The sequence below is a fragment of the Tropicimonas sp. genome (genome assembly GCF_047971885.1).
GTDB lineage: Bacteria > Pseudomonadota > Alphaproteobacteria > Rhodobacterales > Rhodobacteraceae > Tropicimonas.
On the sequence record NZ_JBKEAE010000038.1, the window covers coordinates 1 to 50,400 of the forward strand.

Annotated in this window: 48 protein-coding genes, 1 tRNA gene and 3 pseudogenes; 32 read left to right on the forward strand and 20 right to left on the reverse strand. The window is 65.0% G+C overall.

Features of this window, described 5'->3' with window-relative positions:
• The 10 genes and pseudogenes from ACK5IR_RS04490 to mutM form a co-directional block, all read right to left on the reverse strand.
• Positions 1–319: pseudogene (locus ACK5IR_RS04490) on the reverse strand (IS66 family transposase); the annotation flags it as partial.
• 60 nt (positions 320–379) lie between these two features.
• Positions 380–730: an IS66 family insertion sequence element accessory protein TnpB gene (gene tnpB / locus ACK5IR_RS04495; RefSeq protein WP_416926340.1), complete on the reverse strand. Its 351-nt coding sequence runs from the start codon at positions 728–730 to the stop codon at positions 380–382.
• Entirely contained in the window at positions 727–1,131 is a 405-nt protein-coding gene (tnpA, locus tag ACK5IR_RS04500) for an IS66-like element accessory protein TnpA (RefSeq protein WP_416926342.1), read from the reverse strand. The genes tnpB and tnpA overlap by 4 nt, the downstream gene beginning before the upstream one ends.
• Positions 1,132–1,289: 158 nt before the next feature.
• The gene (gyrB, locus tag ACK5IR_RS04505) at positions 1,290–3,707 is read right to left on the reverse strand and encodes a DNA topoisomerase (ATP-hydrolyzing) subunit B (RefSeq protein ID WP_416926344.1); all 2,418 of its coding nucleotides are present in this window, start codon (positions 3,705–3,707) and stop codon (positions 1,290–1,292) included.
• A 252-nt stretch (positions 3,708–3,959) separates the two neighbouring features.
• Entirely contained in the window at positions 3,960–5,066 is a 1,107-nt protein-coding gene (recF, locus tag ACK5IR_RS04510; protein WP_416926346.1) for a DNA replication/repair protein RecF, read from the reverse strand.
• A 42-nt stretch (positions 5,067–5,108) separates the two neighbouring features.
• Positions 5,109–6,227, reverse strand: a complete 1,119-nt coding sequence (gene dnaN, locus ACK5IR_RS04515) for a DNA polymerase III subunit beta (protein ID WP_416926348.1) — start codon at positions 6,225–6,227, stop codon at positions 5,109–5,111.
• Between the two features lie 102 nt (positions 6,228–6,329).
• Positions 6,330–7,712 carry a chromosomal replication initiator protein DnaA gene (dnaA, locus tag ACK5IR_RS04520; RefSeq protein ID WP_416926350.1) on the reverse strand — a complete coding sequence of 461 codons (1,383 nt, stop codon included), beginning with the start codon at positions 7,710–7,712 and terminating at the stop codon, positions 6,330–6,332.
• A 563-nt stretch (positions 7,713–8,275) separates the two neighbouring features.
• On the reverse strand, positions 8,276–8,542 hold the full coding sequence (rpsT, locus tag ACK5IR_RS04525) for a 30S ribosomal protein S20 (RefSeq protein WP_416926352.1): 267 nt from the start codon (positions 8,540–8,542) through the stop codon (positions 8,276–8,278).
• Between the two features lie 88 nt (positions 8,543–8,630).
• Positions 8,631–9,407, reverse strand: coding sequence for an enoyl-CoA hydratase (locus tag ACK5IR_RS04530; RefSeq protein WP_416926354.1), 777 nt, complete (start codon positions 9,405–9,407; stop codon positions 8,631–8,633).
• A 64-nt stretch (positions 9,408–9,471) separates the two neighbouring features.
• Positions 9,472–10,323: a bifunctional DNA-formamidopyrimidine glycosylase/DNA-(apurinic or apyrimidinic site) lyase gene (mutM, locus tag ACK5IR_RS04535; RefSeq protein WP_416926356.1), complete on the reverse strand. Its 852-nt coding sequence runs from the start codon at positions 10,321–10,323 to the stop codon at positions 9,472–9,474.
• 93 nt (positions 10,324–10,416) lie between these two features.
• Between mutM and ubiE the strand changes: the two genes are divergently transcribed.
• Positions 10,417–11,169, forward strand: a complete 753-nt coding sequence (gene ubiE / locus ACK5IR_RS04540) for a bifunctional demethylmenaquinone methyltransferase/2-methoxy-6-polyprenyl-1,4-benzoquinol methylase UbiE (protein ID WP_416926358.1) — start codon at positions 10,417–10,419, stop codon at positions 11,167–11,169.
• A 4-nt stretch (positions 11,170–11,173) separates the two neighbouring features.
• Positions 11,174–12,706, forward strand: coding sequence for a 2-polyprenylphenol 6-hydroxylase (ubiB, locus tag ACK5IR_RS04545; RefSeq protein WP_416926360.1), 1,533 nt, complete (start codon positions 11,174–11,176; stop codon positions 12,704–12,706).
• A 21-nt stretch (positions 12,707–12,727) separates the two neighbouring features.
• On the opposite strand, the gene ACK5IR_RS04550 is transcribed toward ubiB, so the two are convergent.
• Together ACK5IR_RS04550 and ACK5IR_RS04555 are read right to left on the reverse strand one after the other, a co-directional pair.
• Positions 12,728–13,399, reverse strand: coding sequence for a flagellar hook capping FlgD N-terminal domain-containing protein (locus ACK5IR_RS04550; protein ID WP_416926362.1), 672 nt, complete (start codon positions 13,397–13,399; stop codon positions 12,728–12,730).
• Positions 13,400–13,406: 7 nt separating this feature from the next.
• The gene (locus ACK5IR_RS04555; protein ID WP_416926364.1) at positions 13,407–14,822 is read right to left on the reverse strand and encodes a flagellar hook-length control protein FliK; all 1,416 of its coding nucleotides are present in this window, start codon (positions 14,820–14,822) and stop codon (positions 13,407–13,409) included.
• A gap of 112 nt (positions 14,823–14,934) precedes the next feature.
• Between ACK5IR_RS04555 and ACK5IR_RS04560 the strand changes: the two genes are divergently transcribed.
• The 6 genes from ACK5IR_RS04560 to ACK5IR_RS04585 all read left to right on the forward strand — a co-directional run bounded on the left by ACK5IR_RS04560 (position 14,935) and on the right by ACK5IR_RS04585 (position 18,266).
• Entirely contained in the window at positions 14,935–15,237 is a 303-nt protein-coding gene (locus tag ACK5IR_RS04560; RefSeq protein WP_416926366.1) for a rod-binding protein, read from the forward strand.
• A complete protein-coding gene (locus ACK5IR_RS04565; protein WP_416926368.1) occupies positions 15,221–15,571 on the forward strand; it encodes a hypothetical protein in 351 nt (116 codons plus the stop codon). The genes ACK5IR_RS04560 and ACK5IR_RS04565 overlap by 17 nt, the downstream gene beginning before the upstream one ends.
• A 208-nt stretch (positions 15,572–15,779) precedes the next feature.
• Complete coding sequence (locus tag ACK5IR_RS04570) at positions 15,780–16,604, forward strand: flagellin (protein WP_416926370.1); 825 nt, start codon at positions 15,780–15,782, stop codon at positions 16,602–16,604.
• A gap of 86 nt (positions 16,605–16,690) precedes the next feature.
• Positions 16,691–17,068 carry a flagellar biosynthesis regulator FlaF gene (flaF, locus tag ACK5IR_RS04575; RefSeq protein WP_416926371.1) on the forward strand — a complete coding sequence of 126 codons (378 nt, stop codon included), beginning with the start codon at positions 16,691–16,693 and terminating at the stop codon, positions 17,066–17,068.
• Positions 17,065–17,469, forward strand: coding sequence for a flagellar biosynthesis repressor FlbT (flbT, locus tag ACK5IR_RS04580; protein ID WP_416926373.1), 405 nt, complete (start codon positions 17,065–17,067; stop codon positions 17,467–17,469). The genes flaF and flbT overlap by 4 nt, the downstream gene beginning before the upstream one ends.
• Positions 17,466–18,266 carry a DUF1217 domain-containing protein gene (locus ACK5IR_RS04585; RefSeq protein WP_416926375.1) on the forward strand — a complete coding sequence of 267 codons (801 nt, stop codon included), beginning with the start codon at positions 17,466–17,468 and terminating at the stop codon, positions 18,264–18,266. Before flbT ends, ACK5IR_RS04585 begins: the two co-directional genes overlap by 4 nt.
• 120 nt (positions 18,267–18,386) lie before the next feature.
• Here the strand turns inward: ACK5IR_RS04585 and ACK5IR_RS04590 are convergent, their stop codons facing one another.
• Both ACK5IR_RS04590 and ACK5IR_RS04595 read right to left on the reverse strand, forming a co-directional pair.
• Positions 18,387–19,325, reverse strand: a complete 939-nt coding sequence (locus ACK5IR_RS04590; RefSeq protein WP_416926377.1) for a sugar kinase — start codon at positions 19,323–19,325, stop codon at positions 18,387–18,389.
• Between the two features lie 338 nt (positions 19,326–19,663).
• A tRNA-Ser gene (locus ACK5IR_RS04595) sits at positions 19,664–19,753 on the reverse strand.
• 312 nt (positions 19,754–20,065) lie between these two features.
• Here ACK5IR_RS04595 and ACK5IR_RS04600 point away from each other — a divergent pair.
• From ACK5IR_RS04600 to ACK5IR_RS04630, 7 genes are read left to right on the forward strand one after another with little or no spacing between them, the layout of a single operon-like run.
• Positions 20,066–20,938: an SPOR domain-containing protein gene (locus ACK5IR_RS04600; RefSeq protein ID WP_416926379.1), complete on the forward strand. Its 873-nt coding sequence runs from the start codon at positions 20,066–20,068 to the stop codon at positions 20,936–20,938.
• An 18-nt stretch (positions 20,939–20,956) separates the two neighbouring features.
• The gene (locus ACK5IR_RS04605; RefSeq protein WP_416926381.1) at positions 20,957–22,114 is read left to right on the forward strand and encodes a D-alanyl-D-alanine carboxypeptidase family protein; all 1,158 of its coding nucleotides are present in this window, start codon (positions 20,957–20,959) and stop codon (positions 22,112–22,114) included.
• Positions 22,114–22,761: a dTMP kinase gene (tmk, locus tag ACK5IR_RS04610; RefSeq protein WP_416926383.1), complete on the forward strand. Its 648-nt coding sequence runs from the start codon at positions 22,114–22,116 to the stop codon at positions 22,759–22,761. The genes ACK5IR_RS04605 and tmk overlap by 1 nt, the downstream gene beginning before the upstream one ends.
• On the forward strand, positions 22,758–23,894 hold the full coding sequence (locus ACK5IR_RS04615) for a DNA polymerase III subunit delta' (RefSeq protein WP_416926385.1): 1,137 nt from the start codon (positions 22,758–22,760) through the stop codon (positions 23,892–23,894). Before tmk ends, ACK5IR_RS04615 begins: the two co-directional genes overlap by 4 nt.
• A 9-nt stretch (positions 23,895–23,903) precedes the next feature.
• Complete coding sequence (locus ACK5IR_RS04620; RefSeq protein ID WP_416926387.1) at positions 23,904–24,707, forward strand: TatD family hydrolase; 804 nt, start codon at positions 23,904–23,906, stop codon at positions 24,705–24,707.
• Entirely contained in the window at positions 24,707–25,504 is a 798-nt protein-coding gene (locus tag ACK5IR_RS04625; protein ID WP_416926389.1) for an MBL fold metallo-hydrolase, read from the forward strand. Before ACK5IR_RS04620 ends, ACK5IR_RS04625 begins: the two co-directional genes overlap by 1 nt.
• Positions 25,505–25,506: 2 nt before the next feature.
• Positions 25,507–26,442 carry an AEC family transporter gene (locus ACK5IR_RS04630; RefSeq protein ID WP_416926391.1) on the forward strand — a complete coding sequence of 312 codons (936 nt, stop codon included), beginning with the start codon at positions 25,507–25,509 and terminating at the stop codon, positions 26,440–26,442.
• 141 nt (positions 26,443–26,583) lie between these two features.
• Here the strand turns inward: ACK5IR_RS04630 and ACK5IR_RS04635 are convergent.
• Positions 26,584–27,486, reverse strand: a pseudogene (locus ACK5IR_RS04635) (zinc ABC transporter substrate-binding protein); the annotation flags it as partial.
• Positions 27,487–27,558: 72 nt separating this feature from the next.
• Here ACK5IR_RS04635 and ACK5IR_RS04640 point away from each other — a divergent pair.
• From ACK5IR_RS04640 to ACK5IR_RS04650, 3 genes are read left to right on the forward strand one after another with little or no spacing between them, the layout of a single operon-like run.
• On the forward strand, positions 27,559–28,062 hold the full coding sequence (locus tag ACK5IR_RS04640) for a Fur family transcriptional regulator (RefSeq protein WP_416926393.1): 504 nt from the start codon (positions 27,559–27,561) through the stop codon (positions 28,060–28,062).
• Positions 28,062–28,826, forward strand: coding sequence for a metal ABC transporter ATP-binding protein (locus ACK5IR_RS04645; protein WP_416926395.1), 765 nt, complete (start codon positions 28,062–28,064; stop codon positions 28,824–28,826). The genes ACK5IR_RS04640 and ACK5IR_RS04645 overlap by 1 nt, the downstream gene beginning before the upstream one ends.
• Positions 28,826–29,617, forward strand: a complete 792-nt coding sequence (locus tag ACK5IR_RS04650; protein WP_416926397.1) for a metal ABC transporter permease — start codon at positions 28,826–28,828, stop codon at positions 29,615–29,617. The genes ACK5IR_RS04645 and ACK5IR_RS04650 overlap by 1 nt, the downstream gene beginning before the upstream one ends.
• A 163-nt stretch (positions 29,618–29,780) precedes the next feature.
• Here ACK5IR_RS04650 and ACK5IR_RS04655 read toward each other — a convergent pair whose 3' ends face one another.
• The 3 genes from ACK5IR_RS04655 to ACK5IR_RS04665 form a co-directional block, all read right to left on the reverse strand.
• The gene (locus tag ACK5IR_RS04655) at positions 29,781–32,585 is read right to left on the reverse strand and encodes a valine--tRNA ligase (protein WP_416926399.1); all 2,805 of its coding nucleotides are present in this window, start codon (positions 32,583–32,585) and stop codon (positions 29,781–29,783) included.
• A gap of 116 nt (positions 32,586–32,701) precedes the next feature.
• Entirely contained in the window at positions 32,702–34,423 is a 1,722-nt protein-coding gene (gene metG, locus ACK5IR_RS04660; RefSeq protein ID WP_416926401.1) for a methionine--tRNA ligase, read from the reverse strand.
• A gap of 111 nt (positions 34,424–34,534) precedes the next feature.
• On the reverse strand, positions 34,535–35,770 hold the full coding sequence (locus ACK5IR_RS04665) for an MFS transporter (protein WP_416926403.1): 1,236 nt from the start codon (positions 35,768–35,770) through the stop codon (positions 34,535–34,537).
• 386 nt (positions 35,771–36,156) lie between these two features.
• Between ACK5IR_RS04665 and ACK5IR_RS04670 the strand changes: the two genes are divergently transcribed.
• Both ACK5IR_RS04670 and ACK5IR_RS04675 read left to right on the forward strand, forming a co-directional pair.
• Positions 36,157–36,498, forward strand: coding sequence for a hypothetical protein (locus tag ACK5IR_RS04670; RefSeq protein ID WP_416926405.1), 342 nt, complete (start codon positions 36,157–36,159; stop codon positions 36,496–36,498).
• Positions 36,499–36,521: 23 nt separating this feature from the next.
• Positions 36,522–37,427, forward strand: a complete 906-nt coding sequence (locus ACK5IR_RS04675; RefSeq protein WP_416926407.1) for an EamA family transporter — start codon at positions 36,522–36,524, stop codon at positions 37,425–37,427.
• Between the two features lie 13 nt (positions 37,428–37,440).
• Here ACK5IR_RS04675 and ACK5IR_RS04680 read toward each other — a convergent pair whose 3' ends face one another.
• Both ACK5IR_RS04680 and ACK5IR_RS04685 read right to left on the reverse strand, forming a co-directional pair.
• Complete coding sequence (locus tag ACK5IR_RS04680) at positions 37,441–38,118, reverse strand: NUDIX hydrolase (protein WP_416926409.1); 678 nt, start codon at positions 38,116–38,118, stop codon at positions 37,441–37,443.
• Between the two features lies 1 nt (position 38,119).
• Entirely contained in the window at positions 38,120–38,488 is a 369-nt protein-coding gene (locus ACK5IR_RS04685) for a DUF983 domain-containing protein (protein WP_416926411.1), read from the reverse strand.
• Between the two features lie 285 nt (positions 38,489–38,773).
• Here ACK5IR_RS04685 and ACK5IR_RS04690 point away from each other — a divergent pair, with 285 nt between their 5' ends.
• The 12 genes and pseudogenes from ACK5IR_RS04690 to ACK5IR_RS04745 form a co-directional block, all read left to right on the forward strand.
• On the forward strand, positions 38,774–39,304 hold the full coding sequence (locus ACK5IR_RS04690) for an EF-hand domain-containing protein (protein ID WP_416926413.1): 531 nt from the start codon (positions 38,774–38,776) through the stop codon (positions 39,302–39,304).
• Positions 39,305–39,400: 96 nt separating this feature from the next.
• Positions 39,401–40,000 (forward strand): RNA polymerase sigma factor, encoded by a 600-nt coding sequence (locus ACK5IR_RS04695; RefSeq protein ID WP_416926415.1) that lies wholly within the window; start codon positions 39,401–39,403, stop codon positions 39,998–40,000.
• Positions 39,990–40,376 carry a hypothetical protein gene (locus tag ACK5IR_RS04700; RefSeq protein ID WP_416926417.1) on the forward strand — a complete coding sequence of 129 codons (387 nt, stop codon included), beginning with the start codon at positions 39,990–39,992 and terminating at the stop codon, positions 40,374–40,376. The genes ACK5IR_RS04695 and ACK5IR_RS04700 overlap by 11 nt, the downstream gene beginning before the upstream one ends.
• A gap of 13 nt (positions 40,377–40,389) precedes the next feature.
• Complete coding sequence (locus ACK5IR_RS04705) at positions 40,390–40,998, forward strand: periplasmic heavy metal sensor (protein ID WP_416926418.1); 609 nt, start codon at positions 40,390–40,392, stop codon at positions 40,996–40,998.
• A 263-nt stretch (positions 40,999–41,261) separates the two neighbouring features.
• The gene (locus tag ACK5IR_RS04710) at positions 41,262–42,089 is read left to right on the forward strand and encodes a flagellar motor protein MotB (RefSeq protein ID WP_416926420.1); all 828 of its coding nucleotides are present in this window, start codon (positions 41,262–41,264) and stop codon (positions 42,087–42,089) included.
• A gap of 91 nt (positions 42,090–42,180) precedes the next feature.
• Positions 42,181–43,491 carry a flagellar hook protein FlgE gene (locus ACK5IR_RS04715; protein ID WP_416926422.1) on the forward strand — a complete coding sequence of 437 codons (1,311 nt, stop codon included), beginning with the start codon at positions 42,181–42,183 and terminating at the stop codon, positions 43,489–43,491.
• Positions 43,492–43,514: 23 nt separating this feature from the next.
• Entirely contained in the window at positions 43,515–44,972 is a 1,458-nt protein-coding gene (flgK, locus tag ACK5IR_RS04720) for a flagellar hook-associated protein FlgK (RefSeq protein ID WP_416926424.1), read from the forward strand.
• Between the two features lie 2 nt (positions 44,973–44,974).
• Positions 44,975–45,979 carry a flagellin gene (locus ACK5IR_RS04725; RefSeq protein WP_416926426.1) on the forward strand — a complete coding sequence of 335 codons (1,005 nt, stop codon included), beginning with the start codon at positions 44,975–44,977 and terminating at the stop codon, positions 45,977–45,979.
• Positions 45,979–47,088, forward strand: a complete 1,110-nt coding sequence (locus tag ACK5IR_RS04730; RefSeq protein WP_416926428.1) for a flagellar basal body P-ring protein FlgI — start codon at positions 45,979–45,981, stop codon at positions 47,086–47,088. Before ACK5IR_RS04725 ends, ACK5IR_RS04730 begins: the two co-directional genes overlap by 1 nt.
• Positions 47,089–47,601: 513 nt before the next feature.
• Positions 47,602–48,120 (forward strand): 50S ribosomal protein L10, encoded by a 519-nt coding sequence (gene rplJ, locus ACK5IR_RS04735; protein WP_416926430.1) that lies wholly within the window; start codon positions 47,602–47,604, stop codon positions 48,118–48,120.
• Positions 48,121–48,186: 66 nt separating this feature from the next.
• The gene (gene rplL / locus ACK5IR_RS04740; protein ID WP_416926432.1) at positions 48,187–48,570 is read left to right on the forward strand and encodes a 50S ribosomal protein L7/L12; all 384 of its coding nucleotides are present in this window, start codon (positions 48,187–48,189) and stop codon (positions 48,568–48,570) included.
• A 231-nt stretch (positions 48,571–48,801) separates the two neighbouring features.
• A pseudogene (locus tag ACK5IR_RS04745) lies at positions 48,802–50,400 on the forward strand (DNA-directed RNA polymerase subunit beta); the annotation flags it as partial.

Consider the following 50,400-nt stretch of genomic DNA (forward strand, 5'->3'; position numbering starts at 1 on the left):
TGCGGCGCTCGAAGGACGCCACCTTCGTCGTCTTCTCTGCCGCCTTCTCGACCCGGATGGCATCCTCGGCCGCGGCGGTTTCCAGCTCCTCGAGCTGCAGTTCGAGCTGGTCGATCAGCCGAGCGGTGCGCTCGGCCTTGTGGCCGTACTTGTCGCGCTTGAGCATCGCGATCTCGAGCTTCAGGCCCGCGATCATCGCCTCGGAGGTCGAGACCACCGCACGGGCCTGTGCGAGTTCGGCTTCGGCGGCCGCCGCACGCCCCTCGGCCGCAGCGAGTGCGGCAAGCAATTTCTCGATCTCTGAGGCCGTCTCGGACATGGCTGAGACCTACCATGCCGGTCCAGCAAAGCACATTGGAAAAAGGCTGATGAAGCCGATTTATCCCGCTTTTGCAGGGCGTTGCGTCCAGCGAGGATTGCGCCAATCGATCCCTTCCAGAAGATAGGCCAACTGGGCCGCGGATACCTGAACCGCCTCGCCGGATCCGCTCGCCGGCCAGATGAATTTACCGGCCTCCAGCCGCTTGGTGTAGAGCGACATGCCGACACCGTCGTGCCAGATCAGTTTCACCAGATCGCCCCGGCGCCCACGGAAGCAAAATATCTCGCCCGCATGCGGATCGCGCCCGAGCCCCTGCTGGACCTGCAGCGCCAGCGTGTTCATGCCCCGCCGCATGTCCGTCACGCCCCCCGCAATCCAGACCTTCACGCCGGCCGGAAACGCGATCATCGGCCGTCCACCACGGAAAGGAGCCGGGCCAGCGCCACCGGATCCACGTTGGCCGGGACAGCAAGCTGGCGCCCGTTCCTCAAGGCGATCTCGACCCGGGCTTCCGGATTCGGCGGCACCGGTACCGGTGATGCCATAGCCGGTGGCTCGGCAGAACCCGTCAGCGGAATGAACGCCGGCGAACCCGCGCCGGAGAGTTCCCCGTTGCGGTATTGTCGCCGCCAGACCGTTAGCAGGGACCGCGAAATGCCATGAAGTCTCGCCGTCGCGCTTACCTGGCGATGTCCGGAAAAACTCTCCTCGACGATCCGGATCTTGTCCGCATCGCTCCAATGCCGCCGACGCACGCCGTCCGCGGCGGACAAAACTTCAATCTGGGATTCGGATGTAAGGTCGCGCATAAGGTCGGACCTATCACCGAAACGCATAATCCGTCAGACGGCCCTCGCCGGAGGAATACGCTGAAGCGGCTGTTCCGGGCGAAAGAAGAACGGCAGCTTCGTTCCGCCCAGCCGACGCTTGCGAACGATCGATTCTCGTGGCCGAAATGCCGTATCGCTCAGGTATCCAGGTTCTCGACGCTCAGCGCGTTGGTCTGGATGAACTCGCGGCGAGGTTCCACGACATCGCCCATCAGCTTGGTGAAGATGTCGTCGGCCTCGGCCATGTCGTCGACGCGGACCTGCAGCAGGCGGCGTTCGTTGGGGTCGAGGGTGGTTTCCCACAACTGCTCCGGGTTCATTTCGCCCAGACCCTTGTAGCGCTGGAGCGTGAGCCCGCGCTGCCCTTCCTCGAGGATCGCGTCCAGCAATCCGACCGGTCCGTGAATGTCCGTCGTCCGGTCGCGGCGCAGAAGCGTCGCGGTTCGGGCATAGACCTCCTGAAGGGCGGCCGTATGGGTGCCAAGGCGCCGGGCCTCGGCGCAGCGCAGCACGGGCCCGTCGAGGCGCCGAACCTCCTCGACGCCGCGCACAATGCGGGCGAGGCGGATACCGCCGTCCTGGGTCTGGCGGCCCTGCCATCCGCGCTCGTATTCCAGTGAAACCGCATCGAGCCGCGCCGCCACGCGGTCGGCAACCCCCTGAAGATCGGATTCGACACGGCCCGGAAGAAAGGCGCCGGCGATCGCCGCCTGTTCGAGGATATGCTGCGGGTAAAGCGTCGGAAATGCCTGCAGCAGACGCTGCACCTGACGGGCATCGTCGACCACGCGTGTAAGGTCCTGCCCGACGATTTCCTCGCCCGAGCCGAGCCGGAGGCGCGCGCCCTCGACCCCCATCTCGACGAGGTAATCGTCGAGCGCCGGCTGGTCCTTCAGATAGACCTCGGACTTGCCGCGGCTGACCTTGTACAGCGGCGGCTGGGCGATGAAGAGATTTCCGTGGTCGATGATCTGCGGCATCTGGCGGAAGAAGAAGGTGAGCAGCAGCGTGCGGATATGCGCGCCGTCGACATCCGCGTCCGTCATGATGATGATCTTGTGGTAGCGCAGCTTGTCGATATCGAATTCGTCGCGGCCGATGCCGGTGCCGAGCGCGGTGATCAGGGTTCCGATCTCCTGACTGCCGAGCATCCGGTCAAATCGTGCCCGCTCCACGTTCAGGATCTTGCCGCGAAGCGGCAGCACCGCCTGATTGAGGCGATGGCGCCCCTGCTTGGCCGAGCCGCCGGCGGAATCGCCCTCCACCAGGAAAAGCTCGGATTTCGCCGGGTCCTTTTCCTGACAATCGGCCAGCTTGCCGGGAAGCGAGGCGACATCCATTGCCGTCTTGCGCCGGGTCAGTTCGCGCGCCTTGCGCGCCGCCTCGCGCGCCAGCGCCGCTTCGATGATCTTGCCGACGATGCTCCTTGCCTCGGTGGGATGCTCCTCGAACCACTCGCCGAGCTTTTCGTTGACCAGCCCTTCGACGGCGGGGCGCACTTCGGAGCTGACAAGCTTGTCCTTGGTCTGGGACGAGAACTTTGGATCCGGCACCTTGACCGACAGAACGCAGGTCAGCCCTTCGCGCGCGTCGTCGCCGGTAAAGTTGACCTTTTCTTTGCGGGCGATGCCGCTGACACCGGCATAATGGTTGATCGAGCGGGTCAGCGCACCGCGGAACCCCGCCAGATGGGTGCCGCCGTCGCGCTGGGGAATGTTGTTGGTGAAGGGCAGCACCGTCTCGTGATAACTGTCGTTCCACCACATTGCGACCTCGACGCCAATCCCGTCGCGGTCGCCGGCGATATAGATCGGCGCGTCCATCACCGGTGTCTTGTGGCGGTCGAGGTACCTGACGAATTCGCGCACGCCGCCGTCATACACCATGTCGGCTTCCAGCGGTTCGCCGGGCCTTTCGTCACGCAGCAGGATGCGAACCCCGGAATTCAGGAAGGCCAGTTCGCGCAGCCGGTTTTCAAGCGTCTTGAACGAATAGTCGAGGTTCGAGAAGGTCCGGGTCGAGGCCATGAAGGTGACTTCGGTCCCCCTGCGGCCGTTCGCCGGGCCGACCACCCGCAGATGTTCGGTGCAGTCGCCGTGCTCGAAGCGGGCCAGATGTTCCTTGCCGTCGCGCCAGATGCGCAGTTCGAGCCAGTCCGACAGCGCATTCACCACCGAAACGCCAACCCCGTGCAATCCGCCCGAAACCTTGTAGGAATTCTGGTCGAATTTGCCACCGGCATGAAGCTGGGTCATGATGACCTCGGCAGCGCTGACACCTTCTTCGGGGTGGATGTCGACGGGGATCCCGCGGCCGTTGTCGGTTACCGAAACGCTGCTGTCGGGGTTGATGGTGACGGTGACCGCATCGGCATGGCCGGCCAGCGCCTCGTCGATGCCGTTGTCGACGACCTCGTAGACCATGTGGTGCAGGCCCGAGCCGTCGTCGGTGTCGCCGATATACATGCCGGGCCGTTTGCGTACTGCCTCCAACCCTTTGAGAACCTTGATCGATTCTGCGCCATACTCTTCCGGCTTGGTCGCGTCGTCTGCCATTCGGTCAATCCTTGATAACGTTAGCATTTTATATCGGCCCGGTGATGGAATGTCACGCGGCAGACACAATATTTGGTGGCACGCCGGGCGCTTTATACGTTCACTGTGAAAAGCGGCGTTTCGTCCGGTTCGGTGGGAGATGCGGCGGCCTGCCGGCCCGCGCCGATATGGGCAAGAGGTTTCTTCCGCCGCTCAGGCAACGGTTCCTTGGCAGGTAGTGGCTTTATCTGCCGTTGCAACCTCCGAATCGGATCACAGCATGCGGATGTCCGATGTGCCGTCGGTATCGTGGACTTCGAGCCGCTGTGTCCGGTCGCCAAGTTCGGCGAACAGCTCCGCTCCGGTTCCGGTCATCCAGGCCTGCGCCCCAAGGGCGGCAATCTCGTCGTAAAGCGCGGCACGGCGGTCGAGGTCCAGATGCGCGGCAACCTCGTCGAGCAACAGCAGGGGCGGGGCGCCGGAATCCTCTGCCAGCGCCCGTGCATTGGCCAGGATCAGCGACAGCAGCAGCGCCTTCTGTTCGCCGGTGGAACTGAGGCGTGCCGCAACCCCCTTGGCGGAATAGAGCGCCGCCAGATCGCTTCGATGCGGCCCGCGCAGGGTTCGCCCCGCGACCAGATCGGCACGACGGCTTTCTGAAAACGCGCTCAGAAGATCCTCCCGGGTCAGGGGCAGGGTCTCTTCCTCGGGCCCCGAAAGCGCAAGCCGTGCCGAGGGAAAGGCGGTTCGCGAACCCTGCTGCGCCCGTTCTATCCGGGCGATGACGCTCAGGCGATTGTCCTGGATTGCCGCGCCCTCGGCCGCCATACGCGCTTCCAGCGCCCCGTACCAGCCGCCATCGCGCACCTGATCCTTCAGCAACCTGTTGCGTTCGCGCATCGCCTTTTCATAGTTCAGCACCGCTTCCGCATGATCGGGGATGAAACTCATCACCATGCGGTCGAGGAACCGGCGGCGCCCCTCGGCGCCTTCGATCCACAGCCGGTCCATGGCGGGAACCAGCCAGACCAGCCGGACGACACGCCCCAGCGCGATCTGCGGCACCGCCTTGCCGTCGAGTGCCACCTGCCGCCCGCTGCCGCCTTCCGACCAGGTAGCGATTTCGTGCGTTCGGCCCTGCGATCCGACCAGCGCACCAATCTTCCAGCCCAGCCCCTCGGGGCAGCGGCTCATTTCATCGGTGGTGGCGCGCCGGAAGCCGCGCCCTGGCGACAGCAGCGAAACGGCCTCGAGCAGGTTGGTCTTGCCCGATCCGTTCGGCCCGAACACGGCAACCGGCTCCGGCCCGACCGCAAGCCGGACCGACCGGTGCGACCGGAAATGCGACAGCGTCAGCGATGACAGGAAGAGACCGGCCATGATGCCGGTCTCAGGGTCCTGTGGGCGCGGGGCGGTGGCGGGTCATACGCGCATCGGCATGACGACATAGACCGCGCTGGTATCGGAACCTTCGCGCATCAGCGTCGGATCGCCCGAGGAATTGAACATGAAGACCGCATTCTCGCGGTCGACCTGGCTGGCGATCTCGAGCAGGTATTTCGCGTTGAAGCCGATTTCCAGCCGCTCGTCGCCATAGGCGACCGAAAGCTCTTCCTCGGCGGCGCCGCTGTCGGGCGCGTTGACCGAAAGCACCAGCCTGTCTTCGTCGAGTGCCAGTTTCACCGCGCGCGAGCGCTCCGACGAAACCGTGGCGACCCGGTCGACCGCGCGGGCGAATTCGGCCGCGTCCACCTCCAGCCGGCGCGGATTGCCAACCGGGATGACCCGGGCGTAATCGGGGAAGGTCCCGTCGATGACCTTGGAGGTCAGGGTGATTTCCGGTGTGGCGAAACGTATCTTGGTCTCCGAGACCGAGACGGCGATCTGCGCCTCGTCGTCGTCCAGAAGCTTGCGCAACTCGCCCACCGTCTTGCGCGGAACGATCACGCCAGGCATGGTTTCGGCGCCGGGCGGCAGATCCGCGTCGATCCGCGCGAGGCGATGGCCATCGGTCGCGACACAGCGCAGCACCTTGCCCGATTCACCGTCGGCCACATGCATGTAGACGCCGTTCAGGTAATACCGGGTCTCTTCGGTTGAAATGGCGAATTTCGACTTGTCGAACAGCCTCCGCAGGACAGGTGCCGGTGCGGCGAAATTCGATGTATATTCCGCATTCGCCATCACCGGGAAGTCTTCCCTGGGCAGCGTGGCAAGGGTGAAATGCGAGCGCCCGGCCTCGACGGTCAGGCGTCCGGATGTGCCGTCGTCGCTCAGCCGCACCAGCGCGCCGTCGGGCAGTTTGCGGACGATCTCGTGCAGGGTGACGGCCGAAACGGTGGTTGCGCCCGCCCGCTCGACCTGCGCCGGCGCCCTGTCCACCACCTCGATATCCAGATCGGTCGCCCTGAAGCTGGCCGTGCTGCCCTCGGCCTCGATCAGCACATTGGCCAGAATCGGGATCGTGTTGCGCCGCTCGACAACGGATTGCGCCTGAGACACTGCCCTGAGCAGGTCGCTGCGTTCGATGCTGATCTTCATGCACCCGCTCCCATTTCCACCGGGACCGCCACCCTATCGCTTTCGCCCCGCCTTACAAGTGCTTATTCGCCACGCTCTGGTCGGGCAAAGGCCGGATGCGGCTCAGGCCTCCAGCATCCGGCGCAGGAGTTCCACATCTTCCGCGATCTGGTTGTCCACGGCCTTGAGTTCCCCGATCCGGCGCACCGCGTGCATGACGGTGGTGTGGGCCCGCCCGCCGAAGCGGCGCCCGATCTCGGGCAGCGAACTCGAGGTGAGCTGCTTGGCCAGGGACATCGCCATCTGCCGCGGCCGCGCGATGGTTCGATGGCGCTTTGGCCCGATCATGTCGGACATGCGCATGTTGTAATGCTCTGACACCTTGCGCTGGATTTCCTCGACGGTGACCTTGCGATCGGAGGCGCGCAGCACATCCGCCAGACAATCCTGCGTCAGATCGAGCGTGATCTCGCGCCCGACAAGCGAGGCAAAGGCGAAAAGCTTGGTCAGGGCCCCCTCAAGCACCCGGACGTTGGTCGAAATCCTGTGCGCGAGGAACTCGAGAACGCCGTTGCGGATCGCCAGGCCGGGGTAGCTTTCGCGGTATTGCTCGACCTTCTGCTGAAGGATGCCGAGGCGCAGTTCGTAATCGGTCGGATGCAGGTCGACGACAAGGCCGGATTGCAGGCGGCTTGCGATCCGCTCCTCCAGCTTCTTGATCTCGACCGGCGCGCGGTCGGCCGAGATGACGATCTGCTTGTTCTGGTCCACAAGCGCGTTGAAGGTGTGAAAGAACTCCTCCTGCGTGCTGTCCTTGCCGGCGATGAACTGCACGTCGTCGACCATCAGAACGTCGACCGAGCGGAACAGTTCCTTGAACTGCATCGTCCCGTTTTCGCGCAGCGCCTGCACGAAGCGGTACATGAACTGTTCGGCCGAAAGATAGACCACCTTCAGATCCGGCCGGTCGTTCTGCAGCTGCCAGGCGATGGCGTGCATCAGATGGGTCTTGCCAAGACCGACCCCGCCGTAAAGGAACAGGGGGTTGAAACTGACCGGGCCGCCCTCGGCAACGCGCCGTGCTGCGGCATGGGCGAGCTGGTTGGGCTTTCCGACAACGAAGCTGGCAAAGGTGAAACGCCGGTCGAGCGGCGCTCCGGGAAGTTCGGGTGTCGTGGCCGGCTCGCCGGCGCGTGCCGGGGCCTGTCTCGCGCGCTGCATTTCCGCCGCGGGCCCTGCCTTTGCCGCCGCCTGGGCTGCCAGCGCGGAGCAGACGTTGAACTCGATGCGCTCGACCGGCGCGCCGCTGCGGCGAAGGTGGTGCAGGATCTGGTCGCCGAAATTGCGCGATACCCAGTTGCCGATGAAATTGGTTGGAACCTCGAAACGGGCCACCCCGTCTTCCAGAGTCTCGAACTTCAGCGGTTCAATCCAGGTCACAAAATTATTTTTACCCACTGCCTTGAGAAGATCGTCCCGCACATGTCCCCAGGTGTCGCTTGTCATCGTGCTGTTGTCCGTTTCATTCAAATGCCCTCGGTGGGACCCGAACCTGCCTGTTCCGGGACACCTTGGCGCTGCCGCTGCGCTCGACCGAACGGGGATGAAACGTATGCTTTCCGCATCCAATGCACGGAAAGGCAGGTGCAAACACCCTGCAAAAGCACCCCGACAGCCGCCATGGCGGCTGCGGGACGCCTCCGAATCTCTATGGACATGGGCGTTGAAACCAAAAAAACAAGCCGTTTCAAAGCCCGCCTTCGTCAGCGGATCGCAATTGCCGCTGGCGGAAGCCCGATCCGTCACGAAACCGCTCCGGCACCTTCCCAAATGCCCGCGCAGCCCGCATCCGATCCATGTCCCCCCGGACGATGTGAATCGCAGGGACAAGCTACCAACTGGGCGCGAGGGGGTGCAACCGAACTTAAAACTTGACTCACCCTTTGCCACAGCGAATCCGGAAAGTGCTGTTCGGGTAACCGGAAATTAAGGAGTTTTTGCCGCAGTGATTCCCAACGAAAAAGCGCACCCGAAAGGGTGCGCTTGCGGGTGTCGCGATGCTGCGACTGTCAGGCGCCGAGCGCTTTCACGCGCGAGGACAGGCGCGACATCTTGCGCGCCACGGTATTCTTGTGCAGCACACCTTTCGATACGCCGCGCATCAGTTCCGGCTGGGCGGAGCGCAACGCGGCGGCGGCGACGGCCTGGTCACCGGCGGCGATCGCTTCCTCCACGTTCCGCAGGAAGGTGCGGATGCGCGACCGGCGCGCCTTGTTGACGGCATAGCGCCGGGCGTTCTGGCGGGCGCGCTTCTTGGACTGGGGCGAGTTTGCCATGTGTATCGGGTTCCGGATTTCGGTGATTTGTTCCTGAAGCCGCGTCTCTAGGTGGCTTGCCCCTGCGAGTCAACAGGAAAAGGAAACCTCAACGATCGCGGAACTGCGCCTCGCGCTTCTCGACGAAAGCCCGCATGCCCTCGGTCTGATCCTCGGTTGCGAACAGGGCCTGGAACAGGCGCCGCTCAAACAGCAACCCCTCGCTCAGCGGGGTTTCGTAGGCGCGGTTCACCGCTTCCTTCACCGCCATCGCCGTCAGTGCCGACTTGCGCGCGATTTTGCCGGCCGCGCCCATCGCCTCTTCGAGAAGCTTCTTGGCCGGAACCACACGCGAAACCAGCCCGGACCGCTCGGCCTCCTCGGCATCCATGAAACGGCCGGTCAGATGCATGTCCATGGATTTGGACTTGCCGACGAATCGGGTCAGCCGCTGGGTGCCGCCCATACCTGCCACGACACCCAGATTGATCTCGGGCTGTCCGAACTTGGCGGTATCGGCGGCGATGATGAAATCGCACATCATGGCCAGTTCGCAGCCTCCCCCCAGCGCATAACCGGCAACGGCGGCGATGATCGGCTTGCGGATGCGCAGGATGTCGGCCTGATTGTCGCCGAACAGGTCGGCGGCAAAGACATCGACGAAATCCTTCTCCGACATCTCGGCGATATCGGCGCCGGCGGCGAAGGCCTTGTCCGAGCCGGTCAGTACAATGCAGCGGATCTTCTCGTTCGCCTCGGCCTCTTTCAGGGCCTGCCCGAGTTCCCCCAGCAGTTGCGCGTTCAGGGCGTTCATCGCCTCCGGGCGGTTGAGCCTGATAAGACAGACATGATCGGAATTTTCGACGATAAGTGTCTCGAAAGCCATGCGGCCGTGCCTTTCCGTGGTGTCACAGAAGGCAAGGGTTACCATCGTCAGGCGTGCATTCAAGCTATCTTTGGCATTTTCCACAATAGAATGTCGAGCGGCCGGACTGCACGATACGGCGAATCGCGCCATCGCAGCCCGGTGTCCGGCAGGGTTCCCCCTCGCGTCCATAGGCCTGAAACGCATGCTGAAAGTAGCCAAGCTCGCCGTTCGTCTGCCGGTGATCGCGCAGGCTCGAACCGCCGGCGTCGATGGCTTCCTGCAACACCGCGCGAATTATCGGCACAAGTCCGGCGATCCGCCCGGCGGCGATCCGGTCGGCTCGCCGGGTCGGGTCCAGTCCCGCCCGGTGAAGCACTTCGCAGGCATAGATATTGCCCAGCCCGGCGATCGTCCGCTGGTCGAGCAGGGCGGTCTTGATCGGGCTGCGGCGCTGGCTCAGCGCGTGGACGAGGTAGCTTTCGTCGAATGCGTTGCCGAAGGGTTCCGGCCCCAGCCCGGCAAGCAGCGGATGGGCTTCGGCGCGTTCGGTCGCCACCAGATCCATCAGGCCGAAGCGGCGGGCATCGTTGAAGGTGACCTGCGTGCCCGTCTCCATCCGGAGCACCACGTGGTCGTGTCTGCGATCCGGCGCCCGGTCATCGTGGAAATGCGCCTGGTTCGCCATGTCGACAAGCAGGCGTCCCGACATGCCGAGGTGGATCAGCAGCGTTTCCCTGCTCCCGAGGTCGACGAGGATGTATTTGGCGCGCCGGTGCAGCCGCAGTACCCGCTGCCCGCGCAGCCGTTCGGCCATGTGCTCGGGAAAGGGTCGCCGCAGGTCGACGCGCCGCACCTCGGCGTCGACGATCCGGCGCCCTTCCATCGCCGGTTGCAATCCGCGGCGGACGGTTTCGACTTCTGGCAGTTCCGGCAAGCTGTCCCCCTTCGACGCACCCGTCCGCGGGGCGCATTGTAACCCCCGGACAGCACCCTATAAGAAGGGGCGAATCCACGACAGGGCAAGCCCATGACCGACGATACCGGCAGAACCACCCATTTCGGAGAGCGGACCGTTGCCGAGTCCGAGAAGAAAGGTCTTGTTCTGGGGGTGTTTTCGTCGGTGGCGAGCCGCTACGATATCATGAACGACCTGATGAGCGGTGGTATTCACCGCCTGTGGAAGGACGCCATGATGGACTGGCTGGCGCCGCGCGACGGCCAGCGCCTGCTCGACGTGGCCGGCGGAACCGGGGATATAGCGTTCCGATTCCTCAAACGGGCGCCGGGCGCCCGCGCCGTTGTCTGCGACATGACGGCGGAGATGCTTGAGGAAGGGCGCCGGCGCGCCGAGGCGGAGCGGCTGGCGGGCCGTCTGGACTGGGTTGTCGGCGATGCGATGGATCTGCCCTTCGCGGACGAGAGCTTCGATGTGGTCACCAACAGCTTCGGCACCCGCAACGTGACGCGGATCGAGGATTCGCTTGCCGAGGCCTACCGCGTGCTGCGCCCGGGCGGCCGGCTGATGACGCTGGAATTCTCGCAGCTTCCGAACCCGGCCATGCAGTGGATGTATGACCGCTATTCGTTCAACGTGATCCCGGTCATGGGCCGGGTGGTCACCGGCGACCGCGACAGCTATCAGTACCTTGTCGAATCGATCCGCAAGTTTCCCGATCAGGAGCGTTATGCCGCGATGATCCGGGAGGCGGGTTTCGAACAGGTGAAATACCGGAATATGACGATGGGCGTCGTGGCGCTCCATTCGGGATGGAAGATCTGACCCCTTGCGCGGCCCTCACAACATCTGGCGTCTGATCCAGACCGGCGCGACGCTGCAGCGAACCGGTGCCATGGGCGTAGTGCTCGAGGCATTCGACGCGCCGGTGAGCATTCGCATCGTTTCCCGGACACTGGTCTGGCCCTTTGCATGGCTGGGCAAGAAAGGCGATCCGTCGTTGCCGCCGCTGTTGCGGGGGTTGTCGGCGCTCGGGTCGGTCTATGTGAAATTCGGCCAGATCCTCTCGACCCGGCCCGATGTCGTGGGCGCGGACCTGTCGCGGCAACTCAAGGTGTTGCAGGACAAGATGCCGCCGTTTCCGCGATCGGTGGCGATCGACGCGGTGGAACGGGAGCTTGGCATCAGGGTCGAAGAGGTTTTCGAGGAGTTTTCCGAACCCGTTGCTGCGGCGTCGATCGCGCAGGTACACAAGGCCCGGGTCGCGACGACCGGTCGGGAGGTCGCGGTGAAGATCCTGCGCCCCGGCGTCGAGCGCGAGTTCGCGCGGGATTTCGATGCCTTCTATCTGGCCGCGTGGATCATCGAATCTCTGTCGCCGGCGTCGCGGCGGCTCCATCCCAGTGGTGTCATCGAACATTTCGAGACCTCGGTACGCGGCGAGCTTGACCTGCGGCGCGAATCCGCCCTCGCGGCGGAATTCGAGGCCTCGACCGGAGGCGACGCGGGATTCCGGGTTCCGGCGGTGCACTGGAACCTGTCCGCGCGCCGCGTCATGACACTCGACTGGGCCGAGGGGATTTCGGCCAACGACATCGAACTGATCGAGGCGGCGGGGCACGACCGGAAGGCGATCGGCGAGCGGATACTGGGGCTTTTCATCAAGCAGGCGCTGAACGACGGGCTGTTCCATGCCGACATGCATCAGGGCAACCTGAAGATCGCGCCGAACGGCGATGTGATCGCGCTCGATTTCGGCATCATGGGGCGGCTCGACGAATATACGCGCCGGGTCTACGCCGAGATCATCTACGGCTTCATCAAGAAGGACTACCGGCGCGTCGCCGAGGTGCATTTCGAGGCCGGTTACGTGCCGCGGGATCGCGATATAGACGAGTTCGCAAGCGCGCTGCGTTCGGTGGGAGAGCCGATCTTCGGCATGTCCGCCGGCGACATCTCGATCGGGCGGGTGCTCAATTACCTGTTCGAGGTGACCGAGCGGTTCGGCATGGAAACCCGGATGGAACTCATCCATCTGCAACGGACCATGGTGGTGGTCGAGGGCGTGTCGCGCTCGATCTATCCCGACATCAACATGTGGGATGTCGCCCGTCCCGTTGTCGAGGATTATATCAGGACCAATATCGGGCCGCGCGCCCTGCTGCGCGACATCGCGAGAGCGGCGCGGGTCGTGGCGAGGTTCGGCCCGCGCCTGTCGCAGATGGCCGAAGACGCGCTGGCCAACCAGGCCGTCGAGCAGGAGCAGGTGGCCCGGAACACCAGCCTGTTGTTCGGGCTTCTGTGGTTCGGTGCCGGCGCGCTGGCCGCCGCGCTTGTCGGCTGGCTCGTCCTGTCGATCTGAGCGCACGCGCGCCGTGAACGATCAGGTGCCGGCGCGCACTGCGGTCACGTCGTCGACATCGACCGAGATGCCCCCGGTCAGGATCAGCTGTATCCCGGTGTCGCTGCTTCGCGCTTCGGTCACTGCGGCATAGATCTGCGGCTGTGACCGGTCGATCACCTGACCTGTACTGTCATAGGCGATTACCTCGAAACTGTAGGTTCCGCTTTGCAGCAGCGATCCGTTGCCGACCTGCCCATCCCACGCCACCGTCTGGTCCGAGACCGGGATTTCGACCCGGCTCTTCTCGTTGCCCAGAGAATCGTAGGCGACCAGTTCGGCACGGGCGGCGTGGCTCGGCGGCTGCGGTGCAACGGTCACCGGCGAACCGTCGAAATAGGCGGAGGCGGCGACCCGGACCTCGGAACCGATCCAGCCCGCCATCTGCGCCATGCTCGACGCGGCGTTCTGGGAAAGCAGCGCGGTGAGCAGATCGTTCGTCTGCACCTGCTGTTCAACGCTCGAAAAGGTTGCGAGCTGCGTGGCGTATTCGGTCGAATCGATGGGATTCAGCGGATCCTGATTCTGGATCTGCGCGGTCAGCAGGGTCAGGAAGGTATCGAAATCCGAAGCGATGGTATTCGAGCGCGCACTTTGCGCCGAGGTCGTGGCGGCTGTGCCGCTCGTGGCGGTTGTCGGGGTGATGTCGGTCATGCAGCTTTCAGAGCCTTATGTCGATGGTGCCGGAATGGTGTCGGGAGGTGCCTTGCCGGGGCAACGAATCATCGGTGGCCGCATCGGCCAGCGCCGCTTGCACGGAGGGGGTGCCCGGTTTCGATTGCCCGGACCGGCCGGACCCGTTCCAGCCGAAATCCAGTGTCACCTCGTCGTAGCCGCAGGAACGAAGCTCCTGCATCAGCAGGTCCGCGTGCCGCCGGACCAGATCCTGAGTGTCGGTCCGGTCCGCATGAATTACGACGTTCAGGCCCGAATCGGATTGCGAGAAGGCAAGATGCAGGCGCCCGAGTTCGACCGGGTTCAGCCGTACGTCAAGTCGCCCGTCGTTGCCGGCGCGGATTGCCTCGGTGATCTGGGGCAGGGCGCCGCGCAGGAACTCGGGGCGCTGCAAGGTTCCGGCCGGTGCCGGGCCGGTGCCAGACAATCTGCCGGCGGACTCGAAGGGTGCGGCGCCGGTCTCTGCCCCCGGTACCGCGGAATCGACCGCCCGTTCCGGATCGACTTCGGGTGCCATTGCGATGCCGTCTGTCGCCGCGAAACCATGCTGCCGGGGTTCGAAACCAACGCGCCACAGATACGGCGCCTGCGCGCCGCGCATTCGCTCCACCGGTAACGCAGATGTGGGTGACGGAACCTCTTCCGCCGGCGCCACTGACTGCGGTTTGCCGGTCGGGGCGCGCTGGCGCTGCCGGACGGTCTCGGGGTCGGCCAGGGCCACACCCCCGGACGCGTTGGAAAGGCGCCCCCCGCCGGCATCCGGAAGGGCGGTGCCGGCCTTCCCGTCTGTCGCGGGTAGCTGCGCCGCCGGGTCGGCGGCCGATCCCGAATCATCCGGGCCGTCTTGCGGGTGTTCTGCCGCCCCCTCTCCCGGTGCAGGCTGCAGGGCGGCATCGGCGCCCTTCGCAATGCCGGCAGGGGGCGCCGTGGCGATTGCCTCGGATGCCGTCGCAACGGTGCGCCGCAAAGCCGAGCCATCCGCCCCGGGCATTTGGGCTGCATCCTGCTCCATGCCGGTGGATGCTCCGATCTGGCGCGCCACTGCCGTCGCCCCGGCATCCATGGGCCGCTGCGGGTCGGACCGGGCATTCCCGGGCACAGCGGCGACAGGAAGGGCATCGTCGCCCGTCGCGGGAGCCTGAGCCGGCGTTTCGCAACCGGACGTGACCGCATCGCCAGAGGGTTCCCTACCGGACGTGGTGCCCGCCACAACCTGCCGCTGTTGTTCGGCCGGCGAAACGGTCATGCCGGGGAATGCCTCATCCCGCTCCCGGCTGTCGCCGAGGTACTTTCCGAAGGCGCTGTCGCTGCCGCCGCTCCTTTCCGCCTTCTGCGGACGGTCGGGCGGGCCGGCCGAAATTGCCGTCGGCTGCGGTATCGTGGATTGAACGGATGCATCCATGCGGGTTTCGGACCTTTGTATTCGTCTGCGTCCATCCTGACCGCCAGATGTTACCGATCATTTACCCCGCCTGGGCTAATTTGGCCGAAGTTGTCATTCGATGAGGAGGTTGATGGCCTTGTCTTCCGATTTTTCCCCCGTCGGCCCCGCGAACGCGCGCGTCGCGGATGCGGTCCGGGATCGGCAGCTTCGCGCTGCGGCGCAGGAGCTTGAGGCGACCTTTCTTTCCGAAATGCTGAAACACGCCGGTATCGGCGAGGTTTCGGACAGTTTCGGCGGAGGCGAGGGGGAAGCGCAATTCGCCAGCCTGCTGCGCGATGCGCAGGCCCGGGAAATGGCGGCGGCCGGCGGAATCGGCCTTGCCGAATCAATATTCACATTTCTCAGGGAGCGCGCCGATGGAAATGGAAAATGATCTGCCGAACGCGCTGCGTCTTGTGCTGCTGGAAGAGCGGGCGGCGCTCTTGTCGGGTCGGATTTCCGACGCCGGGGCGCTGTCGGGCAGGAAACAGGATCTGGCGGAACGACTGGCCGGTTTGCGGGTCACCGATCCGGACATGCTGCGACAGTTGCATCAGGAGGCGCAGCGCAACGAGGCGCTGTTCGCTGCAGCGCTGAAAGGATTGCAGGCCGCGCGCACGCGGCTCGAGGATATCCGGCGCGTGGTCGGCCACCTCGATACCTATACCAGCCAGGGCTGTCGCCGGGACCTGATCGGAAAGACCGCCACGTTCGAACGTCGGGCCTGACATGCGCGAGTCGACTAAAATTCCAGGAATCGCGGTGGCACGGCTTAGGACTCCATTAGCCCTTTGCGCGCATCACTGATCGCGCACTCGGACAGAGTGGCGCGATCGGTCAGACAGGCCGTCCGTACGGCGCAGAACGCCAGTGAGACGCCGGCCTTGCCGGCAATGACTTCGGCGGAATGCGCCGTATAGGAAGGATATCAGGAAAATGACCAGCATCCTCACGAATACCAGCTCCATGGTCGCCCTTCAGACCCTGCGCTCGATCAACACCAACCTGACCGACGTCCAGAACGAGATCTCGACCGGCAAGACCATCGCCACCGCATCCGACAACTCGTCGATGTGGGCGATCTCGAAGGTGATGGAATCCGATGTCGCCGGCTTCAATGCCGTCGCCGATTCCCTGTCATTCGGCGAATCGACCGTTACCGTGGCCTCGGCCGGGGCGGAACAGATCACCGACATTCTCAAGGACATGAAGCAGAAGATCGTCGCGGCAACAGGCGAGAACGTCGATCACGACCAGTTGACGATCGATATCGACGAGATGAAGGCGACGATCACCGATATCATCTCGGGCTCGCAGTTCAACGGGGCAAACCTGCTGAACACGGCCGGCGGCGATATCACGGTGCTCTCGTCGCTCGACCGGGCGGCGAACGGGGCGGTGACGGCAAAGAACATCACCGTCGCATCGGTGGATTTCGAGGCCAATCTCGATCTGACGACGATCGACGTTTCGGATTCGGCGGCGGCCGATACCTCGCTCGCCGCGATCGAAGCCCTGATCCAGACTGCGGTGGACGGCGCGGCGCAACTGGGTGCCTCGGCGGCGCATATCTCGGAGCAGAACGAGTTCGTCAAGCGGGTGACCGATGCCATGAAGACCGGCATCGGCACGCTTGTCGATGCCGACATGGAAGAGGCATCGGCCCGTCTTCAGGCGCTTCAGGTCCAGCAGCAGCTTGGCGTACAGGCGCTGTCGATCGCCAACCAGGCGCCGCAGACCATCCTGTCGCTCTTCCGCTAAGGGCGACCGCCGGGGCGTGGGTCTCCGCGCCCCGGCACTCCGCATTTCCGATCAAGCCTGAATGAAATCAGCCGGAGGGAACCTCTGTGAACGCTGTAGATCTGGCCAAAACGGCCTATGGCGCCCGGTCGGCGCCGGTACGAACCGCACGGGATACCGAATATGCCCTGTTCGTGCGGGTGACTCAGAAGCTGAAAACGGCTTCCGGCGCGGGTGCCGCGGGAGTTGGCGCGCTTGCCGAGGCACTGCACGAGAACCGCAGACTGTGGATGGTGCTGGCCACCGGCGTTGCCGACAGGGATAACGCCTTGCCGCCGGCACTGCGGGCGCAACTGTTCTACCTGCATGAATTTGTCGTTGCGCACAGCCGCAAGGTCCTGCGCGGAGAGGCCGCGGCAGAGGTGCTTGTCGATATCAATACGGCTGTCATGCGCGGTCTCTCTTCCGGGGGGGGCGGACGGTGACCGGACTGGTTCTCAAACTCGGCCCGAAAGAGCGTGTTCTCATCAATGGCGCGGTGATTGAAAACGGCGAAAAGCGCAGCCGCATCAGCATCGTGACCCCCGACGCCAGCATCCTGCGGCTTCGCGACGCCATCCATCCCGAGGAGGTGACCACACCGGTGCGGCGCGTCTGCTATATCGCGCAACTGGTATTGTCGGGAGATACCGCACCCGATCAGGCCAGGCTGCAGCTTCTGCGCGGGATCGAACAGTTGAGCCAGGTTTTCACCGACCGGGACAGTCGCAGAAATCTGGAGACCGCGACGATCGCGGTGGTCGAAGCCCGTCATTATCAGGTGCTCAGGGCGCTCCGGACCTTGCTGCCGCGCGAGGAGCGCCTTTTCGCCGCGAGAGAACGATGAGCTTTCAACCTGTCCTCCCCATCAGCGGCTACGCTGGCTGGGTATTCCTCAACCGGACGCTGGAAAGTCAGCAGACCGCACATGCGAATTCTGCCGACCAGCGCCGCGATGTCGAATATTTCTCGGACAGGATCGGATCGGTGCGGTCAGCCGACGATCTGGTCAGCGACCGGCGACTGCTGAAGGTGGCGCTGGGGGCGTTCGGGCTCGACAACGATATCGACAACCGCTTCTTCATCAGGAAGGTGCTGGAAGAGGGGACAAGCGAAAAGACGGCGCTGGCCAACAGGCTGGCCGACAAGAGCTACAAGGAATTCAGTGAGGCTTTCGGCTTTGGAAACGGAACGTTGCCGCGAACGGGTCTTGCCGGTTTTGCCGGGCAGATCGTCTCGGCCTATCAGGAGCGGCAGTTCGAAATAGCCGTCGGCGATCAGGATGAGGATCTTCGCCTTGCCCTTACCGCGCAACGTGAACTGGCCGACATAGCGGGTTCCGATGCCTCGGAAGATACCAAATGGTATCGTATTCTCGGGTCGGAGCCGCTGAGGGCAGTGATGGAAACTGCGCTGGGGCTTCCTGAAGCGATCGGCCAGCTCGACCTCGAACGGCAACTCGGCATGTTCAGGGAAAAGGCGGACCGAGCGTTCGGTGCGGACGATATTTCACAATTCGCAGTGAGCGAGAACCTCGACAACCTGATAAAGACCTTCCTGTTGCGGGCTCAGATCGCCGACGGTTCCGGAACCATGTCCTCCAACAGCATTGCCCTGTCGGTTCTTTCTTCCGGCGTCTCCTGACGACCGGTTGTGTTGCGGAAGGACTTTGACGATGGGTGGATAGCCGTCGGTCATGCTGGCCTCTCAAACCGCAGGATGTGAAACCAATCAGCGGCGATGCACTCCATGGCTTCCGCAAGATTACCGGTTGTCGGTGTTCCAGACAGCAAGCGGCACGATGGCTCCGGGGTGGGCAATGACCCGGGCGGCGCAGTTGTGCCCGCTGAGCAGTGCTTCGCCGATGGTCCGGCCCTGTGCGTAAGCGGCGAGGAATCCGCCAACAAAGCTGTCGCCCGCCGCCGTGGTGTCGACCACCTTGTCAGCCCGCCGGAAGAGGGGCAGTTCGACGGGGTGCACCCCGATCGGCAGCGGGCCTTCGCCTCCGCGCTTTAGTGCGCCGAAATCGCAGCCATACCCCTCGATCCGCCGCAACACTGCCGCACCGTCGAAGTCACCGAAAAGCGCGATCTCGTCATCGACCGAGGGAAAGGCCAGATCGCATTTCCGCCAGGCGGTTTCGACCGCTTCCCGTGCTGTCGCCCGGTCTTTCCACAGGCGTGGACGGTAGTTCGAATCGAAGGCGATCTCGCCCCCCCCTGCACGGTAGGCGTCGATCCAGCCGAAAAAGGCGGTGCGCGCCGTGTCGGACAGGATCGCCAGCGTTATCGCCGAGTAATAGACGAGATCGAAGGTTTGGAGCGCCGCGAAATCGGCGCCGCCATCGCCCGAGAACAACGTTCTCGCCGCGGAATTGTCGCGCCAGTAGGTGAAGCTGCGTTCGCCCGCCGCGTCGGTGGTAATGGCGTAGAGCCCGGGAACGCGGCTTTCGTGCTGCCGGATATGCGCGGTGCCGACACCCTCGGTGGCGATGAATCCAAGCATCCGGTCCGACAGAGGGTCGCATCCGACGACCGAGACGAAATCGACCGCATGATCTCCCGGCAGTCCGCGCCTCAGGTAGATGGCGGTGTTCAGCGTATCGCCGGCGTATCCGACCCGTGCGGCGCCGCCCTCCGCCCCCAGCGACAACTCGATCATCGCCTCGCCCACGCAGGCAATTCTCCGCCGGCTTTTCGACATCGCTCTTTTCCCTTTTTCCGATCTGCGTGCAGGTTTGCCACGTTTGGCTGTGTCTTCTCAATAGCCCGGGGGCTCGGAGTGAATCGCGCCGGGTTTGGCGGAGACTGATTTCGGTTGGATACGCGGTCGTAACGTGAACCTGCAGGCGAAGCGCGCCGCAGTTTGCGGCTCGAAAAGGGCGGCTATGAGAGGGAACACATCCGGGCCTTCGCCCAGCATGTCGGGGTCGCGGACGACGCAATCCATGTCAAGGGCACAAAAATACCCCGCTTCGAACGCCGGTTGCGACAAAAGGAGAAAAACCGGAAACAACCGGCGTTCCCGATTTTGTTCCGAAGTGGCGGTGGGTCAGGGATTCGAACCCTGGAAGGGGTCACCCCCTTGCTAGTTTTCAAGACTAGTGCCTTCGACCGCTCGGCCAACCCACCGTATTTCCTGATGCGCAATGAACCTGCTAAACAGTACCCGGTTGAAACACAAGAAGAATAAACTAATACACTGTTTTCATTTACATTTAAACTGATGTTTTGCAAAGAGATCATCAGGTTTCGGGGCCGGTGTCCAAAACGCTCGGCAAAACATGCGTGCGGACTGCGGAACCGGAGAGCCGGTCACAGGTCCGCGCGAAACACGTGATGGTTGTATTTTGTAAACAATTTCGTGCAATCTGGCGGCAATGAACGGCGGGGCCTCGGGCGGTCCGGAGCGCACGGCAAACGTGCGGCGGAAGGGAACAGGAAATGAGCCAGACAGCGCGGTGCAAGCTGGTTGCGGCATGTTCGCTGGCGATGTCGCTGGCCGGGTGTCTTGGGACCGGTCCGGGTGCGGATCGGGCCGCAGTGGCGCAAGCCGTCGTAGCCGGACGGCCGGCGCAGGCGGGGGGTGTGGCGGGCGATGTCGAGGCGCCAGGGGTTTTTTCCGCGCGGGACGAGGGGCTGTGGGACGGACGACCGTCTCTGGGCGGAATCTGGATCGCCTATCCCGATGTTTCCAGCCCGGAACGGGTCATGATCCGCAATACGGCCAATGGCCGGTCCGTCGCGGGCGCCCTGTTCAAGCGCGAGCGCGAGCATCCCGGCCCGAAGTTTCAGGTGTCTTCGGATGCCGCGGCATCGCTGGAATTGCTTGCCGGGCAACCGACGGTGCTGGAGGTCACGGCACTGCGCCGGGTCGCGCCCGCGAGCGAAACGCCCGAGGCGGAGCTATTGTCGGCGGGGGTGGAAGGCCAGGTGGCGGGGGCGAAGCAGGTGTCCGGCGCAGCAGCAGCGGGCGCCGTCGCGCCGGCAGCATCGGCCACAGCCGTGCCGCGCAAGTGGTCGTTGCGCAATTTCTTCCGTCGCGGTGGCACGCAGCAGACGGCAGGGCAGGGTGCGGCGGCTCCCGACAAACCTTATGTCGAGGTGAGCGCCTACCCGGCCGAAGGGGATGCGCTGGAAACCGCCGAGATCCTGCGCCGGAGCGGCCTGCCGCCCGAGGTCTACGCACAGGATGGCCAGGCAGGAAAAACCTGGCGTGTGGTGATTGGTCCGGCCGCCAGTACGGGCGAGCGCGACACACTTTTGCGCAAGGCAGGTGAACTCGGTTTCGCTGACGCCTATGCGGTGGCGCAGTAAGGCGTTAGAACGGCGGTCATGATGAGAACACTTGTGACCCTCCTGATTCTGGCCGCCACGCTGTTTGCGACCGCTGCAAGCGCGGCCTTCGAAACCCGGGCCCGCGCGGCCTGGGTTTATGACGCGACAACCGACACCGTGCTGCTGTCGAAAGACGCCGAAACGCCGCTGCCGCCCGCCTCGATGTCGAAGCTGATGACCCTGAACATGCTGTTCGAGGCGCTGAGAGACGGACGCGTGACCCTTGAGACCCAGTTTTCGGTGTCGGACAAGGCACGCTCCATGGGTGGTTCGTCGATGTTTCTCGAGGCGACCGACCGGCCGACGGTCGAGGACCTGATAAAGGGAATCATCGTCCAGTCCGGCAACGACGCCTGTGTCGTCGTTGCCGAGGGGCTTGCCGGCACCGAAGAAGGATTCGCCCGGCTGATGAACGAAAGGGCGCAGGCGATCGGGCTGAGAAATTCCACCTTCGCCAACGCAAGCGGCTGGCCGCATCCCAACCACCGCATGTCGGTCGAGGATCTGGGCCTTCTGGCGGTGCGGCTGATCCGGGAATTTCCCGAATATTACGGCTATTTCGCCATGGAGACTTTTGCCTACGACGGAAGGGTTCCGTCGAATCACAACAACCGAAATCCGCTTCTCAAGCTGGGTATCGGTGCCGACGGGCTCAAGACCGGCCATACCGCCGAGGCGGGCTATGGGCTGGTCGGCTCGGCGGTGCAGGGGCAGCGACGGCTGGTCTTCGTGATTTCCGGCCTGCCGGACGACGCGGTGCGCGCCGAGGAGGCGGAGAGCGTCGTCAACTGGGCCTTCCGCCAGTTCGTCGAAAAGACCGTTGCCGAAAAGGGCGCGCGGCTGGCCACCGTGCCGGTCTGGATGGGCGCCGAACGTTCGGTCGGCATGATCGTGGCCGAAGATGTCGATCTTCTGGTCCCGGCGGTCGTGCGCGGCGATATCGATGGCGAGATCGCCTACAGGACACCCCTGAACGCGCCGGTAGAGGAGGGTCAGCAGATCGGTACGCTTACCGTTTCGCTGCCGGATTTGCAGCCGCGCGAAATCCCCCTCGTTGCCGAACGGGCGGTGCCCAGGGGCGGATTCGTGCCGCGCGTCACCACTGCGGCCTACGTGTTGTTCCAGCAGGTCACCGGCAAGGCCGCGGGCCTGTGATGCCGCAAGGCCCCGGCACGTTCATCACCTTCGAGGGCATCGACGGGTCGGGAAAATCAACCCAGGCGCGCCGGCTTGCCGCATCGCTGGAAGCGGCCGGGCACGATGTGCTGCTGACACGCGAGCCGGGTGGATCGCGGGGCGCCGAGGAGATTCGCGCGCTGGTGCTCGAGGGCGATCCCGACCGCTGGTCGCCCGAGGCGGAGATCCTGCTGTTCACCGCCGCCCGCCGCGATCACATGGAAAAGACGATCTGGCCGGCACTCCGCGCCGGTCGCATGGTCATTTCCGACCGTTTCGCCGACAGCACGCGGCTCTATCAGGGACTCAGCCGGGGCAACCTGCGCGCGCTGGTCGATGGTCTGCACGAAATGATGATCGGCACCGAGCCCGACATCACCTTCGTCATCGACATGGATCCGGCGCTCGGTCTGGCCCGCGCCAAGGGCCGGCAGACGAGCGAGGAGCGATTCGAGGATTTCGGCGAGGAACTGCAGCGCAGCATGCGTGCCGGGTTTCTCGACCTTGCGCGCGATCACCCCGAACGCTGCATCGTGATCGACGGCAACCGGTCCGAGGATGAGGTTGCGACGGACGTTCTGGCGCAGGCGCTGGCGCGCCTGCCGGAGCCGGTTGCGGGATCGTGAGTGACGCCGGCGATATCCCCGAGCCCGACCGGCAGCCCGGTGCGTCGCATCCGCGCGAAACCGCCGCATTGTTCGGTCAGGAAGAGGCCGAAAGCGCCTTTCTCGATGCCTGTAATGCGGGCCGTCTGCATCATGCATGGCTGATTTCCGGCCCCAGGGGTGTGGGAAAGGCCACGCTGGCGTGGCGGATTGCCCGCTTCCTGCTGGCCACACCCGATACCAAAGACGGCCTGTTCGGTGTGCCCGAGCCGCCACGGACGCTCGACATCGATCCGAACAATCCGGTCGCGCGCCGCGTGGCAGCACTGTCCGAGCCGCGGCTTTTCCTGTTGCGCAGGCCGTGGGACAGCAAGGCAAGGCGCCTGCGCGCCGAAATTACCGTGGACGAGGCGCGACGGCTCAAGGGTTTTTTCGCGCTCTCGTCGACCGACGGCGGCCGCCGGGTGGTGATCGTGGATTCAGCCGACGAATTGAACCCGTCCGCTGCCAATGCGGTGCTGAAACTGCTGGAGGAACCGCCCGCCCGCACCGTGCTGCTGCTGGTCAGTCACCAGCCGTCGCGCCTGCTAGCGACGATCCGTTCGCGCTGCCGGACTCTGCGCTGCCGGACGCTGGGGGTCGATGACATGCAAGGCGCGCTTTCGGCCGCAGGGCTCGACCTGCCGGAAGGGGCAGGTCCGCTGGCCGCGCTGTCGGGCGGCTCGGTCGGCGAGGCGTACATGCTGACAAGCGAGGGCGGGCTGGAGTTTTACGCCGCGCTCGTGTCGCTTGTCGGCCGCGCGCCGGGGATCAACCGGCCCGCGATGTTGCAATTCGTCGAACGCTACGGCGCCCGCGGCGAGGCGATCGGGATCGAACGCGCGCTGCACATCGCCGATCTTTTCCTGTCGCGGCTCGCCCGTACCGGCGTGGCGGGCCCGCCACTGCCCGAGGCCACCCCCGGCGAGGCGGCGCTTCTGCAACGGCTCTGCCCCGACGCCTGCGCGGCGCGCTACTGGGCCGGGGTGCAGCAACGACAGGGCGCGCGCGTGCGGCAGGGAATTTCGGTCAACCTTGACCCTGCCGCCCTGCTGCTTGATACCGTGCTCACCATAGATGCGGGGGCCGGACAGGCAGCGCCCGCGCCAGCCTGAGCCGAGCAGATGCCCCAACCGCAGATCGTCGACAGCCATTGTCATCTGGATTTCCCGGACTTCGACGGAGAACACGCCGAAATCGTCGCCCGCGCGGTCGAAGCCGGGGTGACCCGGATGGTCACCATCTGTACGCGGCTGCACAACGAGCCGCAGGTCCGCGCCATCGCCGAAACCTTCGACCCCGTCTTCTATGCAGCGGGTATCCACCCGATGCGCGCCGGCGAGGAACCGCTGATCGCGGTCGACAGGCTTGTCGCGCTGGCCGGCCATCCGAAATTCGTCGGCATCGGCGAGACCGGGCTCGACTACCACTACACCGCCGACAGCGCGGCCCGCCAGCAGGAAAGCCTGCACATCCATATCGAAGCGGCACGGCGGACCGGCCTGCCGCTCATCATCCATGCCCGCGACGCGGACGATGACATGGCCCGCATTCTGAGCGAGGAGCATGCCGCCGGCGCCTTCTCCTGCGTCATGCATTGCTTCAGTTCCGGCGCCGGGCTGGCGCGCACGGCGCTCGACCTCGGCTTTTACCTGTCGATGTCGGGCATCGCGGCCTTCCCGCGCTCGTCGGAGCTTCGCGAAATCTTCGCCGCTGCCCCGCTCGATCGCATCCTTGTCGAGACGGATGCGCCCTATCTCGCCCCGCCGCCCCACCGGGGCAAGCGGAACGAACCCGCCTATGCCGCGCTGACCGCCAGGGTCGGTGCCGAAGTGTTCGGTCTCGACTATGCCGGTTTCGCCGCACGGACTTCGGCGAATTTCGACCGGCTGTTCGCCAAGGCGGCGGCCTGGGAAAAGCCCCGCTGATGGCCGAGCTGCGTTTCACCATCCTTGGCTGCGGCTCGTCGGGCGGCGTACCGCGGGTTGGCAATATCTGGGGCGCCTGCGATCCGTCCAACCCCAGAAACGTGCGTCACCGCTGCTCGATGCTGGTCGAGCGGCTCGATGGTGATCGGGCGACGCGCGTGCTGATCGACACCACCCCCGACCTGCGCCACCAGCTTCTCGCCGCCGGTATCGGCGTCGTCGACGCGGTGGTCTATACCCACGGCCACGCCGATCACACGCACGGGATCGACGATCTGCGCATGGTCGTTTTCCAGCTTCGCCACCGCCTGCCGGTCTGGGCCGACCCGGCGACGCAGACAAGCCTGATCGCGCGCTTCGGCTATGCTTTCGTTCAGCCCGACGGCTCGAACTACCCTCCGATCCTTGACATGCACACCATTGACGGGCCGGTCACAGTCGACGGGGCCGCCGGGGCGATCGCCCTCACCCCCATCGAGGTGGAGCACGGCAACATACATGCGCTCGGCTTCCGCATCGGCGATCTGGTCTACATGCCCGATGTCAGCCGCATCCCTGATGCGGCCTGGCCGGTGCTGGAGGGCCTCGACTGCTGGATCGTCGATGCGCTGCGCTATGCGCCGCACCCGAGCCATGCCAATCTGGAAACGGCGCTGGAATGGATCGCGCGCGCCCGGCCGCGCCGCGCCGTGATAACCAACATGCACGTCGATCTGGATTATCAGACCGTAAAGGCGGAAACGCCGGAAAACGTCCTGCCCGCCCATGACGGGATGGCGATCAGCTACGAGGTCTGATCATGCTCGATGTCCTCAACACTATCCTGCCGGTCTTCGTCGTGGTGGGGTTCGGATATCTCGCGACAAGCCGGGGGCTGTTCTCTGAAAGCGCGGTCGACGGGCTGATGACCTTTGCCCAGAGCTTCGCCATTCCCGCGCTGCTGTTCCGGGCGATGTCGACGCTCGATCTCGGCAGTATCCTGACCCTGCCACTGTTCCTGACCTATTATGGTGGCGCCACCGCGTCGTTTCTCGCGGCGCTGCTGGGCGCGCGGTTTCTTCTCGGCCGGCCATGGACGGACAGCATCGCCATCGGCTTCGCCGGGCTGTTCGCCAACGGCCTGCTGCTGGGTGTCCCGGTTACCGAACGCGCCTTCGGTCCTGATGCGACGGCCGGGAATTTCGGGATCATCGCGGTCAACTCGGCCTATTGTTATACCATCGGCATCACCATGATGGAAACCGTTCTGGCGCGGCAGAGCGGCGGCACGATGCGGAACCTGCCCGGCCGGGTGCTGAAGGCGATGTTCCGCAACAACATGATCATCGGCATCCTGGCGGGTATCGCCGTCAACCTGACCGGGCTTCCGATACCGGAGTTTTTTGGCGATTCGCTGGATCTGATCGCGCGTGCCGCCCTGCCGGCGGCGCTGTTCGGGCTGGGCGGGGTGCTGTGCAACTATCGGCCCGAGGGCGATCTGCGGGCGATCGCGCTGATCGTCGTCTGTTCGCTCTTGCTGCATCCGGCAACGAGCTGGGGCATCGGGCTGGCGGTCGGGCTTCCCACCCCCGCCTTCCGTTCGGCCATCGTCATGGCCGCCATGGCGCCGGGGGTGAACACCTATATCTTCGCCAACCTTTACGGCGTCGGGAAGCGGGTTGTCGCTTCGTCCATTCTGATCGGCACGGCGTTGTCGCTGTTCACAAGCTGGGCCTGGCTGGCGCTGCTTCACTGATCGGGGCGGCCGGCCGGCCAGTGCGGCGCGGCCCATTGGGCCGCTACCGCATCGGGCCGGGTATCGCGCTGCATCCCGACAGGCCACAAGACCGTCGGCAAGCCCGCGAAGCAGCGCTTGGTAAAAGTCCGGGCCCGGCGGCTGGCTTGTCGCGACCGGGTCGAGCACCGTCGTGCGGGCGCCGGTTCCCTCTGTGACGGCGGCAACGAGATCGGGGTCGAACTGCGGCTCGCTTGCCACGCAATTCACGTTTTGCGCGCGCACCAGGTCGCGCACTGCCGAAAGCCGGGCGGCGCTTGGCGACCGGGCATCGCCAAGCGATATCGCCCCGACCGCCGACAAACCGAAGCGGTGTTCGAAATACTGATAGGCATCGTGGAAGACGACAAAGCGCAGGTCGCGCAGCGGTGCAAGCTCCGCCGCGATTTCCGCTACCTGCGCGGCCAGGCGGCTTTGCGCCGATGCCGCGTTTTCCGCGTAGATCGCCGCATTTTCCGGATCGAGCCGGGACAGCGTTTCGGCGATCGCGCCGATCCAGACCGAGGCGTTCCCGGGGTCCAGCCATGCATGGGGGTCGGTCCCGCTGTGATCGTGGCCTTCGTGATCGTGGTCATCGTGATCGTGGTCGTCCGCGTGGTCGTGCCCGTCCTCATGACCCTCGTGATCTTCGTCTTCCTCTGCGCCAAAATGCACCTGCTCGCGGAATTCGAGCAGCATCACCCCCGGCACATCGGTCAGGGTGACGATTTCTGCCCCGGCGCCCAGCGTTTGCAGCGAACGCTCCAGCCACGGGGTCAGTTCCGGCCCGACCCAGAAGACGGCATCGGCGGAATCGAGCGCGCCCGCATCGGACGGGCGCATCGAATGATCGTGCGGCGAGGCGCCGGGGGGCAGCAATGACACGGGCGTGCCCAGTTCCCCCATCACCTGGGCGGCGAGCGACTGAACCGGCGCGAAATCGACTACGACCCTGGGCACCTCGGCCTGGGCGGCGGAGCAGAGCATTGCCGCGGCAGCCGCGATGGCATGGGAGATTCTTGTCATCTGTCAGGTCCTTTTCATTTCTGCCATAATGCCATATTTGATACACTATAACATTACAAGGGAGCCTTTACGATGACACGGCCGCCCGAGATGACCGAACCTGTCGGCTTTGCCGAGCACGATCACGCCGCCTGCACCGCCAGCGCCATGGCCGCCGCCGAAGCGCGCTGTCGCGATGCGGGCCTGCGCTTCACGCCCGTCCGGCGCCGGGCGCTGGAAATACTGCTTGAAGAGCACCGGGCGATGGGGGCTTACGAGGTGCTGGAGCGGTTGCAGCAGGACGGGTTGGGCTCGCAGCCGCCTGCCGCCTACCGGGCACTGGATTTTCTGGTGGGTCAGGGATTTGCCCACCGTATCGAGGGGCTGAACGCCTTTGTCGCCTGTGCCCGTCCTGGCGAGGATCACATTCCCGGCTTTCTGATCTGCCGGTCCTGCAGCAAGGTGGCCGAAACGGTGTCGGTTCCGGCGCGGCGGATTCTGGAACAGGCGGCGGCGGATTCGGGCTTCCGGATCGAACGGGTACTTGTCGAGGCAGAGGGGCTTTGCACCGCCTGCCGGCAGGGAGAGGCGCCGTGATGGAACCGGACGTACTGATTTCGGGTCGCGGTCTGACGGTATGGCGCGGCAGGAACGAGGTCCTGCGCGATGTCGATTTCGATATCCGGCGCGGTGAGATCGTGACCGTCGTCGGCCCGAACGGCTCTGGCAAGTCGACCCTGCTCCGGACGCTGATCGGCGCCGTCAGGCCATCCTCGGGCAGCCTGCGGCGCGCGCCGGGGCTGCGGATCGGCTATGTGCCGCAAAAGCTGCATATCGACCCGACCCTGCCGATCACCGTCGAGCGCTTCGTCAGCCTGCCGGCGCGGCGGGCGCCGGAGCGGGTAGCGGAGGCGCTGCATCATGCCGGGCTGCCCGATCTGCACCGCCGGCAGATGGCCGACCTTTCGGGGGGCCAGTTCCAGCGCGTTCTTCTGGCCCGCGCCATTCTGGAGGAGCCCGACATCCTGATGCTGGACGAACCCACCCAGGGGCTCGATCAGCAGGGCTCGGCGGCCTTCTACACCAGAATTGCCGAAATCCGGGCCGAAACCGGCTGCGCCGTGCTGATGATAAGCCACGAGTTGCATGTGGTGATGAGCGCCTCCGACCGTGTGATCTGCCTCAACCGCCATGTCTGCTGCCATGGCACGCCCGAGGTTGTGGCCTCGGCGCCGGAATACCGCGCGCTTTTCGGCACCGGCACCCATGGTGCGCTGGCGCTTTACCGGCATACCCACGATCACGCGCATGACCACGACCATCCGCAGCCCGATTCTCACCAGCTGGACCACGCCGTCTGATGTTCGATGATTTCCTGTTTCGCGCCGCCCTTGCCGGGGTCGGTACCGCGCTTGCTGCCGCGCCGCTGGGCTGCTTTGTCGTCTGGCGCCGGATGGCCTATTTCGGCGATGCCACCGCGCATGCGGCCATGCTGGGCGTCGCGCTGGCGCTGGCCTTCGACGTGTCGATCTTCGGCGGCGTGCTGATTGCCGCGCTGATGATGGGTACCACCGTCTCGGCGCTGGCCGGCCGGGGCTTTGCCGCCGACACGCTGCTGGGGGTGCTGGCCCATTCGGCACTGGCCGCCGGTCTGGTCGCCGTGTCGTTCCTCTCGGGGATCCGGATCGACCTGATGGGCTATCTGGTCGGCGACATCCTCGCCGTCTCGCGCGGCGATCTGGGGCTGATATGGGGGGGCGCGGCGCTGGTTCTGGGACTGGTCTGGTGGCGCTGGTCGGCATTGCTGACCGCCACCGTCGGCGAGGATCTTGCCACGGCGGCGGGCATCGACCCGCGGCGCGAACGGATGGTGCTGACGCTCGGTCTTGCCCTGACGGTCGCCGTGGCGATCAAGGTGGTGGGTGTGCTGCTGATCGGGTCGCTGCTGATCATTCCCGCCGCCGCCGCACGCGGGTTCGCCACCACACCCGAGCGCATGGCGCTGAGCGCGGTCGCCATCGGCTGTACCGCGGCGCTCGGCGGTCTTGCCGCCTCGTACCGGTTCGACACGCCCACCGGCCCGACGATCGTCTGCATCGCGGCGGTGTTGTTCGGGTTTTCGGTCGTGACCGGCGCCTTGCGCAGACGATAGGCCGGGAAAGGAGCGCCGGACGTGCACCGGCACCCCCGTCCACCCCCGTCGCGATGATGCCGGCGCAAATTCCGGCGGACGACGGGTTTCCGCCTGATCGGAATCGCGGTGCTCCGGAGTTTTCGCTACTGCAACATCATGCCACAGGGCCGCGGCACGCGGGTCAGAGCAGTTCGGAAAGCCGTTCCAGCGCCTCGGCCAGCCGCGTGCGTTCGGAGCTGCGCTCGGCAAGGTTGTCGCGCACTTCGTCCACCACCTCCTCGGGGGCGCTTTCGATGAACTTGGGGTTTTCCAGCCGCCAGGCGAGCCCGCCTATCTCCTTGTCGAGCTTGGCGAGGCTCTTTTCCAGCCGTGTCCTTTCCTCGGCCACGTCGATGATTTCGGCCACCGGCAGGCCAAAGGTCGCCCCGGGCACGGCGATGGTGATGCAGCCGCGCGGCATCGCGTCATGCGCGGCAAGGCTGTCGATACGGGCGATGCGCCGGATCAGCGCCTCATTCATGTCCCAGGCCGCCTGCGCCTGATCGCTCATCCCGGTGTGGACCATCGGCACCTGCAATCCCGCCGGCACCCGCACCTGCGCCCGGGCCGAGCGCACGCCCTCGATCAACGAAATCACCCAGTTCATTTCGGCCTCCGCCGCCGGGTCGGCCAGGCCGACTGTTGTGAACGTGGGCCAGTCTGTCACCGCCAGCATCCGGTCGCCGCAGCCCAGCGACTGCCAGAGATCCTCGGTGATGAAGGGCATGATCGGGTGCAGCATGATGATCGATTGTTCGAGCACCCAGCGCATGGTGGCGCGGGTTTCGGCCTTGAGCGCCTCGTTCTCGCCTGCGAGCAGCGGCTTGGCGAATTCCACGTACCAGTCGCAGACCTTGCCCCAGACAAAGGCGTAAAGCGCGTTGGCCGCATCGTTGAACCGGTAGTCGGCCAACGCCTCGTCGACCCTTTCCAGCACCCAGGCGGTTTCGCCGACGATCCAGCGGTTGACGGTGGCCTGCGGGCGGGTGGCCGGGTCGAGCGGGGCGATGCCGGCGTCGAACACGCCGTTCATCTCGGCAAAGCGGGCGGCGTTCCACAGCTTGGTGCCGAAATTGCGGTAGCCGGCGATGCGCGCCATGTCGAGCTTCAGCACCCCGCCGAGGCTTGCCATCGCCGCATTGGTGAAACGCAGCGCATCGGCGCCGTATTCGTCGATGATCTCCAGCGGGTCCACCACGTTGCCGGTCGATTTCGACATCTTCTTGCCCCTGGCGTCGCGCACCAGACCGTGGAGATAGACGGTGTGGAAGGGGACCTCGTCCACCACGGCAAGCTGCATCATCATCATCCGGGCAACCCAAAAGAACAGGATATCCTGCCCGGTGACCAGCACGTCGGTGGGGAAGTACTTCCGCGTCTCGTCGTTCCAGTTCGGCCAGCCGAGCGTGCCGATGGGCCAGAGACCGGAGGAGAACCAGGTGTCGAGGACGTCGGGGTCCTGCGTCAGCGTCCGTGCGCCGGCAAGCGCGTGCGCAGCTTTCTTGGAAGCCGCGCAATAGGGCGTGCCCTCCTCGTCATACCACACCGGGATCCGGTGCCCCCACCAGAGTTGGCGCGAGATGCACCAGGGCTCAATATTCTCCAGCCAGTGATAATAGGTCTTCTCGCCGCACTCGGGCAGGATCCGGGTACGCCCGTCGCGCACGGCATCGAGCGCCGGGCCGACGATCCTGGCGGTGTCGACGAACCACTGATCGGTCAGATAAGGCTCGATCACCGTCTTGGAGCGGTCGCCATGCGGGACCATGTGGCGATCGGCGTCAATGCCGTCGAGCCAGCCGTTGTCATGCGCCTCGGTGACGATGCCGTCGCGCGCCTCGTAGCGGTCGAGTCCGTCGTAGCGCTCGATGGTGCGCGCCAGCATGTCGGGGTCGCCGCCGGCGGCAAAATCGGGATTGTCCCTCAGGAACATCGCGGCGCGCGGTGTCAGCACGTTGATCGCCGGCAGGTTGTTGCGGCTTCCCACCTCCCAGTCGTTGAAATCGTGCGCCGGGGTGATCTTGACCGCACCGGTGCCCTTGGCCGGATCGGCATAGGCATCGGCGACAATGGGAATCGAACGGCCGCAGAGCGGCAGCCTGACCCGCGCGCCACGCTCCACCAGCCCCTTGTAACGGGCGTCCTCGGGGTGGACGGCGACGGCGGTATCGCCCAGCATGGTTTCGGGCCGGGTGGTGGCGACGACCAGATAATCGCGCGTCTCGCGGTAAAGCTCGTTGCCCTCGTCGTCGTAGTCGATGTGCTCGTAGCTTTCGCCGCCCTCCAGCGGGTAGCGCAGGCGCCACATGTGGCCATCGACGGCGATCTGCTCGACCTCGAGATCGGAGATCGCGGTTTCGAAATGCGGGTCCCAGTTGACCAGCCGCTTGCCGCGATAGATCAGGCCCTTGTTGTACATCTCCACGAAGACCCTGATGACGGCTTGGTGGAAGTCGGGGCTGTTTTCGTGCCCGGTGCGCGGATCGCCCGGCGCGCCCGCCATGGTGAAGGCGTTGCGATCCCAGTCGCAGGAACAGCCCAGCCGCTTGAGCTGGTTGACAATCGTGCCGCCGGACTTGCCCTTCCATTCCCAGACCTTTTCGAGGAAGGCCTCGCGGCCCATCTCGCGGCGGGTCGGGTTGGCGGGGTCCTTTGCCAGTTCGCGTTCGACGACCATCTGGGTCGCGATACCGGCGTGGTCCTGCCCGGGCTGCCAGAGCGTGTCGAACCCGCGCATGCGGTGCCAGCGGATCAGGATATCCTGCAATGTGTTGTTGAAGGCGTGCCCCATGTGCAGGCTGCCCGTCACGTTGGGCGGCGGGATCATGATGCAGAACGTTTCCGCCCGGCTGGCATTGGCGCCGGCGCGGAAGGCGCCCGTGGCTTCCCACCCGGCATAGATCTCCGGTTCGGCCTCGGTTGAGTTGAAGGTCTTTTCCATCGGCATCGGTCTGGGCTCGCTGTTCGACTTTGGCGCTTCTTAGCCTGCGCCGGGTGCGAGGAAAAGCGACAAGCGCCCGCGCGGGGCGGGCGCCCGTGAGACGGGAACGGTGCTCCGCCGTGTCAGCCGCGCGTGCCCGAGAAACGCTCGGCCCAGTCCTCGCGCTCCTCGTCGGCGATCTTGGCGAACAGCACGGCGGGCACGACAAAACGATGGCCGGGTTTCAGCACCGCGAGCGCTTGCGCCATGTCGTCCGGCCAATCGGTCGCATCGTCGGTGCGCATCGCTTCGAGCAGCCTGGCCGAGGCATCGGGAATGAACGGGGCCGAGATCACCGCGTAGACGCGGATCAGGTTCAGTGCCAGCCTTGTATCGGCCGCAGCGCGGTCCGGATCGGTCTTGAAGCTCGACCATGGCGCGGCGGTTTGCAGGAACTCGTTGCCGGCGACCCAGATCGCCCGCAACTCGGCGGCGGCCTTGCGGACCTCGATCGCGTCCATGTAGCCGGCATAGGCCGCCAGCCGGGTGTCGAGATCGGCAATCAGCCGGCGCCCCTCGTCGGTCAGCGCGCCGCCCGCCGGTACCGTTTCGCCGAATTTCGAGCGGCAGAACTTGGTCACCCGGCTGACGAAATTGCCCAGCACATCGGCAAGGTCCTTGTTCACCCCGCCCTGGAACTTCTCCCAGGTGAATTCGCTGTCCGAGGTTTCGGGCGCGTTCGACAGCAGCCACCAGCGCCAGTAGTCGGCGGGCAGGATTTCGAGCGCCTGATCCTGAAACACGCCGCGCCCCTGGCTGGTCGAGAACTGGCCGCCATCGTAGTTCAGGTAGTTGAACGACTTGATATAATCGACCAGCTTCCACGGATCGCGGCTGCCCAGCAGGGTCGAGGGGAAGGAAAGCGTGTGGAAGGGCACGTTATCCTTGCCCATGAACTGTACATAGCGCACCTCGTCGGCGCCGTGGTCGGTGCGCCACCAGCGCCACCAGTCGGCCTCTTCCTTGCCCTGTGCCTCGGCCCATTCGGCACCGCAGGCGATATATTCGATCGGTGCGTCGAACCAGACATAGAAGACCTTGCCCTCCATTCCGGGCCAGTTCTCGGCGCCGCGCCTGACCGGGATGCCCCAGTTCAGGTCGCGGGTTATGCCCCGGTCCTGAAGACCGTCGCCGTCGTGCAGCCATTTCCTGGCGATCGAGGTGGTCAGGATCGGCCAGTCGGTCTTGCTGCCGATCCAGGCATCGAGTTCGTCCTTGAGCAGCGTCTGTTTCAGATAAAGATGCTTGGTCGCGCGCACTTCGAGCTCGGTCGAGCCCGAGATTGCCGAGCGCGGATTGATCAGGTCGGTCGGGTCGAGCTGCTTGGTGCAGTTTTCGCACTGGTCGCCGCGCGCCTTGTCGTAGCCGCAGTTGGGACAGGTGCCCTCGATATAGCGGTCGGGCAGGAAGCGGCCGTCGGCGACCGAATAAACCTGCTGTTCGGTCACTTCCTCGATATAGCCGTTGTCGGCCAGACGGCCGGCGAAATACTGGGTCAGCCGGGTGTTCTGCACCGAGGACGAGCGTCCGAAATGGTCGAACGACAGCCGGAAGCCCGCCGCCATGCGGGCCTGCACCCGGTGCATCTGGGCGCAGTAATCGGCGACCGGCATGCCGGCCCTGGCGGCGGCAAGCTCGGCCGGGGTTCCATGTTCGTCTGTGGCGCAGAGAAACAGGACCTCGTGGCCGCGTGCCCGGCAGTACCGCGCAAAAAGGTCGGCCGGCAACTGGCTGCCGACCAGATTGCCGAGATGCTTGATCCCGTTGATATAGGGCAGGGCCGAAGTGATGAGTATGCGGGACATGGGCGACTCCGGTTGCGTGTCGCGGGTGGCTTTAGCCGATGCGACCGCAGAGCGCCAGCGCGGCGGCCTGACTGCGGCGATTTCCGGCGGCGGGGCGATGGGGTGGCGCTGTCATTTCCCGTCAGGCGGCCTGTCGCGTTCGCGCCCGATCAGTCGCCCGATGGTGAACGAGGTGCGTGGCGCATAGACATAAGGGGTTCTTTCGGCCACCGTCGGCCGGGCGCGCATCCGCAGAAGCCCGAAGAACACCAGCCCGGCATGGGCCGCCGCTATCATGACGAACAGCGCCGGCGGCCCGTAGGCGCCGATCAGCGCCGAGGACAGGAGCGGTGCACCGATCGCCCCGAGCGCGAAGAAGAACATCAGTGCCGCCGAAAGCTCGACCCGTTCGCTTCTGTCGGCGAAATCGTGGGCATGGGCGGCGGCGACCGAATAGATCGGAAAGCTCGTCGCGCCGAAGATCAGCGCGTTGATCAGGATCGTGCCGTTGTTCGCCGCGCCGATGGCGACGGTTGCCAGACAGCTTGCGGCGGCGGCGACCGAAAGCCAGATCAGCACCCGGCGCCGGTCGAACTTGTCTGCAAGCCAGCCGACCGGAAGCTGTGCCAGCGCCCCGCCCAGCACCCATGCCGCCAGAAACCACGCAATCTGCTTCGGGCTCAGGCCCACCTCCTGCCCGTAGAGCGGCCCGATCATGCGGAACGATGCCGAGGAAACCGCCGCCACGATCACCCCGGCCACCGAAAGGGGCGAAAGGCGCCAGGCCAGCCCCGGCCTGAGGCGCGGTGCGGCGGGCGTGCGCGGCTGGCGCGCGGTGGTGAGGGTTACCGGAAAGATCGCCGCGCAACAGAGCAGCGCCAGCAGGTTGTAGGAAACGAAGGTTGCGGGCTCCAGCACGCCGATCAGCAGTTGCGCCCCGAGCGCCGCCGTCAGGTCGACACCGCGATATAGCCCCATCACCCTGCCGCGGTTCGAGTTGCGCAGCTTGGCCTGCAGCCATGCCTCGATCACGGTATAGCTTCCGGCGATGCAGAGACCGATCGCCACCCGCATCGCCGACCACGCGAGCGGCCCGACCACCATCATGTGCGCCAGCAGCCCGATGGCGCCAAGCGTGGTAAAGGCTGCGAAGGCGCGCGAATGGCCCACGGTTCCCATCAGGCGCGGCGCCCACCAGCAGCCGATGAAGAAGCCGAGGAAATGCGCCGAACCCAGAAGCCCGATCTCGGCCCGGCTGAAACCGAGCGCCAGACCCGAAAGCGCATCCAGCGGCCCCACGCCACCCGAGGACAGCTGCAACAGCAGTACCGAGAGAAAGAGGGCGGCAAAGGTGATCAGCAGGCGCATCGGCGGTCCTTTCGGCGGGTCAAGACATGGCGGGCCGGCGACGGGGCGGTCTGGCCCGTTCGCGACAGTTTTGTCGGATTGAAGCCATCCCGGTCCGCTCTTGCCCCCGGCGCGGAGTTCCGTATCTGTGGGCGCAAGCTTTCCGACGAGGACGAAATGCGAACCCGAATCCCTGGAATCTCCGATCCGGAGGTGAGCGAGCTTTGTCCCGGCACCATGACCTCCGGTTGCCAGACCCCCGAAAGCGCTTCCTCGGCGGGGTCGGGCCGACGCTTTCGGCCGACATGCTGAGGGAGATAGACAATGCGCACCGCGAACCCCCGATGCCCTTTTGGGCGCCGCCGCGCCGGATCGGTCGATCACATATGCCAGCCGGGAGGAACCCGATGCACCGTTTTGCCGCCCTGTCGTTTCTGTTGCTGACAACCGCCTGCCTGCCGGGCGGCAAGGCGCCGGTTCCCGATGCGCCCGAGGGCACCGCGCTATATCTCGACCAGCAGCGCGCGGCCTGCGAGGCACGCGGCGGGCGGTTTTCGCCCGCGCCGGGCAGCGGGGTGCTGATCTGCCTGACAATACCGGACGATGCCAACGCCCCCTGCGTCCGTGCCTCGGATTGCGAGGGGGAGTGCCTCGCCCGGTCACGCAGTTGCGCACCGATCGTGCCGCTTTACGGGTGCAACGAGGTGCTGCTGGAAAACGGCCAGCGGGCCGAACTCTGTGTGGAGTGAGTGTGGATGTGGGCGCAAATCTGATGGAACCCTGGATTGCGGCGACCTGTGCCGCGGCGCTTTTCCAGACGCTGCGGTTCGCGTTGCAGAAGCGGCTCAAACTGGCGGGGCTTTCGGCGACCGGGGCGACCTGGGCGCGGTTTGTGTGGTCGGCGCCGCTTCTGACCGGCGCGGTCGCGATCTGGCTGTTTGCGCAGGGCAGGGGGCTGCCGCCGCTTTCGGGCCGGTTCTGGGCTTTTGCGCTGGTGGGCGGCATCGCCCAGATCCTCGCCACGGTACTGGTCGTCATGCTGTTCTCGCGGCGCAATTTCGCCGTTGGGATCACCTTCAAGAAATCCGAGGTGTTGCAGACCGTCCTTGTCGGATGGATCGTGCTTGGCGATCTGGTCTCGTCGTCGGGATTTGCGGCGATGATCGTCGGGCTGGCGGCGCTGCTGCTGTTGTCGGAAAGCCCGGCGGCGGCACGGGCCGGCGGTGCCGCTCGGTTCGACATGCCATCGGTCGTGCTCGGGCTGGGCAGCGGTGCCTTCTTTGCCGTGGCCGGCGTGTGCTATCGCGGTGCCACGCTGGCGCTGGGTGACGGCCCGGTCGCCGAGGTCTCGGCGGTCGCGCTGATGCTGGTCACGCTGTCGCAGACCTTTCTGATGGCGCTCTGGCTGCTGCTGCGCGACCGGGCGCAGATCGCACGGGTGCTTGCCGCCTGGCGGCCGGGGCTTGCGGTGGGGCTGGCCAGCCTGGCCGGCAGTCTGTGCTGGTTCAGCGCCTTTGCCCAGCAGAATGCGGCCTATGTCTATGCGGTGGGGCAGGTTGAACTGCTGTTCAGCTTTGCCGCCGGGGCGCTGTTTTTTGGCGAACGCCTGTCGCCGCGCGAAACCTGCGGCGCGATGTTGCTGATGGCGAGCATCGTGGTGCTGGTGCTGGTCACCTGAGGCTGCGCCACACTCAGCCGAGGCGGGTGATGCCCGAGATCACATCGTCGTTGCGGCAGAAGGGGACGCTGGCCGGCTGACCCGAACGCCCGATCAGCGGTGCCAGTTCGGCCAGAACCACGGTGGTGATGAACGGCAGGTCGAAGCGGCGCACTTCGGTCAGCGGTATCCATTGCAGATGTCGAAGCTCGTCGCAGGCGCGCGAGAAATCGCTGGCGTCGCCGCGCACCGCACCGGCCGGCACCAGAAAGAAACGCGCGTCGAACCGCCGCGTGCGTCCGGGCGGGGTAATGGCGCGGAAGACATAGGTGAAGTTTTCCGCCGAAGGCGCGTGACCGGTCGCGGCGAAACTCTCCCAGTCGGGTGTGGGGGCTGTCCAGTTTCCGGGGCGACCGAGGATCAGGCCGGTTTCCTCCCAGACCTCGCGGATCGCGCCGGCCAGTAGGGCCGGCACCAGCGCGGCGTCGCTTTCGATCGCCAGCCGCCGCAGGCAGGTCGGGTCGGGCAGGCCGCGCAGGCTTACGGCGACATCTCCGGCGTCGATCGCGCCGCCCGGAAAGACGAACTTGTCGGGCATGAAGGCCGCCGAGGAGCCGCGCTGGCCCATCAGCACCTCGGGGCCGGAAGGCCCATGCTGCCACAGGATCACCGTCGCGGCGTCGCGGATGACCGTGTCGTCGGGTGGGGTCACCTCATGCTCCGTTTCTGTCTGCGCCTTCGCCGAAACCGTGCATCCGGCGCGACCATTGCAGGGCGACGAACGCCCCCTTGATATGTGGCAGAAGATAAAGCGAAAGCCCGACGCAGGCCACCGAAAGCGTGACCGCCATGGTCGCGGGGTCGAGATGGAACCGCGCATAAAGGACATGGATCATCACCGCGATCAGATGCCCGACCAGCAGGATGGTCAGATAGGCCGGCCCGTCGTCGGCACGGTGGTGGTGAAACGCCTCGCCGCAGATGTCGCAATGATCGGCGACCTTGAGATAGCCGGAAAACAGGCGCCCCTGCCCGCAATTCGGACATCGCCTGCGCCAGCCCCGCAGGAGTGCCTGTTTCAATGGCCGGTCCCCGGCGCCATCGTCGCCGGATGGGCGGCTTTCGACTGGATGCAACGGTGTCTTCCTTTTCGCGCCTCGCAGCCGACAGGCCACGTTCCCTGATGTCGCGCCACCATGCCGCGCGGGGCCGGGGTTGCGAAACCGCCACAGGCCTCTGCCCGGGCGATCTCGCGAAATCGTGATGAGGGAAAAGTCGTTGCGCCATCGACGGAACCGCGCCGCTGCCGCGTTGGAGGGTCATGATGCGGCAGATGCCCGCGACAGTTTCAGGAGCAGGAAACCAGCATGACACGTATCGTTCTTCTCAGCACCGCCATTGTCACCGGCCTGATCGCTGCCGGCAGCGCCAGTGCATTCGGCTGGCATTTCGGACCCGGCGACCGCCCGGGCTTCGAGCAGATCGACGCCGATGGCGATGGCAGGATCACCCCGGCCGAGATGCAGGCCTATCCCGCCGCGCATCGGGCCGCCCGGTTCAGAGCCGCCGATGCCGACGGCGATGGCAGGATCACCGCTCAGGAAATGACTGCCGCGATCCAGGTCGAGCGCGCGGATCGCGAGGCGCGGATCGTCCAGTCCATGATGGCCCGGCTCGATACCGACAAGGACGGCGCGGTGAGCGAGGCCGAAATGGCCGCTGCGGCACCGATGCGCAACGCCAACAGGGGCGAACGGTTCCTTGCGCGCTTCGACGCTGACAAGGACGGCGCCATCAGCGTCGAGGAATTCGCCGCCGCCGAGCAGGCCCTTGCGCAGAAGAGCGAGCGCTGGAGGCATCATGACAAGGGCGATCGCGCGCCGTTCTGGCGCAGGTGATCGCGGGCAGGAAGCTGCCGCCCGGCGCTGCGCCGGGCGGATGGCGCAGGGTGAATGTTGCGTTCCGGGAAGGATCGGGGCTAGGCCAGCCAGAGGATGACCATGCCGCTCGACGCAGAGTCCGACAGAACGGACGAATCCCTCCTGGCGCTCTATGCGGGCGGCGACCGGGCGGCGGCACGCATGCTGACGCTGCGATTGACGCCGCGTGTTCTGGCGCTGGCCTGCCGGATGCTCGGCGATCGTGCCGAGGCGGAGGATGTGGCGCAGGAGGCGATGCTCCGGCTCTGGCGGATTGCGCCGGGGTGGCGGGAGGGCGAGGCGAAGGTATCGACATGGCTCTACCGCGTGGCCAGCAACCTGTGCACCGACCGGTTGCGCAGGCGGCGCGGAACCGGGTTCGACGATGTCTTTGGCGAGGGGATCGAGCCGCCGGACGAGACACCGCAGGTCGATGAGCGCCTGCAGGAGGCGGCCCGTGCCGAGGCGCTTCGCCGGGCGCTGGCCGAACTGCCGGACCGGCAGCGGCAGGCTGTGGTGCTGCGGCATCTCGAAGGGCTTTCCAACCCCGAGATCGCCGCGATTATGGAAATTGGCGTCGAGGCGGTGGAAAGTCTGACGGCAAGGGGAAAACGCGCGCTGGCCGCCCGGCTGGACGGGCAGCGGCAGCAACTGGGGTTGAGCGATGACGGCTGACCGGGAAAAGCATGACGACCGCATCCTTGAAGCGTTCTTCGGGGCGGCGCGGGACGAGGCGGAAACGCCCTCCCCCGACCTTCTGGCGCGGGTTCTGGCCGATGCCTATGATACGCAGCAGGCCTCTGGTCGGGCTGAAACTCCGCCGGTTCCCGCACATGCGCCCCGCCGGTTGCATCTGGCCGGCATGTTGCGCGGGCTCGGCGGCTGGCCGGCGCTTGCCGGTCTGGTCGGGGTCGCGTTTGTGGGCCTGTGGATCGGGTACAACCCGCCGGTATCGCTCGATGCTCTGTCGGTGGCGGTGTTCGATCAGAGCCATGGGCTGACGCTCGACAGTTCGCTGCCCGATTACGAATATCTTCTGGCCGATGGATAGGAGCCGGTCCGACATGACAGATGGCACGCCAACCCCTGCCGAATCCAACCGCCCGCGCTGCCCGCGATGGGTGCGGATGGTCCTGTTCGTTTCGCTGGCGATCAACCTCGCGGTGTTCGGGCTGGTGGGTGGTGCGCTGCTGAAATTCTCGCGTCAGGGCGATATGCGACCGTCGTTCGTTTCGCGCGAGCTCGGGCTCGGGCCCTATATGTTCGCGCTTGACGACGAAGCGCGCGGCAGGCTGATCGCCGCCGCCGGTGGCCGCAAGGACGACCTGCGCCGGCATCGTGGCGAATGGGCCGGCGCGGTGCAGCAATCGCTTGCCGTGCTCAGGGCCGATCCTTTCGATGCGGCGCGCTTCCGGCAGTCGCTGGCGCAGCAGGCCGATCTGGCGGCGCGGGGGCGCGACGTGGGCCAGGATGTGCTGGTCGAACAGATTGCCGGGATGTCGCGCGAAGAACGGGCGGCTTTCGCCGATCGTCTCGAACGGGTGATCCGCTTTGGCCCCAAGCGACATGGCGACAAGGGCAGGGACGGACATTCCGGGCGGGGAGATTTTGACACCGCGCCGCCGCCGCCGCCGCCCGGTCCGCGCGACGGATCCAACCGTTTTGGGGAATGATCCGTTTTCGTTGGCGAAAGAGGGTATTGAGCCCGTTGTGACGTTCGTGCAAAGCGCTCCGCGCGGAGCAAGCCCGAAGGGCAGCTTCGTCCGCAACGGCGGCTTGCACAGGCGGCCATCTTCGACTTTTCACCTGCCGGTGCGCGAGGCGGGTTTCGCGAGGAACCCGCACGGACGGACGCAATTGCCGCCAGATCCCGGATAAAGGGTTCGTTCACGCAGACCTGCTAGCACCGTATACGGGTGTGAAGCGAGGTGGCGGAATGAGCGTTGGGACCAACGCCCCGGTTATTGTCAAGCGCAAGAAGGTTGTCGGAGGGGGCGGGCACCATGGCGGGGCGTGGAAGGTGGCCTATGCGGATTTCGTCACTGCGATGATGGCCTTCTTCATGCTGATGTGGCTGCTGAATGCCACCACCGAAAAGCAGCGCAAGGGGATTGCCGATTATTTCAGCCCGACGATCCCGCTGAGCCGGACCTCGGGCGGCGGCAACGGAAGCCTCGACGGAGATTCGGTCTTTACCGAGGATACGCTCACCCAGCACGGGGTGGGCGGGTTGCGGCTTCCCAATTCTCCGCCCGATGGCAGCGCATCCGAAAAAAGCGCCGGGATGACCGGCGAATCCGAACCGACGCTGGAAGAACTCGAGCAGGTCCTGCTTGGCTCGGGCGGCGAATTGCTGGCAACCGAGAACGCCATGCGACACGTCGTGACGCGGCTGACCGACGAGGGGCTTGTGGTCGAGCTGTTCTCGCTCGACGGGGCGCCGCTGTTCGGGGACGGAACCGGCGAGCCGACGGACCTGCTGACCGATCTGGTCGCCATGGTCGGCCGGGTCTTCCTGATGGCATCGAACCCGGTGGCGGTAAAGGGATACAGCCGGTCCTATGCGGTGGTGCTGAGGCACAATCCCGCGTGGGACGAATCGCTGTCTCGTGCCGGAACGGTGCGCGACATGATCTCCCTCGCCATCGGCATGCAACGGGTGGAGCGCGTGACCGGCCTCGCCGACAGGCAGCCGGTTGCGGAAAACCCGATGTCGATGCGCAACGACCGGATCGAACTGGTCCTGCTGCGATCCGACGTCTGAACGGCAACCGCTCGTCCGGCGTTAGCGCCGCATTAAGCCGGCTGTGCCCATAGTGGCGGAAATTTGGAATGTCAGAACAGAAAGGTGCTCGATGAGCATATCCTCCTCCCTGAATGCCAGTGTTGCGGGCCTTTCCGCAAATGCCACCCGTCTGGCGACGATCTCCGACAATATCGCGAACTCGTCGACCTATGGCTACAAGCGGGCCGAAGCGGATTTTCATTCCATGGTGATTGATTCCGGCAACGGCGGCTACACGGCGGGCGGTGTCGGGGTTTCGACCACGCGCATGATCGACCAGGCCGGCCCGCGGATATCGACCTCGAACGCAACCGATATCTCGGTCAACGACCGCGGTTTCATTCCGGTCACCACCCAGACCGCCCTTGGCAAGTCGAACGGCGATCTGCCGCTTCAACTGGCGACCACCGGGTCCTTCCGCACCGACGAGAACGGTGTCCTGAAGACCACAAGCGGCCTTGTGCTGCTCGGCTGGCCGGCGGCCTCGGACGGGACGATTCCCAATTATCCGCGCGACACCGGCGATGCGCTCGTTCCGGTGCAGATCAACCTGAACCAGTCCGCGGTTGAACCGACAACCGAAATGACGCTCTGCGTGAACCTTCCGGCAACCGAAACGGAAGCCGGCGCTTCGGGCGATCCGCTGTCCCTGTCGGTGGAATACTACGACAACCTCGGTGCCTCGCAGACGATCACGGCAACCTACACGCCGACCGTTCCGGCGGGCGCGACCGACCCAGCGACGAACACCTGGACGCTGACGCTGACCGATTCGGCCTCAAGCGGTGCGGTAATCGGCGAATACACGCTTGTCTTCGACGATTCGCGCACCGCTGGCGGAACACTGGCATCGGTGACGCTGATCAGTGGCGGCGCATACGATCCGGCCAGCGGGGTGATTTCGGCCAGTGTCGCCGGCGGTCCGCTGGACATCACCATCGGTGCGGTAGGGGATTCCTCGGGGATGACCCAGCTTTCCGGCGGCTTCTCCCCCATTCCGGTGTCCAAGAACGGATCGCCGGTGGGCAACCTGACCTCGGTGGAGATTGACGCCAACGGATATGTCTCGGCCAATTTCGACAACGGCATCAGCCGGGTCATCTTCCAGATTCCGCTGGTCGACGTTCCGAACCCGAACGGCCTGATTTCTCTCGACAACCAATCCTACCAGATTTCGCGCGAAAGCGGCGGGTTCTTCCTGTGGAACGCAGGCGACGGTCCGACCGGCGACATCGTCAGCTATTCGCTCGAGGAATCGTCGACCGACGTCGCCGACGAACTTACCAGTCTGATCCAGACCCAGCGTGCCTATTCGTCGAATGCGAAGGTCATCCAGACTGTCGATGAAATGCTGCAGGAAACCGCCAACATCAAACGCTGAGCACTATCCGGGGGCATCAGTCCATGACATTGTCGAGTTCACTTTCCAATGCCTTGTCGGGGCTTACTGCCGCCTCCCGCGCTGCCGAGGTCGTCTCCTCGAACATCGCGAATGCCATGACCGAGGGGTACGCCCGGCGCGAGATACAATTGTCGTCGCGCTCGCTCGATGGCAGCGGTGCCGGCGTCACCATCGAGGGCGTCCTGAGGCTGGTCGACAGCCGCACGCTGAGCGACCGGCGGCAGGCTGAGGCCGCAGTGGCAGAGTCCGCGGCGAGCGCCGATGCATGGACGCGCATCGAAAGCGCCATCGGCCTTCCCGGCGACAGCGGCTCGCTGACCGACCGGATCAATGCGTTCGAATCGGCGCTTCTGTCGGCTGCGAGCCGGCCGGACGAAAGCTCGCGGCTGGATCAGGCCGCCGCGGCAGCCGTCTCGCTTGCCGACGGCATCAATGCGGTGTCGAACGAACTTCAGTCGATGCGCATGGATGCGGACAGCGACATTGCAAACATGGTCGAACGGCTGAACTCCGGTCTGACGCGGGTGGAGGAGCTTAACCGCAGGATATCCGATCTTTCGCTCCAGGGTCGCGACGCATCGAGCCTACTGGACGAACGCCAGCGGATCGTCGACGGGATATCCCGGATTGTTCCGGTGCAGCAAATTCCGCGCGATCGTGGGCAGATATCGCTCTATACCACGGGGGGGGGCATATTGCTGGATGGCACGGCCGCCGAATTCGGTTTTCAGCAAACCGGCACGATCACCCCCTACATGTCGGTTGACGATGGCGCATTGTCCGGGCTGACGCTGAACGGAAATGCGCTGCGTATCGGCGGCACCCACGATCCCGTCGCCGGGGGCGAGCTTGCCGCAGCTTTTACCATCCGCGACGAGATCGCGCCCGGGATTCAGGTCGGCCTCGATGCGATGGCACGCGACCTGATCGAGCGGTTTCAGGATCCGGGTCTCGATGCGACGGTAGCTTCCGCCGGGGCGGGCCTGTTCACCGATGGGAATACCGCGTTCGATGTGGCCGACGAGTTGGGCCTTGCTGCCCGCATTTCGGTAAATTCCGCCGTCGATCCCGCCGGAGCCGGAGAGTCCTGGCGGCTGCGCGACGGAATCGGCGCAGGCGCTGCGGGCCAGTCCGGCAACGCCACGTTGTTGCAAGCCTGTGCGGAGCGTCTTGCCGAAGACAGAATCGCCGTGTCCGGATTGTCTGCCGGTCTGTCGCGGTCTGCCGCAGAGCTCGTTTCCGACATTCTGTCCACCGCGTCGACCGGTCAGATCGCGGCCGAGGACGATCAGGCGTTTCAGCGGGCGCGCTACGATGCGCTGGCGGTCAAGGAAGCCGAAAACGGTGTGGATTCGGATGACGAATTGCAAAAACTGCTGCTGATCGAGCAGGCTTATGCCGCGAACGCGCGCATGATGCAGGCCATCGACCAGATGATGCAGCAACTGCTGGAGATCTGAGCATGTCCATTACTTCGATTGGCGACCTGACAACGAGCCTTCTGCTGCGGCAGCGTAACGCCGGCCTGCGGGCGGATATGGCCAGGATATCCGAGGAACTTGTATCCGGGCGCGTCGCCTCGGTTGCGGGACGGGTTCAGGGGAATTTCCGCGCCGTCACCGGGATCGAGCAGTCGCTCGCGCGGCTTGCCACCCATGACCTGATAGCGCGGGAAACGGCGAGCACTGCCGGGGCGATGCAGACGGTGCTCGATGCGATTGGTGGTATCGCTGGCGACGAGGCGGCCGATCTGCTGCTCATGTCGGTTTCCGCGTCCGAATTCCAGATCGGAAATACCGGTGAAAAGGCAGCGGCGGCCTTCACCTCGATGGTTGAAAAACTGAATACGCAATTTGCGGGCCGTGCGATCTTCGCTGGTGTCGGAAGCGACAGCAGCGCATTGTCCGACGCCGGAGCCATGCTCGACGCACTGCGTGCCGCTGTCAGCGGCGCGGGCACCGCAGCGGACGTGCTGGCAACGGTGGATGCCTGGTTTTCACCGGGCGGAGAATATAACACGTTCATGAACCCCGGCGCCGAAACCCCGCTCGCCGACATTTCGGTCAGCGCGGATCGAAAGGCCACGCTCGATACGACCGTCTCGTCCCGTGCGGTACGCGATGTTCTGCGGGGAATGGCCGCTGCGGCGCTTGTCGACGAGGGCCTGCTGCCCGCACAGCCGGATGAGCAGAGGCATCTTGCCCGGGCGGCGGGCGAGATGCTGCTGAGCGCGCGCGAGGGGCTGGTAGTGGCGCAGGCCCGTATCGGTCAGGCACAGGAGCAGATCGACCTTGCGTCGACCGAGATCGCTGCGGAGCGGGACGCGATGACGCTGGCGCTGGCGAAATTGCTCGATGTCGATACATCCGAAGCGGCGACGGAACTTCAGCAAGTCGAGGCGCAGATCGAGTTGCTGTACATGCTGACGGCGAGGGCGGCCAACATGAAGCTGACGGATTACCTGTAATGGCCCGCCTGTTGTTGCTGATTCTGGCGGCTTTGTCAGCGCTGTGTCCCGGGCTTGCCGGTGCAAGCCCGATCCGGATCAAGGATCTGGTCGAATTCGACGGTGTGCGCGGCAACGATCTTGTCGGGTACGGCCTTGTGGTCGGTCTCAACGGAACCGGCGACGGCATCCGCAACGCGCCCTTTACCGAAGAAATCATGTCGAGCATGCTGGAGCGTCTGGGAGTGAACGTCACGGGCGAGCAGTTTCGCCCCAAGAACGTGTCAGCGGTCTTTGTCACTGCGGTCCTGCCGCCCTTTTCGCGGTCCGGCGGCAGGATCGACGTGTCGGTTTCGGCCATCGGAGATGCAAAGAGCCTTCTCGGCGGTACGCTGATCATGACGCCGCTGACGGCGGCGGACGGTCAGATATACGCGGTTGCGCAGGGAACGGTGATAGCCGGCGGGGTCGCCGCCGAAGCCGAGGCGGCCTCGGTCGTATCCGGCGTGCCGACGACGGGGAGCATTCCGGCCGGCGCCCGGGTGGAGCGCGAGATCGATTTCGATTTCGCCTCGCTCTCCAACGTTCGTCTGGCGCTGCGCGATCCGGATTTCACCACTGCCGGAAGGATCGAGCAAGCGATCAACGCGTCGTTCGGCCGTCCGGTCTCGCGCATGCTTGATGCCGGGACGGTGGAACTCGATATCGCATCGACGCGATCGGGGTCCCCCGCGCGGGCGATCGGACGGATCGAGAACCTTCGCATCGAACCGGAGCGCAAGGCGCGTGTTGTCGTCGACCAGCGATCCGGCACCATTGTCATGGGGGACGATGTAAGGATCTCGCGGGTTGCGGTATCGCAGGGAAACCTGACGCTCAGGATCGAAGAGGCGCCGATGGCAAGCCAGCCCAATCCGTTTTCCCCCGGCCAGACGGTCGTGCTGCCTCGTTCGAACGCGGATATCACCGAGGAACCCGGCATCGGCCTCGCCGAGGTCGAGGGGTCGACATCGCTCGCCCAGGTGATCGCGGGACTGAATGCCCTCGGCGTCTCGCCGCGCGACCTGATCGACATTCTCAAGAGCATCAAGGCGGCGGGTGCGCTGCACGCCGAGTTCATCGTCAATTGACGAAAAAGTGAAGGAAGTTACTGGAGCGGCACCTCTTGCCGGTCCGGGCGGCGCGGGAGTTCGGCCGGTGCAGGCTCCGGGTTTTCCCGCAGAATTTCGCCTGGATTGCTGTCGGACCTCGTGCTTTTTTCTGGTCCGGTGGTATTGTCGGACGTCCGGCGGTAATCGCTTTCTCGGTTGCGCCGGGTCGACGCGAACCGGGCGCCCGACGACGGGCCCGGGGCATGCCGGTTTCCGCCGGCAGCCCCTTGGCAAATGTCGCGTTTGCCAATAAAGAGACACCTCGCGGTTCAGCGTGCGATTCGTCGTGCGCTGTTTTGCGTTTCGTCCAAGACGGTGGGTGCCCCGAAATTTGCGTCGGGTTCATAAATCCTGCCCGAGACGGGATACGACAAGATTGGCCGGGGGTGACCTCGGGCGGTTTGGCGCAGCCCCGTATGCGGACCTGAACGCCGGCACGCGCCGGCAGACATGAGCCGGGGGGCGCGAGTCCCCCATACTTGGAGTGAAACTGTGGATAGAGCCCAGAAAGAGAAAGTGGTCGACGAACTCGGCCAGATCTTCGAAAGCTCTGGCGTCGTGGTGGTTGCCCACTACGAGGGTCTCACGGTTGCCGAGATGCAGGATCTTCGCGCCCGCGCCCGCGGTGCCGAGGCGTCCGTGCGCGTCGCCAAGAACAGGCTCGCCAAGATCGCCCTTGAAGGAAAGCCCTGCGCGAGCATCGGCGAATACCTGACGGGCATGACCGTTCTCACCTTCTCGGAAGACCCCGTGGCCGCGGCCAAGGTTGCCGAGGACTTTGCCAAGTCGAACCAGAAGTTCGAAATCCTTGGCGGGGCCATGGGAGAGAACGCCCTGGACCGTGCCGGTGTCACGGCCGTGTCGAAAATGCCGTCGCGCGAGGAGCTTATCGCCTCGATCGCCGGTTGCATCGGCGCGCCTGCATCGAATATCGCCGGGGCCATTGGCGCACCTGCTTCGAACATCGCGAGCATTCTCAGCACCATCGAGGAGCGCGGCGAAGCCGCCTGATCGCGAGACCCTCGCGGGGTTGACATCCCGACGTTGGAACACATCTAGGAAAACGGAACCCATAAAATGGCTGATCTTAAGAAACTTGCCGAAGAGATCGTGAACCTCACGCTGCTCGAGGCCCAGGAACTGAAAACCATCCTCAAGGACGAATACGGCATCGAACCCGCCGCCGGTGGCGCGGTGATGATGGCCGGTCCGGCCGACGGTGGCGCCGGCGCCGCCGCCGAGGAGGAGAAGACCGAATTCGACGTGATCCTGAAATCCGCCGGCGAGAAGAAGATCAACGTGATCAAGGAAGTTCGCGCCATCACCGGCCTTGGGCTGAAGGAAGCCAAGGAACTGGTCGAAGCCGGTGGCAAGGCCGTCAAGGAGCAGGTCTCCAAGGACGAGGCCGAAGAGATCAAGAAGAAGCTCGAAGAGGCCGGTGCTGAAGTCGAGCTCAAGTAATCGGGGCGCAAACCCTGCATTCAAGGCTGGGTCCGGCGAATACCGGGCCCGGCCGAGCCTGTCTCAGAGAGGCCCTGCGGGCGGGGCCTCTCTAAGGCGCGGTTCGACAGGTTCGGGAGCTGCCGGTGGGACGGTGGCGGGAATGGAACCTGACCCCCTTATTTCGTGAGCGGTACGCGGCCGATGCCCGGCGGCTGTGTGAAACGCTGAAAACGAAAGGTAATACACCACATGGCGCAGACCTTCCTTGGCCAGAAGCGACTCCGCAAATATTATGGCAAGATCCGGGAAGTCCTGGAAATGCCCAACCTCATCGAGGTACAGAAATCTTCCTATGACCTGTTTCTGAAATCAGGCGACCAGTCCCAGCCGCTCGACGGCGAGGGTATCATGGGCGTCTTCCAGTCGGTGTTCCCGATCAAGGACTTCAACGAGACCGCCGTTCTCGAATTCGTCCGCTACGAACTGGAAAAGCCGAAATACGACGTCGAGGAATGTCAGCGGCGCGACATGACCTACAGCGCGCCGCTCCGGGTGACGCTGCGCCTGATCGTGTTCGACGTGGACGAGGATACCGGCGCCAAATCGGTGAAGGACATCAAGGAGCAGGACGTCTTCATGGGCGACATGCCGCTGATGACACCCAACGGCACCTTCATCGTCAACGGCACCGAGCGGGTCATCGTTTCCCAGATGCACCGCTCGCCCGGCGTGTTCTTCGACCATGACAAGGGCAAGACCCATTCCTCGGGCAAGCTGCTCTTTGCCTGCCGGATCATTCCCTATCGCGGCTCGTGGCTCGATTTCGAGTTCGATGCCAAGGATCTGGTCTATGCGCGCATCGACCGCCGCCGCAAGCTGCCTGTCACCACGCTGCTCTATGCGCTGGGGATGGATCAGGAAGCGATCTGCGACGCCTATTACGACACGATCAATGCGCGTCTCGAAAAGAACAGGGGCTGGGTGGTCAAGTTCTTCCCCGAGCGTGTGCGCGGTACCCGTCCGGCCTTCGATCTTGTCGATGCGGCCACCGGCGAGGTGATCTGCAAGGCGGGCGAGAAGCTGACCCCGCGCACCGTCAAGAAGATCATCGACGAGGGGCGGATCACCGAACTGCTGGTGCCCTTCGACCAGATGATCGGCCGCTATGTCGCCAGGGACATCATCAACGAGGAAACCGGTGCGATCTATGTCGAGGCCGGCGACGAACTGACCTGGGATATCGACAAGGACGGCGAGGTTTCCGGCGGAACGCTCAAGGACCTGCTCGATGCCGGCTTCACCGAGATCCCGGTGCTCGACATCGACAACATCAATGTCGGCCCCTACATCCGCAACACCATGGCGATGGACAAGAACATGAACCGCGATACCGCGCTCATGGATATCTATCGCGTCATGCGCCCGGGCGAGCCGCCCACGGTCGAGGCAGCCTCGGCACTGTTCGACACGCTGTTTTTCGATTCCGAGCGTTACGATCTCTCGGCCGTCGGCCGGGTGAAGATGAACATGCGCCTCGATCTCGACGCCGCGGACACGCAGCGCACGCTCCGCAAGGAGGACATCATCGCCTGCATCAAGGCACTGGTCGAATTGCGCGACGGCAAGGGCGAGGTGGACGATATCGACCATCTTGGCAACCGCCGTGTCCGCTCGGTCGGCGAACTGATGGAGAACCAGTACCGCGTGGGTCTCTTGCGGATGGAGCGCGCGATCAAGGAGCGGATGTCGTCGGTGGAGATCGACACGGTGATGCCGCAGGACCTGATCAACGCCAAGCCGGCGGCGGCGGCGGTGCGCGAGTTCTTCGGCTCCTCGCAACTTTCGCAG

Coding starts and splice junctions, on each gene's coding strand:
- metG (WP_416926401.1), bottom strand. CDS start 34,423: ATGTCCCGCATACTCATCACTTCGGCCCTGCCCTATATCAACGGGATC.
- ACK5IR_RS04570 (WP_416926370.1), top strand. CDS start 15,780: ATGACCAGCATCCTCACGAATACCAGCTCCATGGTCGCCCTTCAGACC.
- ACK5IR_RS04555 (WP_416926364.1), bottom strand. CDS start 14,822: ATGGATGCATCCGTTCAATCCACGATACCGCAGCCGACGGCAATTTCG.
- dnaA (WP_416926350.1), bottom strand. CDS start 7,712: ATGACAAGCGACACCTGGGGACATGTGCGGGACGATCTTCTCAAGGCA.
- ACK5IR_RS04630 (WP_416926391.1), top strand. CDS start 25,507: ATGCTCGATGTCCTCAACACTATCCTGCCGGTCTTCGTCGTGGTGGGG.
- ACK5IR_RS04565 (WP_416926368.1), top strand. CDS start 15,221: ATGGAAATGGAAAATGATCTGCCGAACGCGCTGCGTCTTGTGCTGCTG.
- flgK (WP_416926424.1), top strand. CDS start 43,515: ATGACATTGTCGAGTTCACTTTCCAATGCCTTGTCGGGGCTTACTGCC.
- ACK5IR_RS04670 (WP_416926405.1), top strand. CDS start 36,157: ATGCACCGTTTTGCCGCCCTGTCGTTTCTGTTGCTGACAACCGCCTGC.
- ACK5IR_RS04675 (WP_416926407.1), top strand. CDS start 36,522: ATGGAACCCTGGATTGCGGCGACCTGTGCCGCGGCGCTTTTCCAGACG.
- dnaN (WP_416926348.1), bottom strand. CDS start 6,227: ATGAAGATCAGCATCGAACGCAGCGACCTGCTCAGGGCAGTGTCTCAG.
- tnpB (WP_416926340.1), bottom strand. CDS start 730: ATGATCGCGTTTCCGGCCGGCGTGAAGGTCTGGATTGCGGGGGGCGTG.
- recF (WP_416926346.1), bottom strand. CDS start 5,066: ATGGCCGGTCTCTTCCTGTCATCGCTGACGCTGTCGCATTTCCGGTCG.
- ACK5IR_RS04705 (WP_416926418.1), top strand. CDS start 40,390: ATGACAGATGGCACGCCAACCCCTGCCGAATCCAACCGCCCGCGCTGC.
- rplL (WP_416926432.1), top strand. CDS start 48,187: ATGGCTGATCTTAAGAAACTTGCCGAAGAGATCGTGAACCTCACGCTG.
- ACK5IR_RS04550 (WP_416926362.1), bottom strand. CDS start 13,399: ATGACCGACATCACCCCGACAACCGCCACGAGCGGCACAGCCGCCACG.
- ACK5IR_RS04695 (WP_416926415.1), top strand. CDS start 39,401: ATGACCATGCCGCTCGACGCAGAGTCCGACAGAACGGACGAATCCCTC.
- ACK5IR_RS04585 (WP_416926375.1), top strand. CDS start 17,466: ATGAGCTTTCAACCTGTCCTCCCCATCAGCGGCTACGCTGGCTGGGTA.
- ubiE (WP_416926358.1), top strand. CDS start 10,417: ATGACCGACGATACCGGCAGAACCACCCATTTCGGAGAGCGGACCGTT.
- ACK5IR_RS04715 (WP_416926422.1), top strand. CDS start 42,181: ATGAGCATATCCTCCTCCCTGAATGCCAGTGTTGCGGGCCTTTCCGCA.
- ACK5IR_RS04640 (WP_416926393.1), top strand. CDS start 27,559: ATGACACGGCCGCCCGAGATGACCGAACCTGTCGGCTTTGCCGAGCAC.
- ACK5IR_RS04690 (WP_416926413.1), top strand. CDS start 38,774: ATGACACGTATCGTTCTTCTCAGCACCGCCATTGTCACCGGCCTGATC.
- ACK5IR_RS04645 (WP_416926395.1), top strand. CDS start 28,062: ATGGAACCGGACGTACTGATTTCGGGTCGCGGTCTGACGGTATGGCGC.
- ACK5IR_RS04725 (WP_416926426.1), top strand. CDS start 44,975: ATGTCCATTACTTCGATTGGCGACCTGACAACGAGCCTTCTGCTGCGG.
- ACK5IR_RS04605 (WP_416926381.1), top strand. CDS start 20,957: ATGATGAGAACACTTGTGACCCTCCTGATTCTGGCCGCCACGCTGTTT.
- ACK5IR_RS04710 (WP_416926420.1), top strand. CDS start 41,262: ATGAGCGTTGGGACCAACGCCCCGGTTATTGTCAAGCGCAAGAAGGTT.
- ACK5IR_RS04650 (WP_416926397.1), top strand. CDS start 28,826: ATGTTCGATGATTTCCTGTTTCGCGCCGCCCTTGCCGGGGTCGGTACC.
- ACK5IR_RS04655 (WP_416926399.1), bottom strand. CDS start 32,585: ATGCCGATGGAAAAGACCTTCAACTCAACCGAGGCCGAACCGGAGATC.
- tmk (WP_416926383.1), top strand. CDS start 22,114: ATGCCGCAAGGCCCCGGCACGTTCATCACCTTCGAGGGCATCGACGGG.
- gyrB (WP_416926344.1), bottom strand. CDS start 3,707: ATGGCAGACGACGCGACCAAGCCGGAAGAGTATGGCGCAGAATCGATC.
- rpsT (WP_416926352.1), bottom strand. CDS start 8,542: ATGGCAAACTCGCCCCAGTCCAAGAAGCGCGCCCGCCAGAACGCCCGG.
- ACK5IR_RS04620 (WP_416926387.1), top strand. CDS start 23,904: ATGCCCCAACCGCAGATCGTCGACAGCCATTGTCATCTGGATTTCCCG.
- ACK5IR_RS04530 (WP_416926354.1), bottom strand. CDS start 9,407: ATGGCTTTCGAGACACTTATCGTCGAAAATTCCGATCATGTCTGTCTT.
- tnpA (WP_416926342.1), bottom strand. CDS start 1,131: ATGCGCGACCTTACATCCGAATCCCAGATTGAAGTTTTGTCCGCCGCG.
- ACK5IR_RS04625 (WP_416926389.1), top strand. CDS start 24,707: ATGGCCGAGCTGCGTTTCACCATCCTTGGCTGCGGCTCGTCGGGCGGC.
- ACK5IR_RS04600 (WP_416926379.1), top strand. CDS start 20,066: ATGAGCCAGACAGCGCGGTGCAAGCTGGTTGCGGCATGTTCGCTGGCG.
- ACK5IR_RS04700 (WP_416926417.1), top strand. CDS start 39,990: ATGACGGCTGACCGGGAAAAGCATGACGACCGCATCCTTGAAGCGTTC.
- ACK5IR_RS04590 (WP_416926377.1), bottom strand. CDS start 19,325: ATGTCGAAAAGCCGGCGGAGAATTGCCTGCGTGGGCGAGGCGATGATC.
- ACK5IR_RS04560 (WP_416926366.1), top strand. CDS start 14,935: ATGGCCTTGTCTTCCGATTTTTCCCCCGTCGGCCCCGCGAACGCGCGC.
- ACK5IR_RS04730 (WP_416926428.1), top strand. CDS start 45,979: ATGGCCCGCCTGTTGTTGCTGATTCTGGCGGCTTTGTCAGCGCTGTGT.
- ACK5IR_RS04665 (WP_416926403.1), bottom strand. CDS start 35,770: ATGCGCCTGCTGATCACCTTTGCCGCCCTCTTTCTCTCGGTACTGCTG.